Source organism: Cognatiyoonia sp. IB215182 (assembly GCF_033963905.1).
GTDB lineage: Bacteria > Pseudomonadota > Alphaproteobacteria > Rhodobacterales > Rhodobacteraceae > Yoonia.
In genome coordinates this window covers 111624-165619 of the sequence record NZ_JAXBMB010000008.1, presented here as the reverse complement: position 1 = coordinate 165619, position 53996 = coordinate 111624, and the positions used below count along the sequence as shown (strand labels likewise).

The following is a 53996-nucleotide window of genomic DNA, read 5'->3' as shown; positions in this document are numbered from 1 at the left end:
CGCTGGTGTCGCAAAAATCAAGTCATGTGCCGGTCTAGTGACATTTTGCCGGTTGTGAAACCCGAATGCCGCCGCTATTCCCGCCCGTGGGACACCCCTCCCCAACGAGGGGCGCATATCTGTGAGGATAGACATCAATGGCACTGACCAAACCGGCTGCGCGGCCGGGTAATCCGCGTTTTTCATCTGGCCCCTGCGCCAAACCCCCCGTCTGGAAACTGGATGCATTAAGCGACGCCGCACTCGGTCGGTCGCACCGCGCTGCTATCGGCAAGGCAAAGCTGGCCGAGGCCATTGACCTGACCCGTGAGGTGCTGGGTGTGCCTGCGGACTATCGCATCGGCATCGTGCCCGCCTCCGACACCGGCGCATTTGAGATGGCGATGTGGTCGCTTCTGGGGGAACGCCCAGCCGAAATAGTGGCCTGGGAAAGCTTTGGCGCAGGCTGGGTCACGGATGTGGTCAAGCAGCTGAAGATCGAGGCGACCGTGCATACTGCGGAATATGGCGAGATCGTCGATATGGCCGCGCTAAACTACGACAATGATATCTGCTTTACGTGGAACGGGACCACATCTGGCGTACGCGTGCCTTCGGGCGACGTGATCCCTGCCGACCACGCCGGGCTGACGCTCTGCGACGCGACATCGGCTGCGTTTGCGCAGGACCTGCCCTGGGACAAGCTGGATGTCACGACCTTCTCCTGGCAGAAGGTGATGGGCGGTGAAGCGGCCCATGGCATGCTGATCCTGAGCCCCCGCGCCGTGGAGCGGCTGGAAAGCTACACGCCCGCCTGGCCTCTGCCCAAGATCTTCCGTCTGACCAAAGGCGGCAAACTGATCGAAGGGATATTCCAAGGCGCCACGATCAACACACCGTCTATGCTGGCGGTCGAGGATTACCTCGTCGCCCTGAAATGGGGCAGGTCAATTGGTGGTCTTGATGCGCTGATCCATCGGGCGGATGCCAATGCGCGGGCGATCTGGAACTTCTGCGCCGACAAGCCGTGGATCGAGAACCTCGCCGTTGACAAGGCGACGCGGTCGAATACCTCGGTTTGCCTGAAATTCACCGATGGCCGGATCACCGATGGCGCTGCCTTCGCCAAAGCTGTGGCGAAACGGCTTGAGGCGGAAGAGATCGCGCTGGATATTGGCGCCTATCGCGATGCGCCCGCAGGTCTGCGTATCTGGTGCGGCGCAACCGTCGAAACATCCGACATCGAGGCGATGCTGCCTTGGCTTGAATGGGCGTTCGAGACCGAAATCGCAGCACTCTGACCCGAATTTTCCAGAAAATTCGGCCCGCAACAAATTTCTAGAAATTTGTTCCCTCCGGGCCAAACACAAAGGACATAAACGATATGGCTCCTAAAGTACTAATCTCTGACAAACTCTCGCCCGCCGCCGTGCAGATTTTCAAGGATCGCGGCATCGACGTGGATTTCGAACCTGATCTGGGCAAAGACAAGGACCGCCTGCACAAAGTCATCGGCCAATATGATGGCCTTGCCATCCGCTCGGCCACCAAGGCCACGGAAAAGATCATCGCCGCCGCCGATAACCTCAAGGTCATCGGCCGTGCGGGCATCGGCGTCGACAATGTCGACATCCCCGCCGCGTCGAAGAAGGGGATCATCGTGATGAACACGCCTTTCGGCAACTCGATCACCACCGCCGAACACGCGATTTCGATGATGATGGCGGTTGCGCGGCAAATCCCCGAAGCCAACGCCTCGACCCATGCCGGCAAGTGGGAAAAGTCGCGTTTTATGGGTGTTGAGCTCACCAACAAGACGCTTGGCGTGATTGGTGCAGGGAATATCGGTTCCATTGTGATCGACCGGGCGCAGGGCCTCAAGATGAAGGTCGTGGCATATGATCCGTTCCTGTCCGAGGAGCGGGCGCTGGAGATTGGTGTCGAGAAACTGGAGTTGGAAGACCTTCTTGGTCGTGCGGACTTCCTGACCATGCACGTCCCTCTGACCGAGCAGACGAAGAACATCTTGTCTGCTGAAAACATCGCCAAGCTGAAAAAGGGCGTGCGGATCGTGAACTGTGCGCGGGGTGGTCTGGTCGATGAGGCTGCTCTGGCAGAGGCGCTCAAATCCGGCCATGTCGCTGGCGCCGCCTTTGACGTTTTTGCTGTGGAGCCCGCCACCGAAAGCCCGCTCTTCAACCTGCCCAATGTCGTGGTCACGCCTCATCTGGGCGCCGCAACAACCGAAGCGCAGGAAAACGTGGCCCTGCAGGTGGCCGAACAGATGTCGGATTACTTGCTGACCGGGGCTGTGCAAAATGCGCTCAACATGCCCTCGGTCACCGCCGAGGAAGCTAAGGTCATGGGGCCGTGGATCAAGCTGACCGGGCATTTGGGCAACTTCATCGGCCAGATGACGGATGAGCCGATCAAGGCGATCAACATCCTCTTTGATGGTGAAGCGTCCGAGATGAATCTCAAGGCACTGACAGCCGCGACCATTGCCGGCATTATGATGAAGGCCAACCCCGATACGAACATGGTTAGCGCCCCTGTGATCGCGAAGGAGCGTGGCATCAAGGTGTCCACCACCAAACAGGATCAGTCAGGCGCGTTCGAAGGCTATGTGAAGGTGACTGTCGTGACCGAGAAGCGTGAGCGTTCGATTGCAGGCACGGTCTTCAGCGATGGCAAGCCGCGCTTTATCCAGATCAAGGGCATCAATATCGATGCCGAGGTGGGCGCGCATATGCTTTATACGACCAACGAGGATCGGCCAGGGATCATCGGCGCGCTGGGAACGACAATGGGTCAGAACGACGTGAACATCGCGAACTTTACACTTGGTCGGACCGCTGCACATGGAGAGGCAATCGCGCTGCTTTACGTTGACGAACCGGTACCCGCGCCTGCAATCGCAGCGTTGGAAGCAACCGGCCTGTTCCAGCAAGTCAAACCATTGACCTTCAGCGTCTAGATGACAGCACCCGTCTACGCCATCGGTGATATTCATGGCCAGAAGGCCATGCTGGATCGGGCGCTCGCGCTGATCCATGCCGATGGCGGGGCGGACGCGCAGATCGTTTTTCTGGGCGACTACGTTGATCGCGGCCCTGACAGCCAGGGTGTCATTGAAACACTGATCGCCGGGCAAGAGGCTGGGTATCCGTGGACCTGCATCATGGGCAACCACGACCGGATGTTTGTACGTTTCGTGCGCAATGGGGCGGAGCACGACCCCCGCATCCGGTCGGGCCTGAGTTGGTTCAACCGCCGCTTAGGCGGCGAGGCGACATTGCGGTCCTACGATGTCGGCGGTGGGAGTGGCCCCTCTTTTCTGCATCCCAAAGGGGGCGGCGTCGAGACGTTGGTCTCTTACGGCATCGCGTCAGGTGACTTTGATCCTGCGCAACTCGTCGCACTCGTCCAACGCAACGTACCAGAGCATCATCTGGAATTCATCGAAAACCTACCCCTCACACACCAAACCGAAGATCTGATCTTTGTCCATGCAGGTCTGCGCATGGAGCTGCCTTTGGAATGGCAGGACCCAGAGGATCTATTATGGATCAGGGAAGGGTTTCTGGAAAGCAAGATCGATTATGGCAAGCTGATCGTGCATGGCCACACAGCTTTGGATCACCCACAGCATTACGGCAATCGGGTCAATCTCGATGGCGGTGCCGGTTACGGAAACCCCCTGATCCCCGCAGTTTTCGAGGGGCGTGATTGCTGGCTCCTCACCGATCAAGGACGCGTGGCGCTGACGCCGTGAAAGCGGGCGCGGTCACGTCTGCCTAGTCCCGCCGGATGACCCCGGTCACGGCTGCGGCGCCAATTGCCGTCACAATCCAGCCCAGCGCGATTAGCCACCAACGTACCCACCACAAGGTCTGCCCCCACGGACCGCGCGTGGTGGAGGGCGCCCAGGACGCCTCTTGTCCTAATGATACGATAGGGACGACCAGATCAACCGCGTAAGAAAGCGCGTGAAATGTCTCGTAATCCCGGCCCGGCGTCAGGACAGGCACGCCGTCTGGTGCCAACATGTACTTGTCAGACCAAACTTGTGCGGGGTTCTGGATGCGCTCATCAGTGGCCAGTGCCTGCCATCCTTCGGACATCAACACGGGGCCCATCGTCGGGGCAAAATCGCCCGCCTCCCAGGCTTTGTCGGCGAGGAACCAACCGACCGCCACCAGCACCAGCAGCATGTAAAAACTCCGCTCAGGCTTATGCCCGTAGCCGACAACAAGGCCAAAGACCTTATCCGCCAGCAGGCTGCCTGCGTTGCGCCACCAGACGCGGGTCTGGAACCAGCGCTGTTCATCACGAAACTGCTTCAATGCAAGGGCCAACGTCGTCGGCGCCAGATCGGGCGCGACTTTGGCCCCGTCCAGCAACTGAAGCCGCGCAAGGTTTTCGTCATTGGGCCTGCGCGCCTCAAGCGATGCCAGCGCCTCTGCCCGCGCATCCGGTGCCTCCAGGCTCGCCTGGAACAGCGACGTGCGCCATTCCGCCTCGCGCCGCCACCGCGCGCGTGAGGCTTTGCGCTGTTCTTTTTCCTTGGCGACCATAATGGCGCGCGCGTCTGATCTATGCCCGGTCTCGCGCAGAAGTTTGGCCAACTGCTCATAGGGTTGCGGGTAAAACTCGCGCCGCGAAATCGCGCCCTTTTTTAACCAGGCCAGTCTGTCGGGCACGTTGATGCTGCCATGCAGGACGTCATAGATGAACCCGCTGAGATAAAGCTTGTCACAATGCGCCCAGCTTTCCGGATCATCCCAGAGATCACCCACATGCGCGGAGGTCAGATCAACGCCCCCAGCCACCCCTTTGATGCGCCGCCAGATGAACCCCTCACGCACGATGAGGCGCTGCGCATTCAGCGCCTGCCCTTCCGGATTACGCATCGTGGCATGGGTGCAATCAAGCACGCCGCCAACTTCAGCGCCCAGAAAGCTGACCTCGCCCTCTGTCGTTGCATGACGCAGGAAAGCATCGCCGCGCACCTGAATGCTTTGCGCGTTCAACGCATGACCTTCGGGGTTGTGAAAACTCGACCCGATACAGACCAACTGCCCGCCGATCCGCGAGCCAAGGAAACTGACCTGCCCGGTCGCGGTTGTCCCTTCCAAAAGGACGCTGCTCACAACGGTCAGACCCTGTGCTTTCAACGACGAATGGCCCTCATTGCGCAGTGTCGCCTGGGTGCAGGACAGGTGGCCTTTGATCTCGCCCCCAGAAAGCGAGATTTTCCCATCCACCCGGCTGCCATTCAGGGTGACATTCCCGCTGATCTGTAACCGCGCGGCATTCAACCCGTCCATCAAGGTGCAGCCCACGATCGCGACGCCATCGGCCGACAATTGCACCATCTGCGGTTTTTCGGCGAGGTAACAATTGTAAAGGTCGATTGGACCACGGGCCGTGGTGAAGTTCAGATCAAGTGATCCACCAATCCACGCGCCGTTCACAGTGATCCCGGATGGCTGCGTGCGGAAATCCTTGCAACCGCCCAATATCAGATACCGCAAGAGCGCTGCGCGGATCAGAACCGCCGGGGCCTTGAGATTTGGCACTGTCCGGCTGATCTGCGCGGTCTCGCCGGTTTCAGCAGCGTCGAGGAGGATCAATTCCGCAGGCGTCAACAGCCCGTTGTCCCGCAATTGCACCACCTGGCTCCACTGAGTGATCAAATGCAGGTCGTCATAAGTCATGGCGACACGCTAGGGTGGTGACGACAAGGCCGCAATGGGCCTTGCTGGGACAAATTCGATCTGTGGCGGCGATAACAGCCTCTCGGCTGGTGCCGTGCAGGATCAGCCTTCTTCAAGCCGCGCGAAAGTGTTGCCGCTGGGCACAAAGTCCAGACAATCGGATCCTTCGCAGATCATTCCCGCAATCGGTATTTCGACCAGATGACCATTGAATTCAATGATATAGACGTCTTGTCGAAACCCAACGAAGGTCCCTGTCAAGCGCACGGTGTTATCGAAGGAGGTCAACCGGATCCGATCAGCGCTAACAGCAGCAGGTATCAGAAGAACAGCTGCGCAAATCCCGTAGAATAACATCTTCAACATTCAAAACCCTCATAACTCTTGGGCTGAAAGAATACGCCCAAATTTCACACAACAGGGGATGCCTAGCACGTTGCCAAGCTGACGTCGCGGCAAAGCAGACGAAAACCTGTCATTTTGCGACAGATTTCCGACATGTGCGACACTTCGGTCTGCCGCTGCACCAACGCCACCAAACCTTTGTGACAGTCGTTGATGGGGTTGGTATGAAACTTGTTTCCGCCCATAAGCCCGCATATCCAGTTGGCAATGCCGGTGAACTTTCCTACCCTTTCCGTGCTTCTGGCCCATGGATTTGACGATGTGATCGATGTGCGCTCACCCGCTGAGTTTGCCGAAGATCATATCCCTGGCGCGATCAACCTGCCCGCGCTTGACAACGATCAACGGGCTGAGGTCGGCACGGTATACAAACAAGTCAGCCCGTTCGACGCCCGCAAAATCGGTGCTGGCATGGTGATCCGCAATGTGGCGAGCCATATCGAAGGTCCGCTCGCCGACAAGCATGGCGGCTGGCGCCCGCTCCTTTACTGCTGGCGGGGCGGTCAACGCTCCGGCGTTTTTGGCTCGCTTCTCAAAGAGATCGGCTGGCGGGCCGAGACGATTGCCGGTGGGTATCAGAGTTTTCGGCGGCTTGTCCATCACACGCTCTACGATCTTCCCTTGCCGCATAAGTTCGTACTCTTGGATGGATACACCGGCACAGCCAAGACCGCGTTATTGCCGTATCTCGCGGCGCGCGGCGTTCAGATCATTGATCTTGAAGAGCTGGCACAGCATCGCGGATCGCTTTTGGGGGCCATGCCTGACGGACAACCTGCGCAAAAGGGCTTTGAGACGGTGCTGGCTGTGGCGCTTCACAGCCTTGACCCGGACCAGCCGGTCATCGTTGAGGCCGAAAGCAGCAAGATTGGCAAACTCGTCCTGCCCCCAAGTCTCTGGCAGGCGATGCAGGTCGCCCCGCGGATTGTCGTTGACGCCCCTCGCGCCGAAAGGGCTGCGTATCTTGCAAAAGCCTATGCCGAGGTCCTTGCGGATTCCGAAAAGCTGGCGCAACGGCTGGCACCGCTGCGCCGGGTGCGTGGCAATTCCATTGTCGATCACTGGATCAAACTGTCGGCGGAAGGTGCGCTGGTCGATCTGTCGGCGGCGCTGATCACCGATCATTACGATCCGGCCTATGACAAGTCACGCCATCGTCCCCAGGACGGAACAACCGAGCGGATCATGTCGGATCACCTCGGCGAAGACGGTCTGGAAAGAACCGCCGACGCAATCGTCAAAGCACTGGGACGCATCACTTTGCAATAAGGGTGTCAGCGGCCTGAATTCAGGCTTCCAGACCTGCTTCATAGCGTCTTTTTGACCCTAAAACCGCTTGACCTTTTGGGCCCTGACAGGTTGAACAGCCCCCAGACTTTTCGATGCGGCTATGGGCGGTTTCAGATGGACGACCAGAACAAGAATCTCATCCTCGCGACCTTGCTCAGCTTTATGGTGATCATGGCGTGGACGCTGTTGTTCCCGCCAGAGGAACTGCCGATCGATCCCGCAACCGAAGCCGCCGTCAGCGCCGAGGATCCGACGCTTCCTGCAGTTGATCCTGTCACCCCGACAGCGACGGCCCCGACCGAGACGGCAGAGGCACCATCTGAGGCACCGCGCGTCGCGATTGAGACCGGTGAGTTCCAAGGGTCACTGTCCCTGCTCGGCGGACGAATTGACGACCTGGCGCTCACCCAATACCGCGAAACCATCGACGAGGACGCCGAGATCGTGCGGCTTTTGCGGCCTGTCGGCGAACCGGGCGCTTACTTCGCGTCCTTCGGCTGGACCGGGATCGATGGGATTGATGCAAGTGCTGTCCCCGGCCCCGATACACTCTGGTCGCTCGAAAGCGGTCAGACTCTGACACCCGAAAGCCCTGTCACGCTGGTCTGGGACAATGGTGCGGGACAGATCTTCCGCAATGTCGTTTCGGTCGATGATGAGTTCATGTTCACGTTTGAACAAAGCGTTGAGAATACTGGCGCAACACCTGTCTCCGCCCGCCCCTACGGCTTGTTGCGGCGGCACGGACAGCCCGATGATCTGAAGAACTTCTTTATCCTGCACGAAGGCCTTGTGCGGATGACCGACGGGGAGCTGGAAGAGACCGGCTATGACAACATCACAGAATATGAAGTCGACCCGCGCGAGCGCACACAGGCCGAGCGTCTGGATGTGCAGAATTCTGGCTGGATTGGCTATACCGACCACTACTGGATGACGACCCTGATCCCCGAGCAGGACGCGCCCTTCCGCTCGACCTCCAAGTATTTTGACAGCCGTGACCTGTTCCAGGCCGAGGCCGTGATGCCGGTTGAGACCATCGCCGCGGGCGCGACCGCAACCGTCACAACGCGTCTTTTTGCCGGGGCCAAGGAATGGGAAGCGATCCGCAATTATCAGAATGACGGCGGCGTCGCGGGATTCCTCGACAGTATCGACTGGGGCTGGTTCTTTTTCCTCACCAAGCCGATCTTTGCACTGCTGCACTACCTCAACATCGTGATCGGCAATATGGGCTGGTCGATCCTCGCCCTGACCGTGATCCTGAAGATCATCGTGCTGCCGCTGGCCTATAAGTCCTACGTCTCCATGGCGCGGATGAAAGAGCTGCAGCCCGAGATGGAAAAGCTGAAAGAGCGTGTCGGCGATGATCGTCAGGCGATGCAGCAGGGCATGATGAAGCTTTATCAGGAAAATAAGGTGAACCCCGCCGCGGGCTGCTTGCCGATCCTGCTACAAATCCCGATCTTCTTCTCGCTTTATAAAGTGATCTTTGTCACCATCGAGCTGCGCCACGCCCCATGGTTCGGCTGGATCAGGGACCTCAGCGCGCCCGACCCGTCATCGTTCATCAACCTCTTTGGCCTCCTGCCATGGGCCGCACCCACGCCGGGTTCCATCCTCGCCTTGCTCGCCATTGGCATCCTGCCGATCCTGCTGGGTGTGTCCATGTGGCTCCAGCAAAAGCTGAACCCGGCCCCCACGGACCCCACGCAAAAGGCGATCTTTGCATGGATGCCATGGGTCTTCATGTTCATGCTGGGCTCCTTCGCGTCTGGCCTTGTCCTTTACTGGATTGCCAACAACATCATCACCTTCATCCAGCAATATGCGATCATGCGCAGCCATGGGGCCAAGCCGGATGTCTTCGGCAACATCAAGGAAGGCATGCGCCGCAAGAAACCTGTGGAAGCCGATAAGAAAGAGGGCGAGTAGATGATCACTGTCGCCGGTCTGTGGCGGCATCCGATCAAAAGCCACGGGCGTGAACAGATTGACAGCGTAAGGCTGGTTGAGGGGCAGACCATGCCGTGGGACCGGCATTGGGCGGTCAGCAATGATCGGTCAAAGTTCGATCCGGCCAATCCGGGCTGGGTCAGTTGCCGCAACTTCATGATCGGCGTGACGACACCGGGTCTTGCCGGTATCTGGGCGGAACTTGATGAAGGCAAGGCCACGCTCACCCTGCGCCATGTCGATCTGGGCGAGATCACGTTTCAACCTGATGATGAGACTGACGCGGCCCGCTTTCTGGCTTGGGTGAAGCCGCTTTGTGACCCCGATGGTTTGCAGCCCGCCAGCATCGCGCGCGTACCCGGGCGCGGCATGACAGATACCGCCGAACCCACCGTTTCCATCATGACCCATGCCAGCCACAAAAGCGTTGCGGGACGCCTAGGCCGCCCGCTTGAGATTGAGCGCTGGCGGGGCAATATCTGGCTGGAAGGCGCAGCGCCCTGGGAAGAGTTCGAGTGGGTCGGAAAAACCGTCCAGATCGGTACGGCTGAACTGAGCGTCATTGAGCCCATCAAACGCTGCAAACACACGATGGCGAACCCACAAACCGGCAAACGTGACACCGACACCTTGGGTGTCTTGCAAGAGGGCTGGGGGCATGAGGATTTTGGCGTTAATGCCATGGTGACCAAAGGCGGTCAGGTCGCAATGGGCGACAAGGTCGAGGTGGTTTGACCATGGAATTGCGCTTTCCTGAGGTCGAGACACCTGACGCACATGCCCTTGAAAAGGGGCGCCTGCTTTTTGCGGGTGAAACCGAATTCCTCAAAGGTGTCGTCGCGATGGACGGCCTGCCCGCACCTGACCGGGTCGAGGTTTGCTTTGCCGGACGCTCTAACGTTGGCAAATCCTCTTTGATCAACGCGCTCACGGGCCGCAAAGGCCTTGCCCGCGCATCAAACACCCCCGGCCGCACGCAAGAGATCAACTTTTTCACTGCCGGTGACATCTATGTCGTCGACCTGCCCGGCTATGGTTTCGCCAATGCGCCCGTTGCGGTGGTCGAAAAATGGCAGCGCCTTCTCAAGCAATATCTGCAAGGGCGGCAAACGCTGCGCCGGGTTTTCGTACTGATTGATGCGCGCCACGGGGCAAAGGCCGTCGATGAAGAGATCATGACGCTCTTGGACAAATCCGCCGTCACCTTTCAGGTGGTCATGACGAAGATCGACAAGGTCAAAGGCAAAGCGCTCGACGAAGCGCTCAGCAAGACACGCGCAGCCCTCGCCAAACATCCTGCGGCCTTTCCCGAACTGATCCTGACCTCCTCGGAAAAGGGTGACGGGATCGCGACCTTGCGCGCCGTGATCGCGGGGATCGGATGAAGAAAAGGACCGACGCCATGAACCGGGATTGGATTGCAACGGCAGCGACGCTCAGCCAGGCGTTGCCTTACATGCAGCGCTATGCAGGTGCGACGGTTGTCATCAAACTCGGCGGGCACGCCATGGGCAGCGATGAGGCCATGGCGAGCTTTGCCCGCGACATCGTGCTGATGCGGCAGGTCGGCTTGAACCCGGTGATCGTGCATGGCGGCGGCCCGATGATTAACGAGATGCTGGCGAAGCTTGAGATCAAATCGGACTTCGTGAACGGCAAGCGGGTCACCGACGCGGCAACTATGGACGTGGTTGAAATGGTGCTGTCGGGCAAGGTGAACAACCGCCTCGTGCAGGCGATCAGTGCGGAAGGCGGCAAGGCCGTGGGCCTCTCCGGCAAGGACGCCAATCTGATGATCTGCGAAGAGACGGACCCTAATCTGGGCTTTGTCGGCACGCCCGTTGCCATTGACCCCACGATCATCCGCGACCTGCATGCGGCCCACGCAATCCCCGTGATCGCCCCCTTGGGCATGGGCCGCGATGGTGAGACATTCAACGTCAATGGCGACACCGCTGCGGGCGCCATCGCAGGGGCGCTGAAGGCGGACCGCCTCTTGCTGCTCACGGACGTGGCGGGCGTGAAGGACAAGGACGGCAATGTCCTTACCGAAATCGCCCCCGGCAAAGTAACCGACCTCATTGCCGATGGCACAATTGCGGGTGGCATGATCCCCAAAACCGAAACCGCGCTCGCTGCCATGGCAGAGGGCGTGCGCGCCGTTGTTATTCTGGATGGCCGCGCACCCAATGCCTGCCTCTTGGAGTTGTTCACCGATCACGGTGCCGGGTCGCTGATCCGCGAGCCGCGCAACTGATTTTTCTGCGCCTCTTGCGATGGCCGTGCTAGGTTTGCGACATTCGGTTTAGGAGTTGGTCATGAAATCACTTTTGCCTGCCGCCGTCGGCGTCACCTTTCTCGCCACATCCGCCCACGCCATCGACCCCTGCATGGTCGGTGTGTGGGAGGCGGATGGCGCGGACATCGCTGGCCTCATGGCCACGCAGATGGGCGGCAGCGCGACCCATCTCGGCGGCAATGCCAGTCTTGAGATCACCGATACTGGCGTCATGACACTCCTGGTGAACGATCTGATCATTGAAGTGCAGATGCCCGATGTGCCCGCCATTGCCGTCACCGTGTCAGGCTATTCGCAAGGTGCGATGAATGCCGATGACGGGGCGACTTATGCGGCGAATGCCCCGGAATACGATCTGGTCGGATCGGCGGACGTGATGGGCACGCGGATGGACGTCCCCGTCACGTCTGATGCGGGCCCATGGGGACAGTCGACCGGCACCTATGGCTGCAGCGAGGACGGTTTGACCTTTGAGGCCGACATGCCCGGCTCCATCCCGCCCTCCTGGACACGGGTCCGCTAGGCTTTGGAGATGAGCCTCAATGATGCATTGCGGCCGCATGGGCTACGCAGTTTGGGCGATTGCCCGGACGGGTTGGATACGATCACACTCATCGGCCCAGATGAGCCGCGCTTATGGGCGATCTTCACGGAAAGCGCGGAGTATCAGGACGGTGCGGCAAATCCGCTGGACCGCTGGTCGCAGCGTGTCATCACGGCCATCGCCGATGATCTGGGCGCAGAGCCGCTTTTTCCCTTCGGCGGGCCGCCCTATGCGCCCTTCTTCACATGGGCCGTGCAGTCGGGGCGGTTCTGGGCCTCGCCCATTGGGTTTCTGGTGCATGACGAGGTGGGGTTGTTTGTCAGCTTCCGTGGGGCGCTGCGGCAAAAAGGCGTGCTGACACCACCTTCCACCGAGAAACCCTGTACGACATGCCCTCAACCCTGCGCCACCGCATGTCCTGTTGGCGCATTTGACGATGGCTACGACGTGGCCGCCTGCAAGGCGCATGCGATATCCGCGGCGGATGTTGATTGCCGGACAGGCGGTTGCCTCGCGCGCCGCGCCTGCCCGGTGGGCCAAGGGCTGCGCCTGCCTGCCCAAGCCGCGTTTCATATGGAGGCCTTCCTGTGACCAGACGCCTAATCCTGATCCGCCACGCGAAATCGAGCTGGAGCAACCCCTTTGCTGACGACCATGCCCGTGTACTGAACAAGCGTGGTCGGGCCTCGGCCACCGCGATTGGGGAGTGGCTCGCCGAAAAGGAATATCTGCCAGACATGATCCTTTGCTCAGATGCGCAACGTACGCGTGAAACGGCGGATCTGATCATCCCGGAAATCGACCCCGCGCCCAAACTGCGCCTCTCGAGCAGGCTCTATCACGCGAGCCCTGAAACCATTTTGGAGGTCATCCACCGTGAACCTTCGCAAAATGTCGCGGTCATCGGCCACAACCCCGGTATCGGCATGCTCGCAAATGCGCTCGTGACGACGCCGCCGGATCACCACCGATTCAGCGACTATCCCACTTGCGCGAGCACTGTGATCGACTTTGCCGATGATATCGCAAGGCGCAAAGGCACCTGCGTCGATTTCATCGTGCCACGTGACCTGATTGGAACGACCGGCAGCGATATCGATTAGAAAGGCGCGTCACGAATGACGCACCTCACTTACTCTTCAGCATTTCCTCAGTGCCCCAGAATCTGGCTCAGGAACAATTGGGTCCGGTCGGACTTCGGGTTGTTGAAGAACTCTTCGGGCTCATTCTGCTCAACGATCTGGCCCTGGTCCATAAAGATCACGCGGTTCGCCACCTGCCGGGCAAAGCCCATCTCGTGCGTGACGCAGAGCATGGTCATCCCCTCCGCCGCAAGCTCGATCATGGTATCCAGCACTTCCTTGATCATCTCAGGGTCAAGCGCCGATGTCGGTTCGTCAAAGAGCATGATGCGCGGCCGCATGCACAGGCTGCGGGCAATCGCCACACGCTGCTGCTGACCGCCCGACAACTGTCCGGGATACTTGTGCGCCTGATCCGGAATCTTCACCTTTTCGAGGAAATGCATCGCCGTCTCCTCGGCCTCTTTCTTGGGCGTCTTACGCACCCAGATCGGGGCCAGCGTGCAGTTTTCCAGGATCGACAGATGCGGGAACAGGTTGAAGTGCTGAAAACACATCCCAACCTCCGACCGGATCTTGTCGATGTTCTTCAGATCCGACGACAGCACCGTGCCATCCACCGTGATCTTACCTTGCTGGTGTTCCTCCAGCGCGTTGATGCAGCGGATCAATGTGGATTTACCCGACCCTGACGGGCCGCAGATCACGATCCGTTCGCCGCGATAAACGCTCAGGTCAATATCGCGCAGCACGTGGAACGCGCCATACCATTTGTTCATGCCTTCGATGGTGATCGCCAGCTCATCGGAGACTTTCATCTGCGAGGTGTCGACCTCTTGTTCAAGAATTGCTTCGGCCATGATCAGCCTCCCTTAGCGATGGTCGGTTGCGAGCCTGCGCTCCAACCATTGTGAGTATTGTGAAATGCCGTAGCAGACGACGAAGAACAGGACAGAGGCCGCCATGAAGAGCTCCCAATAGACGCCGTTCCAGTCGGTCGATGACAGGATCGGACCACGGATCATGCCGACCAGATCGAACATCGAAATGACCGAGACGAGTGTGGTGTCCTTGAAGAGGCCCACTGCCACGTTCACGATGCCGGGGATCGAGATCTTCAATGCCTGAGGCAGGATGATCAACCGCATTGCTTGCGGGTAGTCCAGTCCAAGACTATCTGCAGCCTCGTATTGCCCCTTGGGCAAGGCGGCCAGACCGCCCCTGATGACCTCGGCGATGTAAGCGGCTGAGAACATCGTGATCATGATGATCACCCGCAGGATCAAGTCAAACGTCGTACCCGGCGGCAGGAAGTAAGCCAGAACCACGTTTGCCACGAACAGCAAGGTAATCAGCGGTACGCCCCGGATGAACTCGATGAAGATCACGCAGATGAACTTGATGATCGGCATATCCGACTGACGGCCCAACGCCAGCACAATCCCGATGGGCAGAGACAGCGACACACAGGTCACGCCCAGGATCATGTTGAGCATAAAGCCCCCCATGTTGCGCGACTGAACGGCCTCAAGGAAGGGTTGCGCCGGAGCGATCGCTTCGGTGATGTACCCGCCAACAACCCATGTGATGATCGCGGCAACTACCCCACCGAAAAAGCCCATGGCAAAGCTGTCTTTAACGAAGCGTTCATAGACGAAGTAACCCACGATAAAGCCAGCCAGCGCAAAGAGTGGCGCAACGATCGTCCCACCCCAGATCAGCCAGTAGGCGATAAAGGGGTAGAGACCGGTAAAGATCAAAAGCTTGCGGGGCAGATCAAAGAACATCACCGGTGCGGCTGCAAAGAAGAGCAGGATGAACGCAATCGTGGGACGCCAGTAATGCTCAACTGGATAGCTGAAACCAAAAAGAAGCTGGTTCCAACGCTCTGACAAAACAGAGAAGCAAGCGCCGGTCGCCCCCTGCAACGCCTCGCGACATTCGGCGAGCGAGTTGGTGTTCCAGATGCCGTTGGCGATCCACGGGAACACAAAGACGACCAATTGATAGATGACGTAAAGCGATACCAGCGTCAGAATCCCGTTCGGCACGCTGGAAAACAGGTTCTCGCGCATCCATTTGACGATGCCCGCCTGACTGGCCGGTGGAGGCAGCTGCGGAAGGGTCTCGGTGCGGACAAAAGCGACTGTATCTTGTGGCATATCAGCGCTCCTTCAGCTTCACGGAATTGTTGTAGACGTTCATCACCGCTGAAATCAGGAGCGAGATCGTCAGATAGAACAACATCAGAAGCAGGATCGCCTCAATCGCGCGACCGGTCTGGTTCAGGGTGATCCCGCCCAACGTAGCCGTGACATCCATGTACCCAACCGCAATGGCGAGCGACGAGTTCTTGGTGATGTTCAGATATTGCGAGATCAGCGGCGGGATGATCACCCGCAAAGCCTGCGGCAGGATCACGAGGTTCATGATCCGCCCCGGGCGCAGGCCGAGCGAAGCCGCGGCTTCAGTCTGCCCTTTTGAGATCGCCTGAATACCCGCCCGCACGTTTTCCGCGATGAAGGCCCCGGTATAGATCGCCAGCGCAAACCAGAGTGCGATCAACGAGCCGCGTAGCTGGATGCCGCCCTGGAAGTTGAAGCCTTGTAGCGAGGGATACTCCAGCGTGATCGGCCGCCCAAGGATGAAGTAGAACAGCAATGTCGGGACGAAGAACATCGCGACGGATGGCCAGAAGGTCGGCAGAAGCTGCCCGGTCGCATAGAGCTTTTTCGTCGCATAGCGCCGATACCCGAAGATGCCGATTATCGACAGGATGAACACTGCGATCACGACCAAACCGCCGCTATCCAGAACCGGTTTCGGTATGTAAACCCCGCGATTAGTGAACGCGAAGGCGTCAAACAGCATGGTCGCAGCCGGGTCATCACCGCGGAACGCCCGCGGTGCAGGCATACTCACGGTCATGATCGAGAAGATGATGATGATCCAGATCAGGACGGGCACGTTGCGGAACATCTCCACATACATCGCCATCAGTTTTGAGACGACCCAGTTGTTCGAGAGCCGCAGAACGCCGGCAATCACCCCAAAGATCGTTGCCGTCACACAGGCCAGAAACGCCACGATCAGCGTGTTCAGAACCCCGACGGTCGAGGCGCGCAGATGCGATGATTGGCTGTCATATTCGATAGGACGTTGATTGATATCGTAGCCTGCCGGATCGCGCAGGAAATCAAACGATATATTCAACCCCGCCGCTTCCAGATTGCTTCTGAGGTTCGCGAACAGATACGCGATCGCAGCAATCAGCACCATGAGCGCGATGAACTGGAAAGTGTAGGATCGATACCGCGTGTCGTTGATCAGCATCGACAGGCGGAACGCCCCCTGCGGCGGGTCGGTAATCGACGTCATATGTTATCCCCGTTAACCCGGTGTCACTTTTATCAGGCCGCTTTTGCGCAGCTCTCTTGCACCGATTTTTGGTCGTCTTTGGTGAAAGGGCGCGGTGTTGACCGCGCCCTTTGGTATTTCCGATTTCCTTAGCGGAAAGGTGGAGAGTAGATCAGACCGCCTTCGGTCCACTGCGCGTTCAGGCCGCGTGCCAGACCGATTGGTGTGTTCTCACCAATGTTCTTCTCAAAAAGCTCACCATAGTTGCCGCCAGCGGCAATGGCATTGGCGGCCCAGTCAGCTTCGAGACCCAGCATCGCGCCCAGTTCACCTTCAGTACCCAGAAGGCGGTTCACTTCGGGGTTGTCTGTTGGTGCAGCGGCCAGGTCGGCCACGTTGGCAGATGTCACACCCAGTTCTTCTGCCGTGATCAGCGCGTTCAGCGTCCAGCGCACCACATCACCCCAATCGTTGTCGCCGTGGCGCACAAGCGGGCCCAGCGGCTCTTTGGAGACGATTTCAGGCAGCAGAACGTGATCTGCAGGGTTTTCGAACGATGCACGTGTCGCGGCAAGACCGGAGGCGTCTGTTGTGTAGACGTCGCAAGCACCGGCGAGGTACTGTTGCTGCGCCTCGGCGTTGGTTTCGATTGGCACTGGTTCATAGCTGATGTTGTTGGAGCGGAAGAAGTCCGCCAGGTTCAGCTCTGTCGTTGTGCCGGTCTGGATGCAGACAGTTGCGCCATCAAGATCTTTGGCCGAAGACACGCCCAGATCGCGGGGTACCATGAAGCCCTGACCGTCATAGTAGTTGATGCCGGTGAATTCGAATTTCAGGTCAACGTCACGGCTGAATGTCCATGTGGTGTTACGTGCCAGCATGTCGATTTCACCCGAGGCAAGTGCTGTAAAGCGGGTCTTACCTGTTGTCGGAACGAATTCCACAGCTGTCGGATCACCAAAGACCGCCGCAGCAACAGCGCGGCACACACCAACGTCGAAGCCAGTCCATACACCGTTCGCATCCGGCGATGCGAAGCCGACAAGACCAGTAGTAACGCCGCAATTCAGCGAGCCACGGGCCTTGATATCATCAAGCGTTGCCGCTGAAGCCAGACTGGCAGCCATGCCAGCAACAGTCAGCGCGCCGAAGAATACGGTTGTTTTCATTTTTACCTCTTCCTGAGTTTCCATCTCAACATAAGATGGCCAATTTTTATCCCGTCCCGATAGACGTTCATGATGAATGAGACCGGTCCTCCCGCCTCAATGGACTAAAGTTTGGGCATATTGGAATAGAGGTCAAGGGCGAGTCGCGCAATTCTCCGTGCAAATGCCCTCGAAACAGGCGGTTTTGTCGCGGATTGCTGAGAAACGCACTGTTTCACTTACGCAAGCGAAAGCGCGTAGAAGCGAGCGGCGTCAAAAAAGGCCGCGCGCTTGATCGCCTCGGCCTTTGTGGCCTCTTCATCCTCGCCCCATTGCGCGATCTGCCAATGCTCATCAATGCGCGAAAGGGCCCATGCATCTTCAACCGTGACCGCCTTTTTTGTCACGGCAAGGGCGAGGATCAGGGAGCCGGAGAGGCTGACCAGATCATGCACCGCCGCCAGCGCGAAATCGTCGAAAGCGTCAAGTTCCGCGCGCAACTTTGCCAGCGCATCAGAGGTCTGTGGCACATGCATCACCCCTTCCCCCACAAATAGTCGGGCACCGAGTGTGTTGGCGGCCCAGTCGAGCATCGGCTCCCACCCTTCGGCCTGTTGCTGGATCAGAGCATCAGGCCCCGCCGCGCGGTAACATAAGAGATCGCTATCGCCATATTCGGCCAAGAGTGCCGCCACCTCAGCCCGTTGGACGCGCACCTTGTCGATGGCCGCGTTGGCGCCCCGTGTGACGGGCATTGTGCCAGGGTCAAGCACCTCTTCCTGCGCCTTCCACTCCGCGGCAATCGCTTCGGCCATGGCCTGGGTGGGCACGATCAGGTCGGCCTTGGCAGGTGTTTTGACCGATTTTGTATCGAGCAGCACGGTGTAGCCACCTGCACATTCCGTGGCCTGTACCGTTTTCCAGAAGCGTTTCGGTTTCCAGTCGCTCATCCTTGGAGTCCTATCAGATCGTCAATGGCCTGCGGCAAGGCCGCAAAGGCGCGTATCATCCGGTCAGCCTGTAATTGGTCAGCAGGGTGATAACCCCAGCTCACACCAATCGTCTTGATCCCCGCCGCGCGGGCCATGTCCATGTCAAATGTCGTGTCGCCCACCATGACAGCGCGGTCCCGTGACACCCCGGTTTCCGAAAGGATCGCGTTGATCATCGACGGGCTTGGCTTGGAGGGGTGATCATCGGCCGTCTGAAGGCTCACAAAGTATCCCCCCAACCCGTGGCCCTCGAGCAGTTTATCAAGGCCGCGCGTGGACTTGCCGGTTGCAACAGCCATAAGTGTCCAGTCCTGCGCACGAAGCTGCTCCAGCACGCCCCGCGCTCCGGGGAAAAACGGCGAGGTTGCATTGCTGCCTTGCGTTTGGCGAATGTGGAAATAGGCGTCGCGGTAGCCTTGCGTGAGTGCTGCATGCGTGGCGGCGTCGGCCTCGGGCGAAAGCTGCGGAAAGATCGTCTCGAGCGACATGCCCACATAGCTGAGCGCCGTCGCCCGATCCGGCACCGGCAGGCCGACCTGCTTGTAGGCATGCGTGAACGCCTCAAAGATCATCACCTGGCTGTCGACCAGCGTGCCATCGACGTCGAAAATGACCAGCCGCAACTCACTCATCAGGCATATTGAACGGATCGACGGGCGCGTGTTCGACCACCCAGCCGACAAAATCCCAGGTGTGCTGCATGTGGTCGGGTAAGGGGGCAGTGAGATGCAGCGTTGCCTTGGTCACAGGATGCTCAATCGTCAGGCTGCGGGCATGCAAATGCATCTTGCGCCCGATCTCTTCACCCATCCCGGCACCCCAGCCATCGCCGAGATTTTCCTGAGACGAGCCGCCATATTTGCCGTCACCAATAATCGGATGCCCGATCTCGGCCATATGCGCCCGCAATTGATGCGTCCGGCCCGTGATCGGGACCAGCGCGCACCATGCCGCGCGGCTGGCAAGCTGGTCCATCACCGCGTAATCGCTGATCGCGCGCTTCGCGCCCTCCACGCTGTCGACGTCGCGCGGATGCACGCAGCGCATCTTTTCGTTCTCGCCACCACGCCCGTGGCCCGGTGCCTTGACCAGCCCGTATTTGATCGTACCCGCCTTCGGATGCGGCACGCCAGCGACAGCGGCCCAGTAGATCTTGCGCGTCTCCCGATGTTTGAGGTTCTCGGTCAATTGCTTGGCCATCAACCGGGTCCGCGCCAGCAGCAGCACGCCGGAGGTATCCTTGTCGAGCCGATGCACCAGCCGGGGCTTCTCGTCATAGCCGAAGGTTAGCGCCTCGGCCATGCCATCCACATGACGCGTCGTCTTAGACCCGCCCTGCGTCGCAAGACCCGGCGGTTTGTTGATCGCGATGATATGGTCGTCGCGGTAGATCACGCAGGACTGGATCAGCTTCGCATCCGCCTTGCTGACCCCTTGCCGGGCCAAGGCGCGCGCCGCGTCAGCTTCCTCGACCGAGGGCAAAGGCGGAATGCGGACCTTCTGCCCCTCTTCCAACCTCGTATTCGGTTTGACCCGACCACCATCCACCCGCAACTCCCCCTTGCGGCACATCTTCTCGATCCGGCCCTGCGTCAGGTGCGGGAACAGGCGGCGCAGATACCGATCCACCCGCTGATCTCCGTCATCTGGGCCAACCATCCGTGTCTGCACGCCGCTCATGCCGTCACTCCTTTGGCGATCCACAGGCCAGCAGCACAGCCCAAAAGAGACAACAAAACCGAAGCGAGGACATAAGCGCCCGCGGCGCCCATCCGCCCCGCCTCGACCAACCGCAGCGTATCAAGCGAAAATGCCGAAAACGTTGTAAACCCGCCGAGGATTCCAGTCATCACAAAGGGCAACCATTGCTGCAGACCGCGCGCGGCAAATACAATCCAGACCACACCGATCAGGAAAGAGCCGACGACGTTCACCGTCAAAGTGCCCACCGGAAAGGCCACGACGGCCCCCACGGCATAGCGCCCCACAGCGCCCAACGCGCCCCCAAGTGCCACGGAAATCACAGGTGTCATCATGCGGGTCCCTTGGCGGTTTGCGCGCGCGATGTCAATTCTTCGCCCGCTTGGCACGCAGCCCCGCGAAATACTCAACGCGTTTCTTCAACTCACGCTCAAAGCCGCGATCAACGGGCGTGTAATAAACCCCGCGCTTCATGCCGTCCGGGAAGTAGTTCTGCCCCGAAAACGCATCCTCAGCATCATGGTCATAGGCATAGCCCGCCCCGAACCCCTGTTCCTTCATCAGATTGGTTGGCGCGTTCAGGATATGGGCCGGCGGCGGCTCTGACCCAGTCTGCTTCGCGGCCTTCATCGCACCCTTATAGGCCACATAAGTCGCGTTCGATTTCGGGGCGAGGGCGAGATAGACCAAGGCCTGCGCCAGCGCCAACTCGCCCTCGGGCGACCCCAAGCGCTCATACGTTTCCCAAGCCTGCAGGCAGACCGCCTGCGCCTGCGGATCGGCGAGACCGATATCCTCGACAGCCATGCGGGTGATGCGTCGGGCGAGGAACCTTGGGTCCTCTCCACCCGCCAGCATCCGCGCGAACCAGTAAAGTGACGCATCCGGATCCGACCCACGCACCGATTTGTGCAGCGCGCTGATCAGGTTGTAATGTTCATCGCCCGATTTGTCGTATTTGACCGCGCGTTTCATCAGCCGTTTGGTCAGGTCATCGGTGGTTAGTTTGGCATCCACCTGCCACGCGCTGACCTGCTCAATCAGGTTCAAAAGCGCGCGCCCGTCGCCATCGGCCATCTCAAGCAGTGCCTCGCGCGCAGGTCCATCGAGTGGCAATGCCTTGCCCAGCTCTTTCTCCGCCCGCTGAGCAAGTAGTTCGAGGTCTTTCAGATCGAGCCGTTTGAGGATGAAAACCTGCGCCCGGCTCAGCACAGCGGCATTCAGCTCGAAACTCGGATTCTCGGTCGTCGCCCCGACAAGCAGGATGGTCCCGTCTTCCATATGGGGCAGAAACCCGTCCTGCTGTGCCTTGTTGAAACGATGGATCTCGTCAACGAACAAGAGCGTGCCCTTGCCGTTCTGCCGCCGCAGCTTGGCAGCCTCGAACACCTTACGCAGTTCCGGCACACCGGTGAAAATCGCACTGATCTGCACGAAATGCAGGTCAGTCTCGTCTGCCAGAAGCCGGGCAATCGTCGTCTTGCCCACACCCGGCGGGCCCCAGAAGATCAGCGATGACAGGGAACCGGAGGACAGCATCGTCCCCAAAGGCCCGTCCGGCCCCAGCACTTGGTCCTGCCCGATCACACCCGACAGCTTCGTCGGGCGCAACCGATCCGCCAAGGGGCGTGGCGCGTCATCGGTGACGGGAGCGGTGTCAAACAGATCAGCCATGGCAACGCACAGCTTGACGCATGCCGGGTGATTTTGGAACCAGGCAAAGGATGTCTGCTGAAAACAAGTGGCAAGGGGTGCCGAGGATCAAGCAGCATTAAACCAGTTGTTTAATTAACTGATATGTTTAATACTGATCCTATGACCAGCGACGAATCCCTTGACGCGGCCTTCTCGGCCCTCGCCCACCCGGCGCGCCGCGCCATCCTGCAGCGGCTCGCGCAGGGCACGGCGACGGTGAATACACTCGCAGAGCCGTTTGAGATGTCGCTTCCAGCCGTATCAAAGCATATCCGCGTGTTGGAAAAGGCAGGGCTGATCCAGCGCGAGAAAGACGCACAATTTCGCCGCTGCACCCTGGATGTGGGCCCAATCGCCGCGATTGCCGATTGGACCGAAACCTACCGACCGATCTGGGACACCAGATTTGACACGATGAGCAAGTTGCTAACCGAATTGAAGGATCAATAATCATGAGTGACGAACAAAAGTGGGTGCGTATCGAACGCGAGTTTGACGCACCAATCGATATGGTTTGGAAAATGTGGACCGATCCGGAGATGTTTCGCAAATGGTACGGGCCAAATGGCATGTCCGTCCCGACAGCCGAGATGGATGTGACCATTGGCGGGACGCGCAAGGTTTCCATGTTGATGCAGGGCGCGGACCCCGCAAGATCAATGTGGTTCACCGGTGTCTATAAAGAGATCAACGCCCCGCACCGGCTCGTTTACACCGAAAGCATGTGTGATGCGGACGGCAATATCCTATCACCGCAAGCGATGGGTATGCCCGATGGTTTTCCCGACATCACCGAGGTGATTGTGGAGTTACGCGATATGGGCGGACGGACCCAAATGACCATGGTCCACGTTGGGGTGCCTGAAGGATCGCCAGGTGCAGGTGGCTGGACGCAAGCCTTCGACAAGCTTGCTGATTTGGTGGCATCCGTGGCGCAAGCCGAAGAGTAAAGAGCGTTGCTGCGCCGTTACTAGGGGCCTAACAAAACACAAGGGCTGCGCATGGTTATGCGCAGCCCTTTGAATGAGATTTTTCGGTGCGGATTATTCGTCCGCTTCTGCAGCTTCTTCGGCCTCTAGGCGTGCCTTGTCAGCAGCACCTTTGGCATCCACATCGCGATCCACGAACTCGATGATCGCCATCGGGGCCATGTCGCCATAGCGGAAACCCGCTTTCATGACGCGGACATAGCCGCCTTGACGGTCGGCATAGCGTGGGCCGATCACGTCGAAGAGTTTCGCGACGTCTTTGTCCTGTTTCAACTGAGCAGCCGCCTGACGGCGCGCATGCAGATCGCCGCGTTTGCCCAGTGTGACCAGCTTTTCGACAACCCGGCGCAATTCCTTGGCCTTGGGCAGCGTTGTCTTGATTTGCTCATGTTCGATGAGCGAGCCTGCCATATTCGCAAAGAGCGCCTTGCGGTGCTCATGGGTGCGGTTCAGGCGGCGGTAGCCTCTTGCGTGACGCATTTTCGTTCTCCTAAGTCTTTATGCTTTGTCTGGCAGGGGATGCGTGTCCCCCACTCTCCTTGGGGCAGGATTGCCCTATGTTCCCCGCCTGATGCGGGCATTTGCGGGCGGGCCGGAAGGCCCGCCCAGATTCTTAGAACTGATCTTCGAATTTCTTCGCCAGATCCTCGATATTGTCTGGCGGCCAATCCTCGACATCCATGCCAAGGTGAAGGCCCATGCCTGACAGCACTTCCTTGATCTCGTTCAAGGACTTGCGGCCAAAGTTCGGTGTGCGCAGCATTTCCGCTTCGGTCTTCTGGATCAGATCGCCAATATACACGATATTGTCGTTCTTCAGGCAGTTTGCGGAGCGGACGGACAGTTCCAGCTCGTCCACTTTCTTCAGAAGCAGCGGGTTGAACTCCAGACCGTCATCATCGGCACCGGCAGTTGCTGATTCAGGCTCGTCGAAGTTGACGAAGATCGACAGCTGGTCCTGCAGGATGCGGGCCGCATAGGCGACTGCATCGTCAGGTGTCAGCGAGCCATCGGTTTCCACCTTCATGGTCAGCTTGTCATAGTCGAGCACCTGCCCTTCGCGGGTGGGCTGCACGTCGTAAGACACCTTTTTGACCGGCGAATAGATGGCGTCGATCGACATCATGCCAATTGGCGCATCTTCCGGCTTGTTCTTGTCAGCCGACACGTAGCCCTTACCGGTATTGACAGTCAGTTCCATGTAGAGGTCGGCGCCGTCATCCAGGTGACAAAGAACGTGATCCTTGTTGAGGATCTCGATGCCTGCGGTCTCAGAGATATCGGCAGCCGTCACGACACCGGGGCCTTTGGCCTGAACGCTCAGGCGCTTGGGGCCTTCGACTTCCATGCGGATCGCGACGCCCTTGAGGTTCAGCACGATATCGGTGACGTCTTCACGTACACCGGAGACGCTGGAAAACTCGTGCAGCACATTGTCGATCTGCACGGCAGTAATGGCGGCGCCCTGCAGCGACGACATCAGAATACGGCGCAGGGCATTGCCCAGCGTCAGACCAAAGCCACGCTCCAACGGTTCGGCCACAACGGTTGCCTGCCGCATCGGGTCGTTGCCCGGCTTTACCTCTAGTTGAGTTGGTTTGATCAACTCTGCCCAGTTCTTGTGGATCATAGTCCCTCCATTCCTGTTTGCCTCATGATCAAAAGGCAAACGCCCGAGGTTAAAATGACGGTTTGGGGCCGCGCGAAATCACACGGGGCCCCAGCATGCTTTAATGATTAAACGCGGCGGCGCTTGGGTGGGCGGCAGCCGTTATGGGCCATCGGGGTCACATCACGGATTGAGGTGATGTTGAAGCCGACAGCAGCCAAAGCGCGCAGTGCACTTTCACGGCCCGACCCTGGGCCCTGCACCTCAACTTCCAGCGTTTTCACGCCGTGGTCTTGCGCCTTACGGCCTGCATCTTCAGCGGCCATCTGGGCGGCATAAGGTGTCGATTTCCGCGACCCCTTGAAACCCATCGTGCCAGCCGACGACCACGAGATCGCGTTGCCCTGCACGTCAGAGATCAGGATTTTGGTGTTGTTGAAAGAAGAGTTCACATGCGCCACGCCAGCGGCGATGTTCTTGGAGACCTTCTTTTTGGTGCGTTTGGTATCGCGTGCCATGGGTAAGCCTCCTTATTTCTTCTTACCGGCAATGGCCTTTGCGGGGCCTTTGCGGGTGCGTGCGTTGGTGGATGTGCGCTGGCCACGAACCGGCAGGTTACGGCGATGGCGCAGACCGCGATAGCAGCCAAGGTCCATCAGGCGCTTGACGTTCATGGTGACTTCACGGCGCAGGTCACCTTCAACGGTGAGGTTCGCGTCGATATATTCACGGATCGAAAGCACTTCGGCATCCGAAAGGTCATTGACCCGGCGGGCAGTGTCGATTTTGGTTGCTTCGCAGATTTCGGCTGCCTTCGCAGGGCCGATACCGGTGATGTAGGTCAGGGCGATAGGTACCCGCTTGCCGCTGGGTATGTTTACGCCGGCGATACGTGCCACGTGTGCAATTCCTTTTCGTTGCGGGTCCGTAGTTCCAGACCCTTTTTTCACAACGGAAGCCCGGACCATTCGGCGCCGGGCTGCGTCATATCAGGTGGTCTGTGGAAGCGGGGCGCGACCCCTTGCCACAAAATGATTCTCTTTCGAGATGGCGTTACTTAGGAGCGTTGCTGCGGGGCGTCAAGTAGCATCATCCGCAGCCTGCGTCATAACTGAATACGTTTCCAAAATGGCGCGCGCCTCATCCTCAATCTGAGGACTCAGCGACCGATCATTTGGAGCCCCGTCGAAAGCATCATACATATTGCCCAGCCATTTCGGATAGTCGCAACGCACCTCAATCCAACCAACCAGGCTAGAAATGTCGTCCGGTTCGCCTACGCCTTCCAGATACTGTTGCAGTGCTTCAAGCCAAATCTGCTTTGCATATTCGGCAACCTCCGCGCCTTCTGGACGATGGTTAGGATATCGAATGTGCACCAGACGCAGCAAGGGGTTATCGCGGCGGTACCTGACATCAGCCAAATCGTTCAGGTGCGTCAAGTCACTGAGCAAGACCAATTCATCTTGTACATCGCAGTCAGCGAGCTGGGTCGCAGCCCAGTCCTTCACGTTACTCAGGGTGTAGGCGCCGATTTCACAGCCAACCAATAGCTGCCATGCTGTGTCCGGTGTCCGATGTTTAAGCGAGCGCGTCCGCAATGCTCTTAGCCACGTCGTCCATGCTGGCAAGACCATCCACGGATTTCAGATCACCCTTGGCATAGTAGTACCCCACCAGAGGACTGGTCTGCTTGTAATACGCCATCAGACGCGTGCGCAGGCTTTCTTCATTGTCGTCAGCACGCACAGGTTGCCCTGCCGCCTCCGCCTCTTTCGCACGACCAACGATGCGTTCCACCAAGACGTCATCTTCGACTTGCAGTTCAATCACCGCATCAAGGTTTTCACCCATATCGACAAGCAAGCGGCCCAGCGCGTCAGCTTGGGCCAATGTGCGTGGAAAACCGTCAAAGATGTAACCGCTGGCCCCATCATCGGCTTCCAGTTTTTCGCGGATCAGACCGATCACGATCTCATCTGTCACAAGGTCGCCACGGTCCATGACCTCGGCCACCATCTTGCCCATTTCGGTGCCGCTTGTGCGGGCGGCCCGCAGCATATCACCGGTGCTGAGCTGCACCATGTTACGCTCAGCCACAAGCCTTTGTGCTTGGGTCCCCTTCCCCGCCCCTGGCGGGCCCAGCAATATGATATTCATCGACGCGATGGCCCTTTACGTTTTCCATTACGCTTGCCACGCAATTGAGACTTCTCAATCAGGCCTTCGTATTGATGTGCCACCAGATGAGACTGGATTTGTTGGATCGTGTCCATACCCACTGACACAATAATCAGGATCGATGTACCGCCAAAGTAGAACGGAATGGCCAGTTCGGCGCGAATAATCTCAGGCAGAAGCGCCACCAAGGCGAGGTATCCGGAGCCCAAAACCAGCACGCGGGTTACCACGTAATCGAGGTATTCCTCGGTCTTCTTGCCGGGACGGATGCCGGGGATAAAGCCGTTCTGGTTTTTCAGGTTCTCAGCCACATCCTCAGTCTTGAACGCCACTTCGCGCGTGTAGAAGTAGGTGAAAAAGATGATCATCCCGCCGAAGAAGATCAGATAAAGCGGCTGGCCGGGTCCAAAGAGCGCCAGGATCGTCGACATGACAGGGCCAGACGAGCCACCGCTGAACGTGCTGATCGTCGTCGGCAACAACAGAAGCGCCGAGGCAAAGATCGCGGGGATCACGCCGGCGGGGTTCACCTTGATCGGCAGGTGGCTTGTTGAGCCGTCATAGACCTTCATGCCGCGTTGCTGACGCGGATACTGGATGTGGATCTTGCGCAGGCTGCGCTCCATGAAGACCACAAAGGTCAGCACGACGGCAAGCATCACGATAATGCCAATGACCACGGCGGGGCTGATCGCGCCGGAGCGGCCCTGGCTCAGGAATTGTGCCAAAGCGGCGGGGATTTCGGCGATGATGCCCACGAAGATGATCAGCGATATGCCGTTGCCGATCCCACGCGCGGTGATCTGCTCACCCAGCCACATCAGGAACATACAGCCGCCCACGATGGTAATAACGGTGGATGCTTGGAAGAAGAAACCGGGATCAGCGGCAAGGCCACCCGCCTCAAGACTGATAGCAAGGCCATAAGACTGTGCCGTGGCGAGCACGACCGTCCCGTAGCGCGTGTATTGGTTCAGCTTGCGCCGCCCTGCTTCGCCTTCTTTCTTCAGCGCCTTCAGCGGCTCCCACATGGACCCCATCAGCTGCATTACAATCGAGGCCGAGATGTAAGGCATGATCCCCAGCGTAAAGATCGCCATTCGGGACAGCGCGCCGCCGGTGAACATCGACAGGATGCCACCGATCCCCGCTTGCGCGTCTTCCATGAATTGCTGCAGGGCAACCCCATCGATACCGGGAACGGGAATGAATGTCCCAAGACGGTAGATGATCAGAAGGCCGATGGTGAAGAGGATGCGCTGGCGCAGTTCAGTTGCTTTGCCAAAGGCGCTCCAACTGACATTGGCGGCCATTTGCTCTGCTGCAGAAGCCATATGGGTCTCTTTTTACATGAAACGCCGCGGATCGGTTTCCCGGTCAGCGGCGTCTGGGAACACTTGGGTGGGTATGTAAGCGACAGGCCTGTCGCTCACAAGGTGTTACTCTGCCGCTGCCAGAGTTGTGACGGTGAGTGAGCCGCCCGCTTTCGACACAGCCTCGACCGCACCTTTGGAGGCGCCGGTGACAGTGATGTTGGCCTTGGCTTTGAAATCGCCCTTGGCCAGCACGCGGATGCCGTCCTTTTTGCGGCGGACCAGACCGGAAGCGACCAGCGCGTCCTCAGTAATGTCAGCCTTGGCGTCGAGCTTGCCTTCGTCGATGAATTTCTGGATAAGCCCCAGATTTACAACGGCAAATGCCTTGCGGTTGGGCTTGTTGAAGCCGCGCTTTGGCAAGCGTTGGTAAAGCGGCATCTGGCCGCCTTCATAGCCCTTGATCGCCACACCGGAGCGTGACTTCTGACCTTTGATACCACGGCCACCGGTCTTACCTTTGCCGGAGCCCGGACCACGGCCGATGCGTTTCTTGCGCGTGGTAGCGCCTTCGTTGTCGGATAGTTCGTGCAGTTTCATGTCGCTTCTCCTTGTGCCGGAATTGGCCCCCAGCGACGGGAGCGGCCAAACACGGCGTTACAATATGAATCGGTTTTCGGGCCGACCAGCGGCGTATAGACGGGCGGCGGGAACGGATCAAGAGGGGACTTTGGGGCAGGAAATCCGCGTACAGAACCCGAACAGAAGCTGTACATATCCTGTACGTACGGGATGTACTGTACGGATGACTGTGTTGGAGGTCCCGGATCAAGTCCGGGACTGCGCTGGGACCTGAGTGCTGAGGGTGAGACCCGTCTTGCAATCGCTCCAGTGGAGCGATTGAGGGTCGAACGGGCGGAGCCCCGGACGGGCGCGATGCTAGGCAAGAGGTCCCGGATCAAGTCCGGGACTGCGTTGGGACCAGAGCGCTGAGGGCAACGCCCGACCTGGAGGGCGTTTGGATGGGTCGTGTTGTTAGTGACGGTGCCAGAGGCGGTGACGTTGTGCTGTTTGTGACGTTGCAAAGCGTCCTCCGGGGGGAGGTCGGGCGCCGCCCGGCGATGCCGCCGGGCGGGATCGTATGAATTCACCTGTTGAATTCGTCTTTCCGTCCAATACCGCAATGACCTACATTCTGATTTGATCCTATCACTTTGTTTGAATGAGTTGAGCAAAATGAGCTTTCAAAGCATATCCGTGCAATTGTTTTTCGGCGTCTTCGCAGCTGCATGCACTGCGCAAATTGAAACTGATCAAAACGTAACAGAAGGACCAGGTTATGACAGCGACCCGCAGTTGGTAATCACATCGGCCAATTGGGTAGGTGGCTTCGATTTGATGTATACCTATGAAGTCTCGAACGAAACGAGCGACGAGATTTGCCTGATGCAGTCTGATCAAGGAACAAGCGGGGCTTCATCAGGCTTGGCCACTCACGTCATTCGCACTTCTGACAACCAACCTTATCTAGCCGCTGGTGACAGCTTTGCTGAACTTGGTTCATCGCAAATGCCTGAACCCAAGAGAGTAGTAAGTGTTCAGGCTGGCACGAGGGTCACCGAGGAGGGCTTTATTCTTGGCGACTTGCTTCCTGCAGGAGACGAAGATGACTGGTTTCGTCTCTCCATCACAATAGACGTTGTTGATTGCTCGGCTTTGGGTGCGAAGCCAGAAGTGGTGGATGAACTTACGACCGACTGGATCAACATCGGCCTACTGGAAGCACATCGACCTTACGACCCCTAGATTGCGCCTTTTTTTGGAACACGTTCGGAATTAGCAGACTACCCCTTGCCAACCTCTCCCCACCCCCCTATACGGCCCTCTTCTACACCCACTCCACCGGGAATCGGGTGACGCTAGGCGCGGCCTGCCGGTGATGTTGAAAAAAGGAGTCGTCCGATGGACGCCAATGAACTGCGGGCGAAGACGCCCGATCAGCTCCGTGAAGAGTTGGTCAATCTGAAGAAAGAGGCCTTTAACCTGCGTTTCCAGCAGGCCACTGGTCAGCTTGAGAATACTGCCGCGATGCGCGCCGCCCGCCGCAATGCTGCCAAGGTCAAAACCATTCTGAACGAAAAGGCCCGTGCGGCCGCTGAGGAGGCTTAATTTATGCCTAAGCGTATCCTGCAAGGGGTTGTCACAAGCAACCAAAACGCCCAGACTGTGACTGTTCAGGTCGAGCGTCGTTTCAAGCATCCTCTGCTTCAGAAAACCGTGCGTAAGTCGAAGAAGTACCGCGCACATGACGAGAATAACGCATTCAACGTTGGTGACACCGTCCGCATTCAGGAATGTGCGCCAAAGTCGAAGACCAAACGCTGGGAGGTGATCGCCTCCTAAGGCTGTCACACCCGGTTTAATCGAAACCCTGGGGACAAGGCACGCATCGCCCCCCAAAGGTCGGGAGAAACCAAATGATCCAGATGCAAACCAATCTGGATGTTGCTGACAATAGCGGCGCGCGCCGTGTTCAGTGCATCAAGGTTCTGGGTGGGTCCCATCGTCGTTACGCGAGTGTCGGTGACATTATCGTCGTATCGGTGAAGGAAGCCATCCCACGTGGTCGTGTGAAAAAGGGTGACGTCCGCAAGGCCGTTGTCGTCCGCACTGCCAAGGAAGTCCGTCGTGAAGACGGCACGTCCATCCGTTTTGACAGCAACGCCGCTGTTATCCTCAACAACAATGGTGAGCCGATCGGCACACGGATTTTTGGGCCCGTCGTTCGCGAACTGCGCGCCAAGAACTTCATGAAGATCATCTCACTCGCTCCGGAGGTGCTGTAATCATGGCTGCAAAACTCCGCAAAGGTGACAAGGTCATCGTGCTGGCCGGCAAGGACAAGGGCAAGACGGGCGAGATTTCGTCGATTGACCCAAAGGCCGGCAAAGCTGTTGTTGACGGGATCAACATCGCCATCCGCCACCAGAAACAATCAGCCCAGTCCCAGGGTGGTCGCACGCCAAAGGCTATGCCGATCGACCTGTCGAACCTGGCCATTGTTGATGCAAACGGCAAAGCGTCCCGCGTCGGCTTCCGCATGGATGGCGACAATAAGGTCCGTTACGCCAAGACAACAGGGGATGCGATCTGATGCTTGATGCTGCAAACTACACTCCCCGCCTGAAGACGCAGTACGTGAACAAGATCCGTGCCGCGCTGAAGGAAGAGTTCGGTTACAAGAACGACATGCAGATCCCGAAGCTGGACAAGATCGTCCTGAACATCGGCTGTGGCGCTGAGGCTGTCCGTGACAGCAAGAAAGCAAAGTCTGCACAGGAAGATCTGACAACCATCGCTGGTCAGAAGGCCATGACGACACGGGCCAAGAAATCCATCGCGGGTTTCCGGGTACGTGAAGACATGCCTTTGGGTGCGAAAGTGACCCTGCGCGGCGACCGGATGTATGAATTCCTCGACCGGCTGATCACCGTTGCCATGCCACGTATCCGCGACTTCCGCGGCGTGTCGGGCAAGAGCTTCGATGGCCGCGGCAACTATGCCACCGGCATCAAGGAACATCTGGTGTTCCCCGAGATCAACTTCGACAAGATCGATGAGAACTGGGGCATGGACATCGTTATCTGCACAACAGCGAACACTGACGCTGAAGCCAAGAGCCTGTTGAAGCACTTCAACATGCCGTTCAACAGCTGAAGCGTGAGGGAGATTTAGATATGGCTAAGAAATCCATGATCGCGCGTGAGAAAAAGCGCGAAAAGCTGGTCGCCCAATACGCTGAGAAACGTGCAGCGCTGAAGGCCATCATCAACGACCGTGAAAAGCCCGTGGAAGAGCGGTTCAAGGCATCCCTTGAATTGGCGAAACTGCCCCGCAACTCTTCGGCGACACGTTTGCACAACCGTTGCCAGCTCACCGGGCGTCCACACGCCTATTACCGTAAACTGAAGATCAGCCGGATCGCGCTGCGGGACCTTGGGTCCAACGGCGAAATCCCCGGCATGGTCAAGTCGAGCTGGTAAGGAGATACGTTTATGAATGATCCTATCGGTGATATGCTCACACGTATCCGCAACGGCCAGATGCGCGGCAAGTCCTCGGTGGAAACACCGGCGTCGAAGCTGCGTGGCTGGGTTCTGGATGTGCTTTCTGACGAAGGTTACATCCGCGGCTACCAGAAGAAGGACGGCAAAGACGGCCATCCTGCTTTCAACATTGAGCTGAAATACTACGAGGGCACCCCTGTCATTCGCGAGGTTAAGCGGGTTTCCAAACCCGGTCGGCGCGTTTACCTGGGCGCACAGGACCTCCCATCTGTCCGTCAGGGCCTGGGTGTGTCGATTGTCTCCACCCCCAAGGGTGTGATGTCGGACGCGAATGCACGTGCTGCCAATGTGGGCGGCGAAGTGCTTTGCACCGTATTCTAAGGAGCATCTGATGTCTCGTATTGGGAAAAAACCGGTTGAGCTGCCATCGGGTGTGACCGCATCCGTGTCGGGTCAGACCATTGAAGTGAAGGGCCCGAAGGGCACCCGCAGCTTTACCGCCACCGACGACGTGACGATCACGGTTGACGGTCAGGAAGTGAAAGTCGATCCGCGCGGCAAGTCCAAGCGCGCACGCCAGCAGTGGGGCATGAGCCGCACACAGGTGGCCAACCTTGTTGAAGGCGTCACCAACGGCTTCAAGAAAGAGCTGGAGCTGTCGGGTGTTGGTTACCGTGCGCAGATGCAGGGTAACGTGTTGAAACTGTCGCTGGGGTATAGCCACGACGTGAACTTCGAAGTGCCGGAGGGTGTGACTGTCACAGCCCCGAAGCCGACCGACGTGATCGTTGAAGGCATCGACCAACAGCTTGTAGGCCAGGTCGCGGCCAATATCCGCGAGTGGCGCAAGCCCGAGCCCTATAAGGGCAAGGGTATCAAGTACAAAGGCGAATATATCTTCCGTAAGGAAGGTAAGAAGAAGTAAGGACCGGACAGATGGCAAACAGCAAGAGAGAATTGTTTCTCAAGCGCCGTATGCGCGTGCGGAACAAGCTTCGCAAAGTAACGGCAAACCAGGGGCGTGCGCGTCTTTCTGTGCACCGTTCGAACAAGAACATCAGCGTCCAGCTGATCGACGATGCAAACGGCGTGACAATCGCGTCGGCCTCATCGCTCGAAAAAGATCTGGGCGTGGTCGGCAAGAACAACATCGAAGCCGCTTCCAAAGTGGGCGCTGCAATCGCAGAGCGCGCGAAGAAAGCCGGTGTCGAGGTTGCGTATTTCGACCGTGGTGGGTTCCTCTTTCACGGCAAGATCAAGGCTTTGGCCGATGCGGCCCGTGAAGGTGGCTTGAAAATATAAAGGTGGCGGTGGGTTTCACCCACCCTACCAACGACCTGTAAGGTGGATGAAACCCACCTTCGATGATCCGGGGCTTCGGCCACTTGGATTGGACAACCGGGCGGGAGCCCATCGATACAAAGGATGCCATCAATGGCAGAACGTGAAAACCGCGGCCGTGGCCGCAACCGTGAAGAACAGGCCCCCGAATTTGCCGACCGTCTGGTCGCAATCAACCGGGTGTCCAAGACGACCAAAGGTGGTAAGAACTTCGGTTTTGCCGCACTTGTCGTTGTCGGCGATCAGAAAGGTCGCGTGGGCTTTGGCAAGGGGAAGGCCAAGGAAGTACCAGAGGCGATCCGCAAGGCAACCGAGCAGGCCAAGCGTCAGATGATCCGCGTACCTCTGCGTGATGGCCGTACCCTGCACCACGACATGGAAGGCCGCCATGGCGCCGGTAAGGTCGTGATGCGCACCGCCCCTGAGGGTACTGGTATCATCGCCGGTGGTCCGATGCGTGCCGTGTTCGAGATGCTGGGCGTGAAGGACGTTGTGTCGAAGTCGATCGGCTCGCAGAACCCTTACAACATGATCCGCGCCACGATGAACGGCCTGCAGAAAGAGCAGTCACCCCGCAACGTGGCCCAGCGTCGTGGCAAGAAGGTTGCTGACATCCTGCCCAAGCGGGACGAAGCACCGGTTGCCGAGGCCCCTGCTGAAGCAGCAGAAGCTTAAGGAGACGAAGAGATGGCTAAAACAATCGTCGTCAAGCAGATCGGCTCCCCGATCCGCCGCCCCGCCAAACAGCGCGCCACGCTGGTCGGTCTGGGCCTGAACAAAATGAACCGCACGCGTGAGCTGGAAGACACACCGTCCGTCCGCGGCATGGTCAACAGCATCCCCCACCTCGTCGAGATCGTCGAAGAAAAGGGTTGAGGCTTCGGTGGGTTCCACCCCACTTAGAACTTAAAACGCCTTCGGTTTTCCGAGGGCGTTTTCTTTTGCCGATGCGATTCGCGCAGCTATCGATCAAAGAGACGGCTTGCTCGTGCCAAGGTTTCGGCATTCACTTTCTGCCGTTTCGAGGCAAAGAAATACGCCTGCCCCTTCTCAAGAGCAGACGTCTCTCTGACAAGTCCGTGTCTTACTGGTTCAGCGCACGGAAGGCCGTCATGTGCCGACGAACGGTCGCAAACCACAGACCAGAATCCTTGATGTTGCTCAGGCCGTTATTCACCGTCGCCAGAATCTCTTCGTTTTGCGGATGCGTTTTCGCGATCACGGCGTGAAGCACGTCAACGAATGTCAGAGCTTCGTGCATCTGAACCTGTGACGCGGCACCAAGCTCGGCAATCCGCCCGTCAGCCACGTCAACAGCGACGAGAGCGACATCTGCCTTGTCTTCGAGGATGAAGTTGACGCAATCCGCAGCAGTCGGGGCACGCACGATGCTAATGGCCGGTTCGACGAGATCAACGCCTTCGAGCGGGGCGAGCGTGAACGCCTCGGCCCGGCAAATGCGCTGACCCTTCAGCTCTGCATGGTCCGCAAAAACAGGATCAGAGGCGAGGCTATAATAACCCAGCACTTCCTCATACATCGGGTCGCTGAAATCGAGATTGTTGCAGCGGAATTGCGATTCATCTTCCAGCTTGTCCATGATCTCACAATTGGGCTGGCTCCACCCGATGCTGATATCATAGGCATGGTCCACGATCAGCGGGTTCAGATGCGCACCATCGTCGTTGATGAAGTCGATCTGGTATTCTGGATTGCTATCCGCATTTTCCAGCGCCAGGTTGATGATCTCGGTCAACAGACCGCCCTGCTCTTGGTCTTCGTCCATGAATGGCGCCCAGCCCGTGGCCGTCAGCACGCGGATCGGTCTGTCTTCCGCCGGGGCGGGCAGGCGTTCGGTTGTCTGCACATTCCGGATCGCAGCGGCATTAGCCGCTGACTGACCCAGATCGCCATCAAGGCAAGGCACAAACAGGCGGTCGCCCACATTGATCAGCCCGGGATTTGGCCCGATGGCTTCGGCATTGGCGCTGTAGATCAGATTGAAGCTACCTGTGCTGCCATAAGCCCGCTGCGCGATGGATGAGAGATAATCGCCGGGTTGGACGATGTAATCCTGGCCGCACGTCACGGCCTGGGCAGAAGCTGCAGCGGCAGTGACACAAAGACCGGAGGTCAAAAGAAGAGATCGCATAAAGCGCATGGGCTTACCTTGTATTTGTTAACTTCGTGTTCAGCTTGCTACGCCCGCTCTGTGGCAGGAATTTGTTCCAAACCGTGGTAAAGGGCGTGTAAATTCGCTTTGTCGCGTGACTTGACGGCAAGTCACTTGCGCCTGCCATCGGTTCTGACAAGAAGACGTTTATGCCACAGATCACATCGCTCTTTGCGACCCGCCTTTATCACGCCAAGCTATCGGAACTTGGCGCTCCCATTGACCCGACCGAGCTTGAAAGGTCGTGCTATGGCATCGCGGAGGATGACGAGGCCGGCCAAGATTGGTGCGAAGAGAACGGATATCCCGGTTATACCTCATACGCCTCCCTGACCGACCTACCCTGGCGGTTCCCGATCTTCGCCGATCTGGTCAAGGCACTGGATGCACATGTGGCTGCCTTTGCTGCGGATCTTCAGTTCGACCTTGGCGAGAAGACGCTGCAGCTTGAGGATATCTGGATCAACATCCTGCCCCCCGGTGGCATCCACACCGGCCACATCCACCCGCATTCGGTCATCAGCGGGACGACCTACGTGGCGATGCCCGACGGCGCGAGCGCGCTGAAGCTGGAGGACCCGCGCCTGCCCATGATGATGGCCGCCCCGCCGCGCGTGAAAGAGGCGCGGGAGGAGCTGCGCCAGTTCATCTACGTAGCGCCCGCGGTCGGTGATTTACTGCTCTGGGAAAGCTGGCTGCGGCACGAGGTGCCGATGAACATGGCGGAAGAGAATGAGCGGATATCGGTGAGTTTTAACTACAAATGGGACTGAGCGGCGAGAACTTACATCGTATCATTTACGCCTCAACTCAGGGCCGGACACATACCTGACAATGGTACATCAACAATCAAGTAGCTCCAGCAGCGGCTTGTCGTTTTTGACGTGGCGTTGAACCAGTTTTCGTTGCTGCCTTCCGGACATCATGATGAACCCGGCATCATGGAACGGCGCCTGATCGAAGATATCAGGAAAGATGGCCGCGATTTCGGCGCGCCCTGAGGCGCTGAGCGCTTTCACTGCTTCAGGGCCAAGGTAGAGGCTTTCTGCAGGCGCGCCCTCAGCAACCAACACCTCGTGATCGTCACAAAGAATATGGTAATAGGTCAGCGTCGCCAGGCCCTCATCAACAGCAATTCCGGGCATTTCAGTCAATGCAATTGCCGGCACCCAAACACTGTCCTGACCAGACATTCTTTGTGCAATCCTCGACGTTACAAGCACGCGATGCTGGCGAGACACGACAAGGTCCCTATGCGGCAGCCCAAGCCCCAGTGCTCCGGCACTGATGCGGACGGGGCGCAGTTTTGGCGACCGGGCGAGTTCTGACGCACGGATATGACGCTGCCCGATCCACCGGATGGGCACCACACGACCGCAGAGCAGTTTGACCTGCTGACCCACCCAGAGCGTGTCGATCATTTGTGGACCGTCCGAGGTCTCAATCAACGTGCCATTCGCGAAACAGACAACGCTGGGGACATCAACGTCAAAGCCGGTTCCGCGCGGATTGCTGTTGCCGCCACCATCGGCCGTGGTCCAGTTGTCAGTGTCAAGGATCGACGCAATCAGGTCATCACGGACCACAGGATCTGCCAATGCACCATCAGCTGTCCACTCCATATAGTCTTCATCGCCATCGATGATGATGGCACCATTTGCCGTGGTCAGACCTGTGCCCGTAAGGTTCGGAGTTTGGATATTGCTGCCCTGCGCCTCATTCGCGATGACCGCGACAAAGTCCGTAGGCGTCACCGTATTGCCGTTCCGCGTACCCTGAAACGCCCAGAACATTTCATTGCGCCCGGCGATGTCATAACCGCCCCTGATATAGTCGATCGTCCCACCGGAATCGAAGCTGATTGTGTCAGCTCCGGGGTCCATGTCGATGTTCACAACTGTACCAGCAGTCAAGCCCCCCGCCGGGACCGTCCATTCGATCAGTTGTTCGGTTCCCAGAAATGCACTGCCGTCCCATTCGTCATCGGTGAAATAGATGACCTCACCCGCAGCGATATCGGTCGTGGCGACAAATGAGATATCATCATTATCGCTGTCCCAACCCACAAACAGAAGATCGCCAGGATTTAACGGCATCGGTTATCCGGTCCTGTTTCGATCCGGTGATCTTAATTCATTTGCTTTAACGGGTCACGTGGAGATTTCACTCGCGCCATGAGTGTGCGATCTTGCTGAGATGGTAGATTTAGGCTGGCTTGATGCGAATGAGCACCGCCCTGCAGTCGTGCCGACAAGCCTAGTCTAATGGCTGCGAAAGGCATCACAAAATCAAAGAACCTCCGCCAAGAAATAGGCGGAGGTTCTATTTTCTTAACCCGGTGCGACTCGCCAATTTGCCTTGCAAATTCGCTACATCGCACCTGGTAATTGTCGCGCGGCGAAAACTACCAGTCTTCCCGAACCACTGTCCGTGTTTTCAGCGGGAGTTTCATCGCAGCAAGGCGCAGGGCTTCGCGAGCGATGGTTTCGGATACGCCGTCGATTTCGAACATCACACGGCCAGGCTTGACCTTGCAGGCCCAGAAATCAACCGAACCCTTGCCTTTACCCATGCGGACTTCGATTGGCTTCGAGGTCACAGGCAGGTCAGGGAAAATCCGGATCCAGACCCGGCCCTGACGCTTCATGTGGCGCGTCATGGCCCGGCGGGCGGCTTCGATTTGGCGGGCGGTGACCCGCTCTGGCTCAATGGCTTTCAGACCGTAAGTGCCGAAGTTCAGATCAGAACCGCCCTTGGCGAGGCCCTTGATCCGCCCTTTGTGCATCTTGCGGAATTTTGTACGCTTTGGCTGAAGCATTGTTCAGGTCTCCTTAGCGACGTGGGCCGCGAGGGACGGCGCCCTCTTGCAGCTCAGCATGTTTGCGGTCATGCGCAGACGGATCGTGCTCCATGATGTCACCTTTGTAGATGAACACCTTGATGCCTATGATCCCGTAGGGCGTGGACGCCTCGTAATGCGCATAGTCGATGTCGGCACGCAGGGTGTGAAGCGGCACGCGACCTTCACGGTACCATTCGGTCCGCGCGATTTCGGCACCGCCAAGACGACCGGCGAGGTTCACGCGGATGCCCAGAGCACCCATACGCATGGCGTTCTGCACCGCACGCTTCATCGCGCGGCGGAAGGACACGCGGCGTTCCAGCTGCTGACCGATGCTTTCGGCGACAAGCTGCGCGTCAAGCTCTGGCTTGCGGACCTCAACGATGTTGAGGTGCAACTCTGACGTGGTCAGATTGGCCAGCTTCTTGCGCAGGGTTTCGATATCGGCACCCTTTTTGCCGATGATCACACCGGGGCGGGCTGCGTGGATCGTCACGCGGCACTTCTTGTGCGGACGTTCGATGATCACGCGGCTCACGCCGGACTGGGCGCATTCCTTTTTGATGAAGTCCTTGATGGCAAGGTCTTCAAGCAACAGATCGCCATAGTCCTTGGTGTCGGCGTACCAGCGGCTGTCCCAGGTGCGATTCACCTGCAGGCGCATACCGACGGGATTGACTTTGTTACCCATTATGCTTGCTCCTCAACCTGACGCACCTTGATGGTGATTTCCGAGAACGGCTTGATGATCTTGCCGAACCGGCCACGAGCCCGAGGGCGACCGCGTTTCATGATCAGGTTCTTGCCCACATAAGCCTCGGCGACGACAAGTTCGTCGACGTCCAGGTTGTGGTTGTTTTCTGCGTTGGCGATGGCGGATTGAAGGCATTTCTTCACGTCAACGGCGATCCGCTTTTTGCTAAAAGTCAGATCGTTCAGCGCCGTTTCAACCTTCTTGCCACGGATCATGCCAGCGACGAGGTTCAGTTTCTGCGGGGACGTGCGAAGCATGCGCAGTTTTGCCATTGCTTCATTGTCGGCCACGCGGCGGGGGTTCTTTTCCTTGCCCATGACTTACTTCCGCTTCGCTTTTTTGTCAGCAGCGTGACCGTAATAGGTGCGGGTTGGCGAGTATTCACCGAACTTCTGACCAATCATGTCTTCCGTGACGTTGACGGGAATATGCTTCTTGCCGTTGTAGACCCCGAAGGTCAGCCCAACGAACTGAGGCAGGATGGTAGAACGACGCGACCAGATTTTGATCACTTCGTTGCGGCCGCTTTCGCGCGCAGCTTCGGCCTTTTTCAGGACGTAAGCGTCGACGAATGGGCCTTTCCAGACGGAACGTGCCATATCTTAACGGCCTTTCTTCTTGGCGTGCCGCGAGCGGATGATCAGCTTCTGGCTTGCCTTGTTCTTGTTACGGGTGCGCTTGCCCTTGGTGTCTTTACCCCAAGGTGTCACAGGCGTCCGGCCACCGGATGTGCGGCCTTCACCACCACCATGTGGGTGGTCGATCGGGTTCATCGCAACACCGCGGACGGATGGGCGGATGCCCTTGTGACGGTTGCGACCGGCCTTACCGAAGTTCTGGTTGGAGTTGTCGGGGTTCGACACCGCACCAACCGTAGCCATGCATTCCTGGCGCACCAGACGCAACTCGCCTGAAGACAGGCGGATCTGGGCATAGCCACCGTCACGACCCACGAACTGGGCGTATGTGCCAGCCGCACGGGCGATCTGACCACCCTTGCCGGGCTTGAGTTCGATATTGTGCACGATTGTCCCGATGGGCATGCCGCTGAAAGGCATTGCGTTGCCGGGCTTGATGTCGGCCTTGGCCGAGGCGATCACCTTGTCACCAACAGCCAGACGCTGCGGGGCAAGGATGTAATTCTGGGTGCCGTCTTCGTACTGGATCAGTGCGATAAAGGCGGTCCGGTTCGGGTCATATTCGATGCGAGCGACAACAGCGGACATATCCATCTTGTTGCGCTTGAAATCGACGATCCGGTAGAGACGCTTTGCGCCCCCACCAATGCGACGCATGGTGATCCGTCCGGTATTGTTCCGACCGCCCGACTTGGTCAAACCCTCGGTGAGGGCCTTGACGGGGCGTCCTTTCCAAAGCTCCGAACGGTCGATCAGCACCAGCCCACGCTGGCCCGGCGTCGTCGGTTTGTACGACTTGAGTGCCATGTTAGCTTCTTCCGTTTGCTTGGCGGCCTCTCATGAGGCCTATGTGGTGAAGGGCCCCGAAGGTCCCCAATGGTTCAAATCACAACACCCCGGACGAATCCGGGGTGGTTGGGATGAACGGCTTATAGTGGGGGATGGGTGGGGTGGCAAGCAATACTTGTGTGGCAAAAGCATAGTGTTCTTGCAGGCACTGATCACCATTGATTGAACCCCTTATCGTGCCTCTGATGGAAGATTGGATGGATCTCTAAAAAGCTCCTGAGGCAGATTTGCCGTGTTCGTAATTCGCCTGGCCTCGCTCTGAGCCTGTATTGATGATGCCGTCAGATGAGCAACCGTTTCGACATCCTGTTGCCGGTTGTCGGAACCTGATACTTCTTTGCGTAATTCGGTCAGAAGTTGATCGTAAAAATGTTGCGACCAATAGTATGCGTATCCCTCACCATACTTTTCAAACCCCTCTTTTGAGGTGGGCACTGCCTCAATTACCTTCTTGCTGAGCGCATCTTCCCTGAGCACTGCGGTAGCATCCAGACCAAGGCTCATGGCTTTGACGAACATCGCGGCATAACTCATGATCATTGTGTAGTTGTCAAAATGACTGAGGGTTTTGTCTGATAGATAGAGGCTTGCGCGTGTTCGATCATAACCATTGAACTCTTCCATTTTGGCGTCTAGCCCTAGACCATCGGCCAGCACCTTAAAAAAGTCTTTCACATCTTCTCTTTTGGAAGAACTTGCTACCTCTTCCACTTTCAAGACCTTCATAACTTCAACAAACATAGCAAAAGCAGAAATTGCTGTAGCCGCTTCCAACAGCGTCTCCGCAGCTTCGAGTCTCTTGGCCTCAATTATCGATTGCCGCTCGTTCTGCCGCGTGGTGAGAAATGTCGTGATTTGGTCCAGTTCTTTCTCATTGGCTCGGATAGAAGACTTTGCCTCCTCAAGGCTTTTCTCAAACTTAAGGTCTACCGCCTTTCCGAAGTAAGTCGCGATTGGTCCGCGCAACAGGAAACCGCCCACCCCTAACATTGCGGAAGTAATAAGCGGGTCAGCTAGCCACTCAGGGATTACATCAGTCATTGGGAATATATTCCATACACGCTATAGATGTGGACAGCTTTGGTATACTGTTTCGCTGGCACTTCAAGCTAACAGATCGCCCGGAACAAGCCGAAGGCGCCGGGCGAGCGCCTGCCCGTCCCGGCGGGCTGGCGCTTTGGGCACGATGCGCTTCGCTGACATGGAAGATGTACGTGGCTGCCATAAAGTGACTTAGAATGACGGTTGCAGCGCCATCCCACGGGCAGGCGCACGCCCGGCTTGCGTTGCGACGGGTGGCCATGGGTTAACCGCTCAAACAAAAAAGCCCCCGACAATCGCCGAGGGCTTTTTCATTCATATCAGTCCCGGATCAAAGACCGGTGGACACGTCGATTGTGTTGCCCTCTTCGAGCGTCACATAGGCCTTTTTGACGTCGCTCCGCTTGCCCAGCTGGCCGCGGAAGCGCTTGACCTTGCCTTTGGTGATGGTCGTATTGACCGCTTTCACCTTCACCCCAAACAGTGCCTCGACGGCCTGTTTGATCTGCGGCTTGTTGCTGTCAATCGCCACCTCGAACACAACAGCCCCGTTCTCGGATGCCATGGTGGATTTCTCGGTGATGATCGGCTTGCGGATCACGTCGTAATGTTCTGCTTTCGCGCTCATGACAAACGAGCCTCCAGTGCTGCGACACCTGCTTTGGTCAACACGAGCGTGTCGGACCGCAGGATGTCATAGACGTTGGCACCCTGGCTGGGCAGCACGTCCAAGGTTTTGATGTTTTGGGCGGCCTTCTTGAAGTTTTCGTTCACTTCGGCCCCATCGATGACCAGCGCACGCTTCCAACCCAATGCGCCGACCTGCTTGGCCAGTGCGCCGGTTTTGGCGTCTTTCACATCGATGCTGTCCACGACAACCAGCTCACCCGCTGCCTGCTTGGCAGACAAAGCGTGCTTCAGGCCCAGCTTGCGGAATTTCTTCGGCAGGTCATGAGCGTGGCTGCGAGGCGTTGGCCCCTTGTAGATACCACCCGAGCGGAAGATCGGCGCGCCACGCGAGCCGTGGCGTGCGCCACCGGTGCCCTTCTGGCGATAGATCTTCTTGGTCGAATAGCTGACCTCGGACCGTGTCAGCACGTCATGCGTACCAGCCATGGCCTTGTTGCGCTGCCAGCGGACGACGCGGTGCAGGATGTCCTTGCGGGGCTCCAGACCGAAGATGTCGTCGTTCAGATCGACGGAACCAGCCTTGCCGCCGTCAAGTTTGATGGCATCAGCCTTCATTGTTCTCGCCTCCTTCGGCTTCGGCAGCTTCCAGCGCCGCCTGTTCTGCCTCGGCAGCCGCCTTTGCAGCCGCTTCCTCTTCCGCAGCGGCGGCAGCGGCGGCTTCTTCGGCCAGACGCTTGGCTTCTTCATCCATGGATTTCAGGCCAGCAGGGTAAATCACGTTTTCAGGGGTCGGCTTCTTGACCGCATCCTTCAGCGTGACCCAGCCACCTTTGGAACCGGGCACGGCGCCTTTGACCATGATCAGGCCACGGTCGGCATCGGTGCGCACAACCTGCAGGTTCTGCGTGGTCACCTTGGCGGCACCCATGTGACCGGCCATCTTCTTGCCTTTGAACACCTTGCCAGGGTCCTGACACTGGCCGGTGGAGCCGTGCGAACGGTGGCTGATCGACACACCGTGCGAGGCGCGCAGACCACCAAAGTTGTGCCGCTTCATGGCACCGGCAAAACCTTTACCGATGGATGTGCCAGAGACGTCCACATACTGCCCTTCGAAATAGTGGTTCGCGGTCAGCGTCTCACCCACGTTGATCATGTTCTCTGGGGCCACGCGGAACTCGGCAACCTTGCGCTTGGGCTCAACCTTGGCGGCGGCAAAGTGGCCGCGCATCGCCTTCGATGTGCGCTTGGCCTTCGCCTCACCCGCGCCCAGCTGAACGGCGACATAGCCGTCCTTTTCAGCGGTGCGCTGCGCGACAACCTGCAGGTTTTCGAGCGACAGCACAGTCACGGGGACCTGCTTGCCGTCTTCCATAAACAGCCGGGTCATCCCGACTTTCTTTGCGATAAGTCCGGTACGGAGCATTTGGGTCACTCCTTATACGGAAATCTGAACGTCAACACCGGCCGCCAGGTCGAGCTTCATTAGCGCGTCAACGGTCTGCGGTGTAGGGTCCACGATGTCGAGAAGGCGCTTATGCGTGCGTATCTCGAACTGATCGCGGGATTTCTTGTCCACGTGGGGGCCACGCAGAACGGTGAACTTTTCGATCTTGTTGGGAAGCGGGATCGGGCCGCGGACAGAAGCGCCGGTGCGCTTGGCTGTTGAGACGATTTCCTGTGTGCTTGCATCAAGCACCCGGTAATCAAACGCCTTGAGGCGGATACGGATGTTCTGGCTTTGAATCGCCATGATGGAGCCCCTTAGATTGGGGTTCTAACGGATTGGACGATACCGGCTCATCCGGCACCCTCATCGCGTCTTGGTCCAATGGAGAAAGGGCGCGCATGGCGCACCCTCGTTGGATGAGCGGCGTATAGGGGGAGTCGGGGGTGGTGTAAAGGGGGTTTGGAGGATCGCAAATCAGGTTGGGCGGGTAGCGGGCCGGACTATTGAAGGTCGAGTTTGAACCCCAGTTACAGATTCTGCGACTTGCATGAATGACCGCTTCTCGATTGATTAAACAAATTCGTTCTCTTTGCTTTGATCCTATAGATCAACAGGTAAGATCATGCGTTCTGGAGTCAGCGCTGGGTCCCAGTCCTTCCTTTCTGAGTACCACAAGAAATTTTCATCCGCTTCGTATAGATATCTGATGCCAGCCAAGATCGGTCCACGAACGCCATCCGGCAGAGCATTGTAGTCAACGGCGAGTCTCTCCCAGCGAAACTCAAACCAGCCGATGTTGTCTCTACCTTTTAGGGCGTTCGCCAAAAGGAGCGCAGTACAAGTCACGAAACCACGTGTTGATCGCACGTGCGACACAAGTTCGACGACTTCACTTGGGTACCAGAACTCATTCTTTGGGAACAGGCATGTTTCTGATGACAGCACATCATTCAGCGCTTTCAAATGCTTGTCGATATCACTGCCATAGTCTGCCGCAGCAACGCTCTTGCGCGTCGGTTCATCCATCATCCGTGCGACGTCGCAAAGCTTAGGAAGGATTTCGTCGGCGGTGCGCGTCAACCGGCTTTCCTCAGGCAAGAAGCGCTCTGCCCGTTCATGGCTGAAGGAGTAGTCGTCAACACTGTCCAACCCACGCAATATTGCCGAGCGAAGAAGCTGCGTCGAAGCACGAATCTGGTTCGCCGCCATTTCAGCGAAATCTCTTGAGTCGCTATTCCAAAGCCCCTTTTGAAGATCATTTGCCAAGATCATGGCAACTGCGAGGTCCGCCCCTAACGAGGAATCCAAAGCTTTGGACGCAAGCAATTCGTGGCACGTTGCGTCAGCTTTATCCTCAAACCGGCACGACTGTTCTCGGACTATCCTTGGAAAGCCGTGACCGCCGATTTGTACCAATCGAACGTCATCATGGGATTGCAGGAACCAAATCAGGTCAAATGCGGCTTGCGCTCTTCGAAATGTGAAACTCGGACGGTTCATACGAGCAAGCTATCTTTTTCGGCTGACCGTAGTAAGGCATCAATCGAGCAATCTCAAAGAAGCGATCCTTCAACTTGTCGATCCTGACGGGCAGCAATGTCCGCATATTCGAGACCCGCCCTCATGCAAAAGACCGCCCCATTGGAGCGGCCTTTGTTGTTTCCGGAAGTCCCGGATCAGGTCCGGGACGGTGTTGTGCCTAGTTTGGCTACCGAGTGAGTTCTCGGCATTTGCTTTGCTAACGCCAGCCACTCACGGGCGCCCAGAGTGGAGAGGTGGCGGGTTCTCGGTGATTACTTCGTATTCACCTGCCACCCGCTAGGTGCGTTTGGGCTGACGCCCAAGCCACACCTTACTCAACAATCTTCGACACCACGCCTGCACCCACGGTCCGGCCACCTTCGCGGATGGCGAAGCGGAGGCCGTCTTCCATCGCGATGGGCGCGATCAGTTCAACGTTGAACTTCAGGTTGTCGCCCGGCATCACCATTTCGGTGCCCGCAGGCAGCTCAACCGTGCCGGTCACGTCCGTGGTCCGGAAATAGAACTGTGGACGGTAGTTGGCAAAGAACGGCGTGTGGCGGCCGCCCTCTTCCTTCGTCAGGATGTAAGCCTCGGCCTCGAACTTCGTGTGTGGGGTCACGGAACCTGGCTTGCAGAGCACCTGACCACGCTCAACACCGTCACGGTCGATACCGCGCAGCAGGGCGCCGATGTTGTCACCCGCTTCACCGCTATCCAGCAGCTTGCGGAACATCTCGACCCCTGTGCAGGTCGTCTTCTGCGTGTCGCGGATGCCGACGATCTCGATCTCGTCACCCACATTGATCACGCCACGCTCAACACGACCGGTCACAACCGTACCCCGACCAGAGATCGAGAACACGTCCTCGACCGGCATCAGGAACGGCTGGTCCACCGCACGGGCCGGCGTTGGGATATACTCATCCACAGCCGCCATAAGCTCGGCGATCTTCTCAGACCCGATTGCATCATCACGGCCCTCGAGCGCGGCCAGAGCCGAGCCCGCGATGATTGGGATATCATCACCGGGATACTCGTAAGAGCTTAACAATTCGCGAATTTCCATCTCGACCAGTTCGAGCAGCTCTTCATCGTCGACCTGATCGACCTTGTTCATGAAGACAACCATATATGGGATGCCCACCTGGCGGCCCAACAAGATGTGCTCGCGCGTCTGGGGCATCGGGCCGTCAGCGGCGTTCACCACCAGGATCGCGCCGTCCATCTGCGCGGCACCGGTGATCATATTCTTGACGTAGTCAGCGTGGCCGGGGCAGTCGACGTGTGCATAGTGACGCGTGTCAGTCTCGTATTCCACGTGGGCGGTCGAGATGGTGATGCCGCGGGCCTTTTCCTCAGGCGCGCCGTCAATCTCGTCATACGCCTTGAAGTCACCAAACTGCTTGGTAATCGCCGCCGTCAGCGTCGTCTTCCCGTGGTCAACATGGCCAATCGTGCCAATGTTCACATGCGGCTTATTCCGTTCAAACTTTTCCTTAGCCATTTTTCTCTTCCTTTAGAGGGACTTCGATTGATCGCGCCTTTGGCGCGCTTGTTACAATTGCCAGGCCGATTCACGCAAGCTGTTGGCGTTGTTTGTTCCGGGCGCTGTGCTCAGCGTCGGGCTTGCGACGGCTGGCGATGCCGAACTGCCGGATGCTGCCGCAGGGCCGAAAAGCTCTGTCGCAACAGTCTCTGCAAAACGCGTGATCGTCTGCGTGTAGTCAGATTGCGGTGATCCACGAGAGGCTGCGCCAATGACACCGCCCGGCGCGTAGCCGTCGCCCGTTCCGACAACCTGTGTCGGCGCAAGCAACGATGTCTGCGACGCAAGCTCAACGATTGAGACCGTACCGGTCGCTGTGCTGATCCCGCCGACCAGCAATGACTGGCCGGGCGAGACGAGGCTGACCCGATCAACATTCACGGTCACAACAACCGGCGTGCCACCGGGATTACCCCGACCACGCAGGCGTGAGGATAGTGCCCGCGTGACGTCCGCGCGCACCTGAGCGGGCGGCACATCAATCGCGCGGCCTGTCACGCCAGCAAAGCCGTTCGTGTCAACGACCACATCCTGCACGAACATCGCACTGGAGACTTGCGGGTCGATGAGCGGTTCCTCCGCGCATGCGGACAGCAAGAAAGCTGCCGCAATTGCGATAAGGGCCTTGATCTTCGTCATGCGTATTTGGCCTGGATCTCTTCTGAGATGTTGTTCGGCACAGGCTCGTAATGGTCGAACTGCATCGTGAACTGTGCACGGCCCGAAGACATGGAACGCAGTGTGTTGATGTAGCCGAACATGTTGGCCAGCGGCACCATCGCGTCGATGGCGATGGCGTTACCCCGTGTGTCCTGGCCGGATACCTGACCCCGACGTGATGTCAGATCGCCAATGATGCCACCGGTATATTCTTCCGGTGTGATCACCTCGACCTTCATGATGGGTTCAAGCAGTTTCGCACCCGCCTTGCGCATCCCTTCACGCATGCACATCCGGGCTGCGATCTCAAACGCAAGCACGCTGGAGTCCACATCGTGGAACTTCCCGTCGAGCAGCTGCACCTTGAAGTCGATCACGGGGAAGCCGGCCAGCGGGCCGCTATCCATGACGGACTGGATGCCTTTTTCGACGCCAGGAATGTATTCCTTGGGCACCGCACCACCGACGATGAGCGATTCAAACGAATAGCCTTCGCCTGGCTCGGTCGGGATGATGTTCAGCTTCACCTCACCAAACTGACCAGACCCACCGGACTGCTTCTTGTGGGTATAGGTATGCTCCACCGCGTGACCGATGGTTTCGCGATAAGCCACCTGGGGCGCACCGATATTCGCTTCAACCTTGAACTCACGCTTCATGCGGTCGACAAGGATGTCGAGGTGCAATTCGCCCATGCCCTTCATGATGGTCTGACCGGATTCCAGATCGGTTTCGACGCGGAAGGAAGGATCTTCAGCAGCCAGACGCTGCAACGCGATACCCATCTTTTCCTGGTCGCCCTTGGTCTTGGGCTCAACAGCGATCTCGATCACAGGCTCTGGGAAGGTCATCGTTTCCAGCACGACAGGATCACTTTGCGAACACAGCGTGTCACCCGTTGTGGTGTCCTTCAGACCACCAAGCGCGATGATGTCGCCTGCAAAGGCTTCATCGATCTCTTCGCGGTTGTTGGAGTGCATCATCATCATGCGGCCCACACGCTCTTTCTTCCCCTTGGTGGAGTTGAGCATCGTGTCGCCCTTGCTCAGCACGCCAGAATAGATGCGTGTAAAGGTCAGCGAGCCCACGAATGGGTCGTTCATGATTTTGAAGGCAAGGCCAGAGAAAGCCATGTCATCATCCGCGCGGCGGGCGATATTACGCTCTTCGGTTTCGTCGCCGGGCTTGAAGCCCATGTAGTCGACCACGTCCAGCGGGCTGGGCAGATAGTCGATCACGGCGTTGAGGAGCGGCTGAACACCTTTGTTCTTGAAGGCAGAGCCACCCAGAACCGGCACGAAGGAAAGCGACAGCGTGCCCTTGCGCAACAGGGCGCGCAGCGTCGGCACGTCAGGCTCATTGCCTTCGAGGTATTCCATCATCGCGTCGTCGTCCATTTCGACGGCCGCTTCGATCATCTTGTTGCGCCATTCGTCAGCCTGGTCTTTCAGGCTGTCGCGGATCGGGGCCTTGATCCAGGACGCGCCCAGATCTTCGCCCTGCCACAGCCATTCTTCCATGGTGACCAGGTCGATCAGACCTTCAAGCTCAGTCTCTGCACCGATCGGCAGCGCAACGGGCACGGCTTTTGCACCGGTGCGGTCTTCGATCATCCGCACGCAGTTGAAGAAGTCGGCACCGATCTTGTCCATCTTGTTGACGAAAACCATGCGCGGCACCTTGTAGCGGTCAGCCTGACGCCACACGGTTTCGGTCTGTGGCTCCACACCGGCATTGGCGTCGAGGACGCAGATCGCGCCGTCAAGCACAGCCAGCGAACGCTCCACCTCAATGGTGAAGTCCACGTGGCCGGGCGTGTCGATGATGTTCATCCGGTGCTTGGGCGTGTCGGCTGTCTGGCCGTCCTCGGTCCGCTCCCAGAAGGTGGTCGTCGCAGCGGACGTGATCGTGATGCCACGCTCTTGTTCCTGCTCCATCCAGTCCATGGTCGCGGCGCCGTCATGCACCTCACCAATGTTGTGCGACTTGCCTGTGTAGTACAGGATCCGTTCGGAACATGTGGTCTTACCGGCGTCGATATGCGCCATAATCCCAAAGTTGCGGTAGAGTTCGAGAGGATACTCGCGTGCCATCTGGATGTTTCCCTATTACCAGCGGTAGTGGCTGAACGCTTTGTTCGCGTCGGCCATTTTATGGGTGTCTTCGCGTTTCTTGACGGCGGAACCACGGCCATTGACCGCGTCCATCAATTCGCCTGCAAGACGCTCTTCCATGGTGTTTTCGTTGCGGGTCTTGGCAGCCTTGATCAACCAGCGGATGGCCAGTGCTTCGCGACGCTCTGGGCGGACCTCAACAGGCACCTGGTAGGTGGCACCACCTACACGGCGCGAGCGGACTTCGACGGCTGGTTTGATGTTGTCGAGGGCTTCGTGGAAGACTTCAACAGGGGCTTTTTTCAGCTTGTCTTCAACGCGGTCAAAGGCGTTGTAGACGATGCGTTCTGCGACCGATTTTTTCCCATCGATCATCAGGTTGTTCATGAACTTTGTCAGAACGATATCGCCAAACTTTGCGTCTGGCAGAACTTCGCGTTTTTCAGCGGCGTGACGACGTGACATCTATGATTTCCCTTACTTAGGACGCTTCGCGCCGTATTTCGAACGGCGTTGCTTACGGTCTTTGACACCTTGGGTATCAAGCACACCGCGCAGAATGTGGTAACGCACACCGGGAAGGTCTTTCACACGGCCGCCACGGATCAGAACAACAGAGTGTTCCTGAAGGTTGTGGCTTTCACCGGGGATGTAGCTGATGACCTCAAAACCATTGGTCAGGCGCACCTTGGCAACCTTCCGCATGGCCGAGTTCGGCTTTTTCGGTGTGGTGGTGTAGACGCGTGTGCAAACGCCACGCTTCTGGGGGCAGGATTCCAAGTGCATCGACTTGGATTTGTTGACTTTTGGCTGGCGCGGCTTGCGGATCAGCTGCTGAATCGTTGGCATCGTGTGATGTTCCCATCTATTCACATGTGCGTCCGGCAAACGCGGGGTTTCAAAAGATGTGCCTTTGAAAGCACAAAAATTCCGCAGTCGAACCCTTACCGGAGGTTCGGTGCGGTGAGTTTCCAGAGGAACAAGACAATAGGCGCCCGGTTCTTGGCCACATCAGGTTTGATAACGGGATAAAGGGGCAGGCCCCAACCCGGATGAGCGGCGTATAGGGGGAGTCGAATTGGCTGTCAACAGGGGCCGGTCGGCGGCGTGTTTCTGCTTGATTTCCGTGCCATTTCAGCGGCCGTTATCTCATAACAAACCGCCTTTATTGTATAGCGCCCGCCCGTGCCTGATGTCTGTCGGCAGATGCAAAACAAGCAAAAAGGCGGGATTCGCCCATGATCAGACAAATCACCCTTTCATTGATGGCCCTCGCAACCGTCGCCGGATGTGCCGCGACACCAACGTCCCCCACTGTCAGCGAAAGTGACGTTGACCGCGCCATGGAGGAGGCCGCCCGGATCTCGCTCCTGCCTGAAACCAGCTTGGCCGAGTTGCCTACGGGTACGGTCACCTATGACGGTCAGATCGGTGCAGATGTCAGCGGCGATGCCAATGGTAGCATCCTTGCGGATATGACGATGGTCGTCGGTTTCAGCACCAATGACGTTGACGGAAGTGTGACGAACATCAACCTGATCAATCCCGATGGAAGTCCTGATCAGTTGCTGGAAGGCACGCTCGACATCAACGGATTTGAGAGCAACGGCAACCTAAATGCCGAGGCGCGCGGTGAAGTCACCGGCGTGGACGTAGACGGGTTTGAGGTCGACTCTTTCATGAGCCTCGACCTTGATGGTGAGGTGCGCGACGACGTGATCAATGGCGACGCGGTCTATGGTGACGTCAACGGCACCGCGCGTGGTGACTTTGACCTGGACGTCGACGGGGTCTTCTTCGGCACTCAGCGCTAAAGGGCATGTGTTCGCAACTGCGCCTCGCGATAAAGGGTGAATAGCCCTGTGGCCACGACGATACCTGCACCAATAAGCGTCAGCGTGTCAGGCCACTCGCCAAAGACAATCACCCCCAAAACAAGAGCGACAAGCAGACTGGTATAGCGGAAGGGTGCGATGAAACTGATCTCGCCCCGCTGCATTGCCATGACCGAGAAGATGTATCCGAATATCAGGAAAAGCGTGGCGCCAGCCAATTGCAAGCCCGCAACCACCGTCATGGGCGCCCAAGTGGTCGCAGCCGCGCCCACCATGCCAAGCACTGCCACCCAAATCGCTGCCGCCAGAGCCACCAGAAGGGGCGGCACATTCGGCGACATGCGCCGCACCGTCAGGTCCCGCAATGTGATGCAAGCGACGGTGATCAGGGCATAGATACTGAAGCTGTTGAAGGCTGCCCCACCCGGCTGAATAATCAAAAGAACGCCAACAAATCCTACAAAAATGGCCGTCAACCGCCGCCACCCCAGCGGCTCGCGCAGGAAAAGGGCCGCGGCCAGCGCGACCGATAGGGGCAAGACCTGCATGATGGCACTGATATTCGCGATCGGCATATGCAAGAGGGCGGTGATAAAGAAATAGGTCCCCGCCATCTCGCAGGCGCTGCGCAATGCAATCCACCACCAATCCCGACGCGGAAGATCAAAGCGGAATTGCCCCATGAGACGGCACAACAGGATCAGGCAAATCACAGCCCCGATCCCACGCAACATGATGGCCTGGAAGAGGGGCAAATCTGCCGCCACGATCTTCATAAATGCATCATTGACGGTGTAGGCGCCCATCGCGCCCATCATCAAGAACGCACCGCGCATGTTGTCAGAAAGAATGGGCATCAGTCGGGTAAAAACAGAAATAAAAGCCGTGCCACGGTTGCATGAAGGTTTAAGAACAGTGTCGCAATCAATCCAAACCGGAATACCACGACATGATCGTGCGAAAATCTGTTTTTTAATTGGCTCTGGTAACACGCGGAATACCGCCATGCGCTCGCCAGCTGAACTCTGACGCAAACAGCGCAACCGCAACAGAAAAGGGCCCCACCAGTGTGAGGCCCTTCCAGAACTCTGTCAGCAAGAGACTACTCTGCCGCACCCTCTGGCGTGTCGACCACAAGATCGTCGGCAAAGACATCATCGCCAGAGACCTCATTGGCCATCTCCATTGGTGCTGCGAGCCTTGCGGCCTCTTCAGCCTCTTCCCGACGCGCCTCGATGACGACATTGTCGCGCTCGGCGGCGATGCGCGTGACACGCTGGGTTGCACCACCCGTACCAGCCGGGATCAGACGACCGACGATCACGTTCTCTTTCAGACCGATCAGCTTGTCCTTCTTGCCCTGCACCGATGCCTCGGTCAGCACGCGCGTGGTTTCCTGGAACGACGCCGCCGAGATGAACGACCGTGTTTGCAAGGACGCCTTGGTAATCCCCAACAGGATCGGCTCACCTTGTGCCGGACGATCACCACGGGCGAGAGCCTTGGCGTTGGCCTCGTCAAACTCGGCCTTGTCCACATTCTCACCCTTTAGCAGCACCGTATCACCGCTGTCCTGAATCTCCCATTTCTGGAGCATCTGGCGGACGATAACCTCGATATGCTTGTCGTTGATCTTCACACCTTGCAGGCGGTAAACGTCCTGCACCTCGTCGATCATGTAGTCAGCAAGGGCCTCGACCCCCAGAACCGCAAGAATATCATGCGGGGCCGGGTTGCCGTCCATGATGTAATCACCCTTCTGGACAAAATCACCTTCCGCAACCGGGATGTGCTTGCCCTTGGGCACCATGTATTCGACCTTCATCTCCGGATCTTCAGAAGACTCGATCGCGATGCGGCGCTTGTTCTTGTAGTCCTTGCCAAAGCGCACGTAACCATCGATTTCGGCGATGATCGCGTGATCTTTCGGACGACGCGCTTCAAAGAGTTCCGCCACACGCGGCAGACCACCGGTGATGTCCTTGGTCTTCGCACCCTCACGCGGGATACGCGCGACCACATCACCGGCCTTGATCTCTTGCCCGTCATCAATCGACAGGACCGCGTCAACCGACATCGGATAGGCAACCGGGTTGCCGTCATCCTTGACCGCAGGTTCGCCATCAGCGCCGACCACGATGATTTTCGGGGCAAGCTCGTTGCCTTTGGGTGCTGCGCGCCAGTCGGCCACGATGCGTTGGGTCATACCCGTTGCATCATCGGTTTCCTCGCGAACGGCGATGCCGTTGACCAGGTCAACATATTTCGCCGT

Annotated in this window: 66 protein-coding genes (1 of these 66 only partly in view); 27 read left to right on the top strand and 39 right to left on the bottom strand. The window is 58.0% G+C overall.

The features are described 5' to 3' along the window. Positions 1–137 precede the first annotated feature (137 nt). From SLH47_RS17740 to SLH47_RS17730, 3 genes are all read left to right on the top strand, one after another. A complete protein-coding gene (locus SLH47_RS17740; protein ID WP_320241300.1) occupies positions 138–1280 on the top strand; it encodes a phosphoserine transaminase in 1143 nt (380 codons plus the stop codon). An 83-nt stretch (positions 1281–1363) separates the two neighbouring features. After that, entirely contained in the window at positions 1364–2956 is a 1593-nt protein-coding gene (gene serA / locus SLH47_RS17735; protein WP_320241299.1) for a phosphoglycerate dehydrogenase, read from the top strand. Then, positions 2957–3754 (top strand): metallophosphoesterase family protein, encoded by a 798-nt coding sequence (locus SLH47_RS17730; protein ID WP_320241296.1) that lies wholly within the window; start codon positions 2957–2959, stop codon positions 3752–3754. It abuts the gene before it with no gap. Between the two features lie 22 nt (positions 3755–3776). Here SLH47_RS17730 and SLH47_RS17725 read toward each other — a convergent pair whose 3' ends face one another. Both SLH47_RS17725 and SLH47_RS17720 read right to left on the bottom strand, forming a co-directional pair. Further along, positions 3777–5699, bottom strand: a complete 1923-nt coding sequence (locus SLH47_RS17725; protein WP_320241294.1) for a hypothetical protein — start codon at positions 5697–5699, stop codon at positions 3777–3779. Between the two features lie 102 nt (positions 5700–5801). After that, positions 5802–6065, bottom strand: a complete 264-nt coding sequence (locus tag SLH47_RS17720) for a hypothetical protein (RefSeq protein ID WP_320241293.1) — start codon at positions 6063–6065, stop codon at positions 5802–5804. Positions 6066–6311: 246 nt separating this feature from the next. Here SLH47_RS17720 and mnmH point away from each other — a divergent pair, with 246 nt between their 5' ends. From mnmH to SLH47_RS17680, 8 genes are all read left to right on the top strand, one after another. Then, positions 6312–7373 (top strand): tRNA 2-selenouridine(34) synthase MnmH, encoded by a 1062-nt coding sequence (gene mnmH, locus SLH47_RS17715; protein ID WP_320241292.1) that lies wholly within the window; start codon positions 6312–6314, stop codon positions 7371–7373. 135 nt (positions 7374–7508) lie between these two features. After that, complete coding sequence (gene yidC, locus SLH47_RS17710; RefSeq protein ID WP_320241290.1) at positions 7509–9329, top strand: membrane protein insertase YidC; 1821 nt, start codon at positions 7509–7511, stop codon at positions 9327–9329. Beyond that, the gene (locus SLH47_RS17705) at positions 9330–10085 is read left to right on the top strand and encodes an MOSC domain-containing protein (protein ID WP_320241289.1); all 756 of its coding nucleotides are present in this window, start codon (positions 9330–9332) and stop codon (positions 10083–10085) included. 2 nt (positions 10086–10087) lie between these two features. Further along, positions 10088–10735: a ribosome biogenesis GTP-binding protein YihA/YsxC gene (yihA, locus tag SLH47_RS17700; protein ID WP_320241288.1), complete on the top strand. Its 648-nt coding sequence runs from the start codon at positions 10088–10090 to the stop codon at positions 10733–10735. Positions 10736–10752: 17 nt separating this feature from the next. Then, on the top strand, positions 10753–11607 hold the full coding sequence (gene argB, locus SLH47_RS17695; RefSeq protein WP_320241287.1) for an acetylglutamate kinase: 855 nt from the start codon (positions 10753–10755) through the stop codon (positions 11605–11607). A 61-nt stretch (positions 11608–11668) separates the two neighbouring features. Continuing rightward, positions 11669–12172: a hypothetical protein gene (locus SLH47_RS17690; protein WP_320241286.1), complete on the top strand. Its 504-nt coding sequence runs from the start codon at positions 11669–11671 to the stop codon at positions 12170–12172. Between the two features lie 9 nt (positions 12173–12181). Beyond that, the gene (locus tag SLH47_RS17685; protein ID WP_320241285.1) at positions 12182–12784 is read left to right on the top strand and encodes a ferredoxin; all 603 of its coding nucleotides are present in this window, start codon (positions 12182–12184) and stop codon (positions 12782–12784) included. Next, positions 12781–13296, top strand: coding sequence for a SixA phosphatase family protein (locus SLH47_RS17680; protein ID WP_320241284.1), 516 nt, complete (start codon positions 12781–12783; stop codon positions 13294–13296). Before SLH47_RS17685 ends, SLH47_RS17680 begins: the two co-directional genes overlap by 4 nt. Positions 13297–13343: 47 nt before the next feature. Here SLH47_RS17680 and SLH47_RS17675 read toward each other — a convergent pair whose 3' ends face one another. The 9 genes from SLH47_RS17675 to SLH47_RS17635 form a co-directional block, all read right to left on the bottom strand. Beyond that, a complete protein-coding gene (locus SLH47_RS17675) occupies positions 13344–14135 on the bottom strand; it encodes an amino acid ABC transporter ATP-binding protein (protein WP_320241283.1) in 792 nt (263 codons plus the stop codon). A 12-nt stretch (positions 14136–14147) separates the two neighbouring features. Continuing rightward, positions 14148–15437 carry an amino acid ABC transporter permease gene (locus tag SLH47_RS17670; protein ID WP_320241282.1) on the bottom strand — a complete coding sequence of 430 codons (1290 nt, stop codon included), beginning with the start codon at positions 15435–15437 and terminating at the stop codon, positions 14148–14150. 1 nt (position 15438) lies between these two features. After that, complete coding sequence (locus SLH47_RS17665; RefSeq protein ID WP_320241281.1) at positions 15439–16653, bottom strand: ABC transporter permease subunit; 1215 nt, start codon at positions 16651–16653, stop codon at positions 15439–15441. Positions 16654–16781: 128 nt separating this feature from the next. Next, the gene (locus SLH47_RS17660) at positions 16782–17801 is read right to left on the bottom strand and encodes an amino acid ABC transporter substrate-binding protein (RefSeq protein WP_320241279.1); all 1020 of its coding nucleotides are present in this window, start codon (positions 17799–17801) and stop codon (positions 16782–16784) included. Positions 17802–18019: 218 nt separating this feature from the next. Further along, entirely contained in the window at positions 18020–18730 is a 711-nt protein-coding gene (locus SLH47_RS17655; protein ID WP_320241277.1) for an ATP12 family chaperone protein, read from the bottom strand. After that, positions 18727–19404, bottom strand: coding sequence for an HAD-IA family hydrolase (locus SLH47_RS17650; protein WP_320241274.1), 678 nt, complete (start codon positions 19402–19404; stop codon positions 18727–18729). The genes SLH47_RS17655 and SLH47_RS17650 overlap by 4 nt, the downstream gene beginning before the upstream one ends. Then, complete coding sequence (locus SLH47_RS17645) at positions 19397–20452, bottom strand: RluA family pseudouridine synthase (RefSeq protein ID WP_320241273.1); 1056 nt, start codon at positions 20450–20452, stop codon at positions 19397–19399. The genes SLH47_RS17650 and SLH47_RS17645 overlap by 8 nt, the downstream gene beginning before the upstream one ends. Beyond that, the gene (gene crcB / locus SLH47_RS17640; RefSeq protein ID WP_320241270.1) at positions 20449–20808 is read right to left on the bottom strand and encodes a fluoride efflux transporter CrcB; all 360 of its coding nucleotides are present in this window, start codon (positions 20806–20808) and stop codon (positions 20449–20451) included. Before crcB ends, SLH47_RS17645 begins: the two co-directional genes overlap by 4 nt. Positions 20809–20839: 31 nt before the next feature. Beyond that, the gene (locus SLH47_RS17635; protein ID WP_320241268.1) at positions 20840–22147 is read right to left on the bottom strand and encodes a replication-associated recombination protein A; all 1308 of its coding nucleotides are present in this window, start codon (positions 22145–22147) and stop codon (positions 20840–20842) included. A 141-nt stretch (positions 22148–22288) separates the two neighbouring features. Here SLH47_RS17635 and SLH47_RS17630 point away from each other — a divergent pair, with 141 nt between their 5' ends. Both SLH47_RS17630 and SLH47_RS17625 read left to right on the top strand, forming a co-directional pair. Next, entirely contained in the window at positions 22289–22618 is a 330-nt protein-coding gene (locus tag SLH47_RS17630; RefSeq protein WP_320241266.1) for a metalloregulator ArsR/SmtB family transcription factor, read from the top strand. A 2-nt stretch (positions 22619–22620) separates the two neighbouring features. Further along, entirely contained in the window at positions 22621–23118 is a 498-nt protein-coding gene (locus SLH47_RS17625) for an SRPBCC domain-containing protein (protein WP_320241265.1), read from the top strand. Between the two features lie 93 nt (positions 23119–23211). On the opposite strand, the gene rplQ is transcribed toward SLH47_RS17625, so the two are convergent. The 8 genes from rplQ to rplO form a co-directional block, all read right to left on the bottom strand. Further along, a complete protein-coding gene (gene rplQ, locus SLH47_RS17620) occupies positions 23212–23637 on the bottom strand; it encodes a 50S ribosomal protein L17 (RefSeq protein ID WP_320241263.1) in 426 nt (141 codons plus the stop codon). Positions 23638–23770: 133 nt separating this feature from the next. After that, a complete protein-coding gene (locus SLH47_RS17615) occupies positions 23771–24787 on the bottom strand; it encodes a DNA-directed RNA polymerase subunit alpha (protein ID WP_320241257.1) in 1017 nt (338 codons plus the stop codon). A 107-nt stretch (positions 24788–24894) separates the two neighbouring features. Beyond that, complete coding sequence (rpsK, locus tag SLH47_RS17610; RefSeq protein ID WP_090202446.1) at positions 24895–25284, bottom strand: 30S ribosomal protein S11; 390 nt, start codon at positions 25282–25284, stop codon at positions 24895–24897. Positions 25285–25296: 12 nt separating this feature from the next. Next, entirely contained in the window at positions 25297–25665 is a 369-nt protein-coding gene (gene rpsM / locus SLH47_RS17605; protein ID WP_320241254.1) for a 30S ribosomal protein S13, read from the bottom strand. Positions 25666–25845: 180 nt separating this feature from the next. Beyond that, positions 25846–26277, bottom strand: coding sequence for a hypothetical protein (locus tag SLH47_RS17600; RefSeq protein WP_320241252.1), 432 nt, complete (start codon positions 26275–26277; stop codon positions 25846–25848). A 70-nt stretch (positions 26278–26347) separates the two neighbouring features. After that, positions 26348–26926: an adenylate kinase gene (locus SLH47_RS17595; protein ID WP_320241250.1), complete on the bottom strand. Its 579-nt coding sequence runs from the start codon at positions 26924–26926 to the stop codon at positions 26348–26350. Next, the gene (secY, locus tag SLH47_RS17590; RefSeq protein ID WP_320241248.1) at positions 26923–28281 is read right to left on the bottom strand and encodes a preprotein translocase subunit SecY; all 1359 of its coding nucleotides are present in this window, start codon (positions 28279–28281) and stop codon (positions 26923–26925) included. The genes SLH47_RS17595 and secY overlap by 4 nt, the downstream gene beginning before the upstream one ends. A gap of 105 nt (positions 28282–28386) precedes the next feature. Continuing rightward, the gene (gene rplO / locus SLH47_RS17585) at positions 28387–28860 is read right to left on the bottom strand and encodes a 50S ribosomal protein L15 (protein WP_320241246.1); all 474 of its coding nucleotides are present in this window, start codon (positions 28858–28860) and stop codon (positions 28387–28389) included. A 636-nt stretch (positions 28861–29496) separates the two neighbouring features. On the opposite strand from rplO, the gene SLH47_RS17580 reads away from it, so the two are divergent. The 12 genes from SLH47_RS17580 to rpmD all read left to right on the top strand — a co-directional run bounded on the left by SLH47_RS17580 (position 29497) and on the right by rpmD (position 34544). Next, positions 29497–30066: a hypothetical protein gene (locus tag SLH47_RS17580; protein ID WP_320241244.1), complete on the top strand. Its 570-nt coding sequence runs from the start codon at positions 29497–29499 to the stop codon at positions 30064–30066. Between the two features lie 156 nt (positions 30067–30222). Continuing rightward, positions 30223–30429, top strand: a complete 207-nt coding sequence (gene rpmC, locus SLH47_RS17575; protein ID WP_320241242.1) for a 50S ribosomal protein L29 — start codon at positions 30223–30225, stop codon at positions 30427–30429. Positions 30430–30432: 3 nt separating this feature from the next. Further along, positions 30433–30663 (top strand): 30S ribosomal protein S17, encoded by a 231-nt coding sequence (gene rpsQ, locus SLH47_RS17570; protein ID WP_019953317.1) that lies wholly within the window; start codon positions 30433–30435, stop codon positions 30661–30663. Positions 30664–30737: 74 nt separating this feature from the next. Next, on the top strand, positions 30738–31106 hold the full coding sequence (gene rplN / locus SLH47_RS17565; protein WP_320241237.1) for a 50S ribosomal protein L14: 369 nt from the start codon (positions 30738–30740) through the stop codon (positions 31104–31106). A 2-nt stretch (positions 31107–31108) separates the two neighbouring features. Next, positions 31109–31414: a 50S ribosomal protein L24 gene (gene rplX, locus SLH47_RS17560; RefSeq protein ID WP_320241235.1), complete on the top strand. Its 306-nt coding sequence runs from the start codon at positions 31109–31111 to the stop codon at positions 31412–31414. Further along, the gene (gene rplE / locus SLH47_RS17555) at positions 31414–31977 is read left to right on the top strand and encodes a 50S ribosomal protein L5 (RefSeq protein ID WP_320241234.1); all 564 of its coding nucleotides are present in this window, start codon (positions 31414–31416) and stop codon (positions 31975–31977) included. The genes rplX and rplE overlap by 1 nt, the downstream gene beginning before the upstream one ends. 20 nt (positions 31978–31997) lie before the next feature. Further along, positions 31998–32303 carry a 30S ribosomal protein S14 gene (rpsN, locus tag SLH47_RS17550; RefSeq protein WP_320241232.1) on the top strand — a complete coding sequence of 102 codons (306 nt, stop codon included), beginning with the start codon at positions 31998–32000 and terminating at the stop codon, positions 32301–32303. 12 nt (positions 32304–32315) lie between these two features. Continuing rightward, positions 32316–32708, top strand: coding sequence for a 30S ribosomal protein S8 (gene rpsH / locus SLH47_RS17545; protein WP_320241231.1), 393 nt, complete (start codon positions 32316–32318; stop codon positions 32706–32708). A 10-nt stretch (positions 32709–32718) separates the two neighbouring features. After that, positions 32719–33252, top strand: a complete 534-nt coding sequence (rplF, locus tag SLH47_RS17540; protein ID WP_320241230.1) for a 50S ribosomal protein L6 — start codon at positions 32719–32721, stop codon at positions 33250–33252. 11 nt (positions 33253–33263) lie between these two features. Further along, positions 33264–33629 (top strand): 50S ribosomal protein L18, encoded by a 366-nt coding sequence (gene rplR / locus SLH47_RS17535; protein WP_320241229.1) that lies wholly within the window; start codon positions 33264–33266, stop codon positions 33627–33629. Positions 33630–33761: 132 nt separating this feature from the next. Further along, a complete protein-coding gene (gene rpsE, locus SLH47_RS17530) occupies positions 33762–34343 on the top strand; it encodes a 30S ribosomal protein S5 (RefSeq protein WP_320241228.1) in 582 nt (193 codons plus the stop codon). 12 nt (positions 34344–34355) lie between these two features. Continuing rightward, entirely contained in the window at positions 34356–34544 is a 189-nt protein-coding gene (gene rpmD / locus SLH47_RS17525; RefSeq protein ID WP_320241227.1) for a 50S ribosomal protein L30, read from the top strand. Positions 34545–34752: 208 nt separating this feature from the next. Here the strand turns inward: rpmD and SLH47_RS17520 are convergent, their stop codons facing one another. Continuing rightward, positions 34753–35829, bottom strand: coding sequence for a LysM peptidoglycan-binding domain-containing protein (locus SLH47_RS17520; RefSeq protein ID WP_320241225.1), 1077 nt, complete (start codon positions 35827–35829; stop codon positions 34753–34755). Between the two features lie 161 nt (positions 35830–35990). Between SLH47_RS17520 and SLH47_RS17515 the strand changes: the two genes are divergently transcribed. Next, positions 35991–36614, top strand: a complete 624-nt coding sequence (locus tag SLH47_RS17515) for a TIGR02466 family protein (RefSeq protein WP_320241224.1) — start codon at positions 35991–35993, stop codon at positions 36612–36614. Between the two features lie 69 nt (positions 36615–36683). Here SLH47_RS17515 and SLH47_RS17510 read toward each other — a convergent pair whose 3' ends face one another. From SLH47_RS17510 to rpsL, 17 genes are all read right to left on the bottom strand, one after another. Beyond that, on the bottom strand, positions 36684–37937 hold the full coding sequence (locus tag SLH47_RS17510; protein WP_320241222.1) for a Hint domain-containing protein: 1254 nt from the start codon (positions 37935–37937) through the stop codon (positions 36684–36686). 308 nt (positions 37938–38245) lie between these two features. Continuing rightward, on the bottom strand, positions 38246–38659 hold the full coding sequence (gene rplP, locus SLH47_RS17505; protein WP_320241220.1) for a 50S ribosomal protein L16: 414 nt from the start codon (positions 38657–38659) through the stop codon (positions 38246–38248). Between the two features lie 13 nt (positions 38660–38672). Beyond that, positions 38673–39374 carry a 30S ribosomal protein S3 gene (gene rpsC, locus SLH47_RS17500; RefSeq protein WP_320241218.1) on the bottom strand — a complete coding sequence of 234 codons (702 nt, stop codon included), beginning with the start codon at positions 39372–39374 and terminating at the stop codon, positions 38673–38675. Further along, positions 39374–39754, bottom strand: a complete 381-nt coding sequence (rplV, locus tag SLH47_RS17495; RefSeq protein WP_320241215.1) for a 50S ribosomal protein L22 — start codon at positions 39752–39754, stop codon at positions 39374–39376. The genes rpsC and rplV overlap by 1 nt, the downstream gene beginning before the upstream one ends. Positions 39755–39757: 3 nt before the next feature. Further along, on the bottom strand, positions 39758–40036 hold the full coding sequence (gene rpsS, locus SLH47_RS17490; protein WP_045997910.1) for a 30S ribosomal protein S19: 279 nt from the start codon (positions 40034–40036) through the stop codon (positions 39758–39760). 3 nt (positions 40037–40039) lie between these two features. Continuing rightward, positions 40040–40882 carry a 50S ribosomal protein L2 gene (gene rplB, locus SLH47_RS17485; protein WP_320241212.1) on the bottom strand — a complete coding sequence of 281 codons (843 nt, stop codon included), beginning with the start codon at positions 40880–40882 and terminating at the stop codon, positions 40040–40042. 213 nt (positions 40883–41095) lie between these two features. Then, a complete protein-coding gene (locus SLH47_RS17480) occupies positions 41096–41965 on the bottom strand; it encodes a hypothetical protein (RefSeq protein WP_320241210.1) in 870 nt (289 codons plus the stop codon). 331 nt (positions 41966–42296) lie between these two features. After that, on the bottom strand, positions 42297–42593 hold the full coding sequence (locus SLH47_RS17475) for a 50S ribosomal protein L23 (protein WP_320241208.1): 297 nt from the start codon (positions 42591–42593) through the stop codon (positions 42297–42299). Further along, positions 42590–43210, bottom strand: coding sequence for a 50S ribosomal protein L4 (rplD, locus tag SLH47_RS17470; RefSeq protein WP_320241205.1), 621 nt, complete (start codon positions 43208–43210; stop codon positions 42590–42592). The genes SLH47_RS17475 and rplD overlap by 4 nt, the downstream gene beginning before the upstream one ends. After that, the gene (gene rplC / locus SLH47_RS17465; RefSeq protein WP_320241204.1) at positions 43200–44021 is read right to left on the bottom strand and encodes a 50S ribosomal protein L3; all 822 of its coding nucleotides are present in this window, start codon (positions 44019–44021) and stop codon (positions 43200–43202) included. The genes rplD and rplC overlap by 11 nt, the downstream gene beginning before the upstream one ends. 12 nt (positions 44022–44033) lie before the next feature. After that, positions 44034–44342 carry a 30S ribosomal protein S10 gene (gene rpsJ / locus SLH47_RS17460; protein ID WP_320241480.1) on the bottom strand — a complete coding sequence of 103 codons (309 nt, stop codon included), beginning with the start codon at positions 44340–44342 and terminating at the stop codon, positions 44034–44036. Between the two features lie 303 nt (positions 44343–44645). Next, a complete protein-coding gene (locus tag SLH47_RS17455) occupies positions 44646–45545 on the bottom strand; it encodes a hypothetical protein (RefSeq protein WP_320241203.1) in 900 nt (299 codons plus the stop codon). 352 nt (positions 45546–45897) lie between these two features. Beyond that, complete coding sequence (gene tuf, locus SLH47_RS17450; protein WP_320241105.1) at positions 45898–47073, bottom strand: elongation factor Tu; 1176 nt, start codon at positions 47071–47073, stop codon at positions 45898–45900. Between the two features lie 51 nt (positions 47074–47124). Beyond that, on the bottom strand, positions 47125–47754 hold the full coding sequence (locus SLH47_RS17445; protein WP_320241201.1) for a hypothetical protein: 630 nt from the start codon (positions 47752–47754) through the stop codon (positions 47125–47127). Then, on the bottom strand, positions 47751–49868 hold the full coding sequence (fusA, locus tag SLH47_RS17440) for an elongation factor G (RefSeq protein WP_320241200.1): 2118 nt from the start codon (positions 49866–49868) through the stop codon (positions 47751–47753). Before fusA ends, SLH47_RS17445 begins: the two co-directional genes overlap by 4 nt. A gap of 15 nt (positions 49869–49883) precedes the next feature. Further along, positions 49884–50354, bottom strand: coding sequence for a 30S ribosomal protein S7 (gene rpsG, locus SLH47_RS17435; RefSeq protein ID WP_320241198.1), 471 nt, complete (start codon positions 50352–50354; stop codon positions 49884–49886). Between the two features lie 12 nt (positions 50355–50366). After that, positions 50367–50738: a 30S ribosomal protein S12 gene (gene rpsL / locus SLH47_RS17430; protein WP_045998418.1), complete on the bottom strand. Its 372-nt coding sequence runs from the start codon at positions 50736–50738 to the stop codon at positions 50367–50369. Positions 50739–51127: 389 nt separating this feature from the next. Between rpsL and SLH47_RS17425 the strand changes: the two genes are divergently transcribed. After that, positions 51128–51703 (top strand): hypothetical protein, encoded by a 576-nt coding sequence (locus tag SLH47_RS17425; RefSeq protein ID WP_320241195.1) that lies wholly within the window; start codon positions 51128–51130, stop codon positions 51701–51703. Here the strand turns inward: SLH47_RS17425 and SLH47_RS17420 are convergent. Beyond that, positions 51700–52581 (bottom strand): DMT family transporter, encoded by an 882-nt coding sequence (locus SLH47_RS17420; protein ID WP_320241192.1) that lies wholly within the window; start codon positions 52579–52581, stop codon positions 51700–51702. The genes SLH47_RS17425 and SLH47_RS17420 overlap by 4 nt on opposite strands. Before the next feature lie 245 nt (positions 52582–52826). Beyond that, a protein-coding gene (rpoC, locus tag SLH47_RS17415; RefSeq protein ID WP_320241191.1) for a DNA-directed RNA polymerase subunit beta' crosses the window boundary here: on the bottom strand, positions 52827–53996 show its 3' end. 3087 nt of this gene lie beyond the right edge of the window; 1170 of the gene's 4257 nt are visible here — the last part of the coding sequence; its start codon lies off the right edge, out of view; its stop codon occupies positions 52827–52829.

What these genes read in the sequence shown, in the direction of transcription:
- SLH47_RS17690 (WP_320241286.1), top strand. Translation starts at nt 11,669, where the DNA reads ATGAAATCACTTTTGCCTGCCGCCGTCGGCGTCACCTTTCTCGCCACA.
- yihA (WP_320241288.1), top strand. Translation starts at nt 10,088, where the DNA reads ATGGAATTGCGCTTTCCTGAGGTCGAGACACCTGACGCACATGCCCTT.
- SLH47_RS17445 (WP_320241201.1), bottom strand. Translation starts at nt 47,754, where the DNA reads ATGACGAAGATCAAGGCCCTTATCGCAATTGCGGCAGCTTTCTTGCTG.
- SLH47_RS17475 (WP_320241208.1), bottom strand. Translation starts at nt 42,593, where the DNA reads ATGAGCGCGAAAGCAGAACATTACGACGTGATCCGCAAGCCGATCATC.
- serA (WP_320241299.1), top strand. Translation starts at nt 1,364, where the DNA reads ATGGCTCCTAAAGTACTAATCTCTGACAAACTCTCGCCCGCCGCCGTG.
- rpmD (WP_320241227.1), top strand. Translation starts at nt 34,356, where the DNA reads ATGGCTAAAACAATCGTCGTCAAGCAGATCGGCTCCCCGATCCGCCGC.
- SLH47_RS17630 (WP_320241266.1), top strand. Translation starts at nt 22,289, where the DNA reads ATGACCAGCGACGAATCCCTTGACGCGGCCTTCTCGGCCCTCGCCCAC.
- rplC (WP_320241204.1), bottom strand. Translation starts at nt 44,021, where the DNA reads ATGCTCCGTACCGGACTTATCGCAAAGAAAGTCGGGATGACCCGGCTG.
- SLH47_RS17740 (WP_320241300.1), top strand. Translation starts at nt 138, where the DNA reads ATGGCACTGACCAAACCGGCTGCGCGGCCGGGTAATCCGCGTTTTTCA.
- SLH47_RS17625 (WP_320241265.1), top strand. Translation starts at nt 22,621, where the DNA reads ATGAGTGACGAACAAAAGTGGGTGCGTATCGAACGCGAGTTTGACGCA.
- secY (WP_320241248.1), bottom strand. Translation starts at nt 28,281, where the DNA reads ATGGCTTCTGCAGCAGAGCAAATGGCCGCCAATGTCAGTTGGAGCGCC.
- SLH47_RS17510 (WP_320241222.1), bottom strand. Translation starts at nt 37,937, where the DNA reads ATGCCGTTAAATCCTGGCGATCTTCTGTTTGTGGGTTGGGACAGCGAT.
- rplX (WP_320241235.1), top strand. Translation starts at nt 31,109, where the DNA reads ATGGCTGCAAAACTCCGCAAAGGTGACAAGGTCATCGTGCTGGCCGGC.
- rpsK (WP_090202446.1), bottom strand. Translation starts at nt 25,284, where the DNA reads ATGGCACGCGATACCAAACGCACCAAAAAGAAGGTCTCCAAGAACATC.
- SLH47_RS17455 (WP_320241203.1), bottom strand. Translation starts at nt 45,545, where the DNA reads ATGAACCGTCCGAGTTTCACATTTCGAAGAGCGCAAGCCGCATTTGAC.
- SLH47_RS17480 (WP_320241210.1), bottom strand. Translation starts at nt 41,965, where the DNA reads ATGACTGATGTAATCCCTGAGTGGCTAGCTGACCCGCTTATTACTTCC.
- argB (WP_320241287.1), top strand. Translation starts at nt 10,753, where the DNA reads ATGAACCGGGATTGGATTGCAACGGCAGCGACGCTCAGCCAGGCGTTG.
- rpsL (WP_045998418.1), bottom strand. Translation starts at nt 50,738, where the DNA reads ATGCCAACGATTCAGCAGCTGATCCGCAAGCCGCGCCAGCCAAAAGTC.
- rplB (WP_320241212.1), bottom strand. Translation starts at nt 40,882, where the DNA reads ATGGCACTCAAGTCGTACAAACCGACGACGCCGGGCCAGCGTGGGCTG.
- rpsQ (WP_019953317.1), top strand. Translation starts at nt 30,433, where the DNA reads ATGCCTAAGCGTATCCTGCAAGGGGTTGTCACAAGCAACCAAAACGCC.
- SLH47_RS17595 (WP_320241250.1), bottom strand. Translation starts at nt 26,926, where the DNA reads ATGAATATCATATTGCTGGGCCCGCCAGGGGCGGGGAAGGGGACCCAA.
- SLH47_RS17720 (WP_320241293.1), bottom strand. Translation starts at nt 6,065, where the DNA reads ATGTTGAAGATGTTATTCTACGGGATTTGCGCAGCTGTTCTTCTGATA.
- rpmC (WP_320241242.1), top strand. Translation starts at nt 30,223, where the DNA reads ATGGACGCCAATGAACTGCGGGCGAAGACGCCCGATCAGCTCCGTGAA.
- SLH47_RS17645 (WP_320241273.1), bottom strand. Translation starts at nt 20,452, where the DNA reads ATGAGCGGCGTGCAGACACGGATGGTTGGCCCAGATGACGGAGATCAG.
- SLH47_RS17665 (WP_320241281.1), bottom strand. Translation starts at nt 16,653, where the DNA reads ATGACGTCGATTACCGACCCGCCGCAGGGGGCGTTCCGCCTGTCGATG.
- rplO (WP_320241246.1), bottom strand. Translation starts at nt 28,860, where the DNA reads ATGAAACTGCACGAACTATCCGACAACGAAGGCGCTACCACGCGCAAG.
- rpsG (WP_320241198.1), bottom strand. Translation starts at nt 50,354, where the DNA reads ATGTCACGTCGTCACGCCGCTGAAAAACGCGAAGTTCTGCCAGACGCA.
- SLH47_RS17425 (WP_320241195.1), top strand. Translation starts at nt 51,128, where the DNA reads ATGATCAGACAAATCACCCTTTCATTGATGGCCCTCGCAACCGTCGCC.
- rplE (WP_320241234.1), top strand. Translation starts at nt 31,414, where the DNA reads ATGCTTGATGCTGCAAACTACACTCCCCGCCTGAAGACGCAGTACGTG.
- rplF (WP_320241230.1), top strand. Translation starts at nt 32,719, where the DNA reads ATGTCTCGTATTGGGAAAAAACCGGTTGAGCTGCCATCGGGTGTGACC.
- SLH47_RS17635 (WP_320241268.1), bottom strand. Translation starts at nt 22,147, where the DNA reads ATGGCTGATCTGTTTGACACCGCTCCCGTCACCGATGACGCGCCACGC.
- SLH47_RS17670 (WP_320241282.1), bottom strand. Translation starts at nt 15,437, where the DNA reads ATGCCACAAGATACAGTCGCTTTTGTCCGCACCGAGACCCTTCCGCAG.
- SLH47_RS17725 (WP_320241294.1), bottom strand. Translation starts at nt 5,699, where the DNA reads ATGACTTATGACGACCTGCATTTGATCACTCAGTGGAGCCAGGTGGTG.
- rpsC (WP_320241218.1), bottom strand. Translation starts at nt 39,374, where the DNA reads ATGGGTAACAAAGTCAATCCCGTCGGTATGCGCCTGCAGGTGAATCGC.
- SLH47_RS17730 (WP_320241296.1), top strand. Translation starts at nt 2,957, where the DNA reads ATGACAGCACCCGTCTACGCCATCGGTGATATTCATGGCCAGAAGGCC.
- rpsS (WP_045997910.1), bottom strand. Translation starts at nt 40,036, where the DNA reads ATGGCACGTTCCGTCTGGAAAGGCCCATTCGTCGACGCTTACGTCCTG.
- SLH47_RS17515 (WP_320241224.1), top strand. Translation starts at nt 35,991, where the DNA reads ATGCCACAGATCACATCGCTCTTTGCGACCCGCCTTTATCACGCCAAG.
- SLH47_RS17615 (WP_320241257.1), bottom strand. Translation starts at nt 24,787, where the DNA reads ATGATCCACAAGAACTGGGCAGAGTTGATCAAACCAACTCAACTAGAG.
- rplR (WP_320241229.1), top strand. Translation starts at nt 33,264, where the DNA reads ATGGCAAACAGCAAGAGAGAATTGTTTCTCAAGCGCCGTATGCGCGTG.
- rplN (WP_320241237.1), top strand. Translation starts at nt 30,738, where the DNA reads ATGATCCAGATGCAAACCAATCTGGATGTTGCTGACAATAGCGGCGCG.
- SLH47_RS17660 (WP_320241279.1), bottom strand. Translation starts at nt 17,801, where the DNA reads ATGAAAACAACCGTATTCTTCGGCGCGCTGACTGTTGCTGGCATGGCT.
- rpsH (WP_320241231.1), top strand. Translation starts at nt 32,316, where the DNA reads ATGAATGATCCTATCGGTGATATGCTCACACGTATCCGCAACGGCCAG.
- SLH47_RS17705 (WP_320241289.1), top strand. Translation starts at nt 9,330, where the DNA reads ATGATCACTGTCGCCGGTCTGTGGCGGCATCCGATCAAAAGCCACGGG.
- SLH47_RS17675 (WP_320241283.1), bottom strand. Translation starts at nt 14,135, where the DNA reads ATGGCCGAAGCAATTCTTGAACAAGAGGTCGACACCTCGCAGATGAAA.
- SLH47_RS17655 (WP_320241277.1), bottom strand. Translation starts at nt 18,730, where the DNA reads ATGAGCGACTGGAAACCGAAACGCTTCTGGAAAACGGTACAGGCCACG.
- fusA (WP_320241200.1), bottom strand. Translation starts at nt 49,868, where the DNA reads ATGGCACGCGAGTATCCTCTCGAACTCTACCGCAACTTTGGGATTATG.
- rplD (WP_320241205.1), bottom strand. Translation starts at nt 43,210, where the DNA reads ATGAAGGCTGATGCCATCAAACTTGACGGCGGCAAGGCTGGTTCCGTC.
- SLH47_RS17580 (WP_320241244.1), top strand. Translation starts at nt 29,497, where the DNA reads ATGAGCTTTCAAAGCATATCCGTGCAATTGTTTTTCGGCGTCTTCGCA.
- SLH47_RS17420 (WP_320241192.1), bottom strand. Translation starts at nt 52,581, where the DNA reads ATGCCCATTCTTTCTGACAACATGCGCGGTGCGTTCTTGATGATGGGC.
- SLH47_RS17520 (WP_320241225.1), bottom strand. Translation starts at nt 35,829, where the DNA reads ATGCGCTTTATGCGATCTCTTCTTTTGACCTCCGGTCTTTGTGTCACT.
- mnmH (WP_320241292.1), top strand. Translation starts at nt 6,312, where the DNA reads ATGCCGGTGAACTTTCCTACCCTTTCCGTGCTTCTGGCCCATGGATTT.
- rplQ (WP_320241263.1), bottom strand. Translation starts at nt 23,637, where the DNA reads ATGCGTCACGCAAGAGGCTACCGCCGCCTGAACCGCACCCATGAGCAC.
- rplP (WP_320241220.1), bottom strand. Translation starts at nt 38,659, where the DNA reads ATGCTTCAGCCAAAGCGTACAAAATTCCGCAAGATGCACAAAGGGCGG.
- rpsE (WP_320241228.1), top strand. Translation starts at nt 33,762, where the DNA reads ATGGCAGAACGTGAAAACCGCGGCCGTGGCCGCAACCGTGAAGAACAG.
- SLH47_RS17685 (WP_320241285.1), top strand. Translation starts at nt 12,182, where the DNA reads ATGAGCCTCAATGATGCATTGCGGCCGCATGGGCTACGCAGTTTGGGC.
- SLH47_RS17650 (WP_320241274.1), bottom strand. Translation starts at nt 19,404, where the DNA reads ATGAGTGAGTTGCGGCTGGTCATTTTCGACGTCGATGGCACGCTGGTC.
- crcB (WP_320241270.1), bottom strand. Translation starts at nt 20,808, where the DNA reads ATGATGACACCTGTGATTTCCGTGGCACTTGGGGGCGCGTTGGGCGCT.
- rpsN (WP_320241232.1), top strand. Translation starts at nt 31,998, where the DNA reads ATGGCTAAGAAATCCATGATCGCGCGTGAGAAAAAGCGCGAAAAGCTG.
- rplV (WP_320241215.1), bottom strand. Translation starts at nt 39,754, where the DNA reads ATGGGCAAGGAAAAGAACCCCCGCCGCGTGGCCGACAATGAAGCAATG.
- tuf (WP_320241105.1), bottom strand. Translation starts at nt 47,073, where the DNA reads ATGGCTAAGGAAAAGTTTGAACGGAATAAGCCGCATGTGAACATTGGC.
- yidC (WP_320241290.1), top strand. Translation starts at nt 7,509, where the DNA reads ATGGACGACCAGAACAAGAATCTCATCCTCGCGACCTTGCTCAGCTTT.